Source organism: Serinicoccus shuyuelongi, from assembly GCF_045032955.1.
Lineage (GTDB): Bacteria > Actinomycetota > Actinomycetes > Actinomycetales > Dermatophilaceae > Ornithinicoccus.
In genome coordinates this window covers 227,047-283,471 of sequence record NZ_JBJFZU010000002.1, presented here as the reverse complement: position 1 = coordinate 283,471, position 56,425 = coordinate 227,047, and the positions used below count along the sequence as shown (strand labels likewise).

51 protein-coding genes (2 of these 51 running past the window's edge) are annotated in these 56,425 nt (G+C 73.1%); 21 read left to right on the top strand and 30 right to left on the bottom strand.

Annotated elements, in window-relative coordinates; all coding sequences use genetic code 11:
- The 6 genes from ACI3EY_RS01510 to ACI3EY_RS01485 all read right to left on the bottom strand — a co-directional run.
- On the bottom strand, positions 1-635 hold the 5' portion of the coding sequence (locus tag ACI3EY_RS01510) for a DUF2254 domain-containing protein (RefSeq protein ID WP_405039172.1). The gene continues 634 nt to the left of window position 1, outside the view; 635 of the gene's 1,269 nt are visible here — the first part of the coding sequence; the start codon lies at positions 633-635; its stop codon lies beyond the left edge, outside the window.
- 10 nt (positions 636-645) lie between these two features.
- Positions 646-822 carry a hypothetical protein gene (locus ACI3EY_RS01505; RefSeq protein ID WP_405038520.1) on the bottom strand — a complete coding sequence of 59 codons (177 nt, stop codon included), beginning with the start codon at positions 820-822 and terminating at the stop codon, positions 646-648.
- Between the two features lie 53 nt (positions 823-875).
- Complete coding sequence (locus ACI3EY_RS01500; protein WP_405039171.1) at positions 876-2,420, bottom strand: ATP-dependent DNA ligase; 1,545 nt, start codon at positions 2,418-2,420, stop codon at positions 876-878.
- 279 nt (positions 2,421-2,699) lie between these two features.
- A complete protein-coding gene (locus ACI3EY_RS01495; RefSeq protein WP_405039170.1) occupies positions 2,700-3,569 on the bottom strand; it encodes a 5-oxoprolinase subunit C family protein in 870 nt (289 codons plus the stop codon).
- On the bottom strand, positions 3,566-4,198 hold the full coding sequence (gene pxpB / locus ACI3EY_RS01490) for a 5-oxoprolinase subunit PxpB (RefSeq protein ID WP_405038517.1): 633 nt from the start codon (positions 4,196-4,198) through the stop codon (positions 3,566-3,568). The genes ACI3EY_RS01495 and pxpB overlap by 4 nt, the downstream gene beginning before the upstream one ends.
- Positions 4,199-4,206: 8 nt before the next feature.
- The gene (locus tag ACI3EY_RS01485) at positions 4,207-4,986 is read right to left on the bottom strand and encodes a LamB/YcsF family protein (protein ID WP_405039169.1); all 780 of its coding nucleotides are present in this window, start codon (positions 4,984-4,986) and stop codon (positions 4,207-4,209) included.
- Positions 4,987-5,101: 115 nt separating this feature from the next.
- Between ACI3EY_RS01485 and ACI3EY_RS01480 the strand changes: the two genes are divergently transcribed.
- From ACI3EY_RS01480 to ACI3EY_RS01455, 6 genes are all read left to right on the top strand, one after another.
- Positions 5,102-6,553: a sensor histidine kinase gene (locus tag ACI3EY_RS01480; RefSeq protein ID WP_405039168.1), complete on the top strand. Its 1,452-nt coding sequence runs from the start codon at positions 5,102-5,104 to the stop codon at positions 6,551-6,553.
- Positions 6,550-7,212: a response regulator transcription factor gene (locus ACI3EY_RS01475; protein ID WP_405038514.1), complete on the top strand. Its 663-nt coding sequence runs from the start codon at positions 6,550-6,552 to the stop codon at positions 7,210-7,212. The genes ACI3EY_RS01480 and ACI3EY_RS01475 overlap by 4 nt, the downstream gene beginning before the upstream one ends.
- Positions 7,209-7,979: a DUF4097 family beta strand repeat-containing protein gene (locus tag ACI3EY_RS01470; protein ID WP_405039167.1), complete on the top strand. Its 771-nt coding sequence runs from the start codon at positions 7,209-7,211 to the stop codon at positions 7,977-7,979. Before ACI3EY_RS01475 ends, ACI3EY_RS01470 begins: the two co-directional genes overlap by 4 nt.
- Before the next feature lie 64 nt (positions 7,980-8,043).
- Positions 8,044-9,753 carry a carbon starvation CstA family protein gene (locus ACI3EY_RS01465; protein ID WP_405038512.1) on the top strand — a complete coding sequence of 570 codons (1,710 nt, stop codon included), beginning with the start codon at positions 8,044-8,046 and terminating at the stop codon, positions 9,751-9,753.
- Positions 9,754-9,770: 17 nt separating this feature from the next.
- Entirely contained in the window at positions 9,771-10,046 is a 276-nt protein-coding gene (locus tag ACI3EY_RS01460) for a cory-CC-star protein (protein ID WP_405038511.1), read from the top strand.
- Positions 10,040-11,047, top strand: coding sequence for an ArsA family ATPase (locus ACI3EY_RS01455; RefSeq protein ID WP_405039541.1), 1,008 nt, complete (start codon positions 10,040-10,042; stop codon positions 11,045-11,047). Before ACI3EY_RS01460 ends, ACI3EY_RS01455 begins: the two co-directional genes overlap by 7 nt.
- Positions 11,048-11,094: 47 nt before the next feature.
- On the opposite strand, the gene ACI3EY_RS01450 is transcribed toward ACI3EY_RS01455, so the two are convergent.
- Entirely contained in the window at positions 11,095-11,316 is a 222-nt protein-coding gene (locus tag ACI3EY_RS01450) for a hypothetical protein (protein WP_405038510.1), read from the bottom strand.
- Between the two features lie 276 nt (positions 11,317-11,592).
- A complete protein-coding gene (locus ACI3EY_RS01445) occupies positions 11,593-15,270 on the bottom strand; it encodes a S8 family serine peptidase (protein ID WP_405039166.1) in 3,678 nt (1,225 codons plus the stop codon).
- A gap of 205 nt (positions 15,271-15,475) precedes the next feature.
- On the opposite strand from ACI3EY_RS01445, the gene ACI3EY_RS01440 reads away from it, so the two are divergent.
- Positions 15,476-17,233, top strand: a complete 1,758-nt coding sequence (locus tag ACI3EY_RS01440) for an ABC transporter ATP-binding protein (RefSeq protein ID WP_405039165.1) — start codon at positions 15,476-15,478, stop codon at positions 17,231-17,233.
- A complete protein-coding gene (locus tag ACI3EY_RS01435; RefSeq protein ID WP_405039164.1) occupies positions 17,230-19,224 on the top strand; it encodes an ABC transporter ATP-binding protein in 1,995 nt (664 codons plus the stop codon). Before ACI3EY_RS01440 ends, ACI3EY_RS01435 begins: the two co-directional genes overlap by 4 nt.
- Here the strand turns inward: ACI3EY_RS01435 and ACI3EY_RS01430 are convergent.
- Positions 19,211-20,068 carry a hypothetical protein gene (locus ACI3EY_RS01430; protein WP_405039163.1) on the bottom strand — a complete coding sequence of 286 codons (858 nt, stop codon included), beginning with the start codon at positions 20,066-20,068 and terminating at the stop codon, positions 19,211-19,213. The two genes, ACI3EY_RS01435 and ACI3EY_RS01430, sit on opposite strands and share 14 nt — an antisense overlap.
- 166 nt (positions 20,069-20,234) lie before the next feature.
- Here ACI3EY_RS01430 and ACI3EY_RS01425 point away from each other — a divergent pair, with 166 nt between their 5' ends.
- Entirely contained in the window at positions 20,235-21,452 is a 1,218-nt protein-coding gene (locus tag ACI3EY_RS01425; RefSeq protein WP_405038505.1) for a lycopene cyclase family protein, read from the top strand.
- Positions 21,453-21,480: 28 nt separating this feature from the next.
- Here the strand turns inward: ACI3EY_RS01425 and ACI3EY_RS01420 are convergent, their stop codons facing one another.
- Genes ACI3EY_RS01420 through ACI3EY_RS01410 form a run of 3 tightly spaced genes read right to left on the bottom strand, consistent with a single transcriptional unit; the run spans position 21,481 to position 24,775 of the window.
- A complete protein-coding gene (locus ACI3EY_RS01420) occupies positions 21,481-22,635 on the bottom strand; it encodes an ABC transporter permease (RefSeq protein WP_405038504.1) in 1,155 nt (384 codons plus the stop codon).
- Complete coding sequence (locus ACI3EY_RS01415; RefSeq protein ID WP_405039162.1) at positions 22,632-23,831, bottom strand: ABC transporter permease; 1,200 nt, start codon at positions 23,829-23,831, stop codon at positions 22,632-22,634. The genes ACI3EY_RS01420 and ACI3EY_RS01415 overlap by 4 nt, the downstream gene beginning before the upstream one ends.
- Positions 23,831-24,775, bottom strand: a complete 945-nt coding sequence (locus ACI3EY_RS01410) for an ABC transporter ATP-binding protein (RefSeq protein ID WP_405039161.1) — start codon at positions 24,773-24,775, stop codon at positions 23,831-23,833. The genes ACI3EY_RS01415 and ACI3EY_RS01410 overlap by 1 nt, the downstream gene beginning before the upstream one ends.
- A 104-nt stretch (positions 24,776-24,879) precedes the next feature.
- On the opposite strand from ACI3EY_RS01410, the gene ACI3EY_RS01405 reads away from it, so the two are divergent.
- From ACI3EY_RS01405 to ACI3EY_RS01395, 3 genes are all read left to right on the top strand, one after another.
- Positions 24,880-25,602 (top strand): methyltransferase domain-containing protein, encoded by a 723-nt coding sequence (locus tag ACI3EY_RS01405; RefSeq protein ID WP_405038501.1) that lies wholly within the window; start codon positions 24,880-24,882, stop codon positions 25,600-25,602.
- 9 nt (positions 25,603-25,611) lie between these two features.
- Positions 25,612-27,237 (top strand): FAD-dependent oxidoreductase, encoded by a 1,626-nt coding sequence (locus tag ACI3EY_RS01400; RefSeq protein ID WP_405039160.1) that lies wholly within the window; start codon positions 25,612-25,614, stop codon positions 27,235-27,237.
- 83 nt (positions 27,238-27,320) lie between these two features.
- Entirely contained in the window at positions 27,321-28,472 is a 1,152-nt protein-coding gene (locus tag ACI3EY_RS01395; RefSeq protein ID WP_405039159.1) for a cytochrome P450, read from the top strand.
- On the opposite strand, the gene ACI3EY_RS01390 is transcribed toward ACI3EY_RS01395, so the two are convergent.
- Genes ACI3EY_RS01390 through ACI3EY_RS01365 form a run of 6 tightly spaced genes read right to left on the bottom strand, consistent with a single transcriptional unit; the run spans position 28,462 to position 35,605 of the window.
- Positions 28,462-28,857: a hypothetical protein gene (locus tag ACI3EY_RS01390; protein WP_405038498.1), complete on the bottom strand. Its 396-nt coding sequence runs from the start codon at positions 28,855-28,857 to the stop codon at positions 28,462-28,464. The genes ACI3EY_RS01395 and ACI3EY_RS01390 overlap by 11 nt on opposite strands.
- Complete coding sequence (locus ACI3EY_RS01385; protein WP_405038497.1) at positions 28,854-29,780, bottom strand: phytoene/squalene synthase family protein; 927 nt, start codon at positions 29,778-29,780, stop codon at positions 28,854-28,856. The genes ACI3EY_RS01390 and ACI3EY_RS01385 overlap by 4 nt, the downstream gene beginning before the upstream one ends.
- Positions 29,777-31,261, bottom strand: coding sequence for a phytoene desaturase family protein (gene crtI, locus ACI3EY_RS01380; protein ID WP_405039158.1), 1,485 nt, complete (start codon positions 31,259-31,261; stop codon positions 29,777-29,779). The genes ACI3EY_RS01385 and crtI overlap by 4 nt, the downstream gene beginning before the upstream one ends.
- The gene (gene idi / locus ACI3EY_RS01375; protein ID WP_405039157.1) at positions 31,258-32,982 is read right to left on the bottom strand and encodes an isopentenyl-diphosphate Delta-isomerase; all 1,725 of its coding nucleotides are present in this window, start codon (positions 32,980-32,982) and stop codon (positions 31,258-31,260) included. The genes crtI and idi overlap by 4 nt, the downstream gene beginning before the upstream one ends.
- A 35-nt stretch (positions 32,983-33,017) precedes the next feature.
- Positions 33,018-34,337: a glycosyltransferase gene (locus ACI3EY_RS01370; RefSeq protein ID WP_405039156.1), complete on the bottom strand. Its 1,320-nt coding sequence runs from the start codon at positions 34,335-34,337 to the stop codon at positions 33,018-33,020.
- Positions 34,334-35,605: a nucleotide disphospho-sugar-binding domain-containing protein gene (locus tag ACI3EY_RS01365; RefSeq protein WP_405039155.1), complete on the bottom strand. Its 1,272-nt coding sequence runs from the start codon at positions 35,603-35,605 to the stop codon at positions 34,334-34,336. The genes ACI3EY_RS01370 and ACI3EY_RS01365 overlap by 4 nt, the downstream gene beginning before the upstream one ends.
- Positions 35,606-35,704: 99 nt before the next feature.
- Here ACI3EY_RS01365 and ACI3EY_RS01360 point away from each other — a divergent pair, with 99 nt between their 5' ends.
- Positions 35,705-37,567, top strand: coding sequence for a Na+/H+ antiporter (locus ACI3EY_RS01360; RefSeq protein ID WP_405039154.1), 1,863 nt, complete (start codon positions 35,705-35,707; stop codon positions 37,565-37,567).
- Between the two features lie 129 nt (positions 37,568-37,696).
- Here ACI3EY_RS01360 and ACI3EY_RS01355 read toward each other — a convergent pair whose 3' ends face one another.
- A complete protein-coding gene (locus tag ACI3EY_RS01355; RefSeq protein WP_405039153.1) occupies positions 37,697-38,617 on the bottom strand; it encodes an exodeoxyribonuclease III in 921 nt (306 codons plus the stop codon).
- Positions 38,618-38,689: 72 nt separating this feature from the next.
- Here ACI3EY_RS01355 and ACI3EY_RS01350 point away from each other — a divergent pair, with 72 nt between their 5' ends.
- Positions 38,690-39,121, top strand: a complete 432-nt coding sequence (locus ACI3EY_RS01350; RefSeq protein ID WP_405039152.1) for a hypothetical protein — start codon at positions 38,690-38,692, stop codon at positions 39,119-39,121.
- A 24-nt stretch (positions 39,122-39,145) separates the two neighbouring features.
- Here the strand turns inward: ACI3EY_RS01350 and ACI3EY_RS01345 are convergent, their stop codons facing one another.
- Entirely contained in the window at positions 39,146-40,471 is a 1,326-nt protein-coding gene (locus tag ACI3EY_RS01345; protein WP_405039151.1) for a serine hydrolase domain-containing protein, read from the bottom strand.
- A 109-nt stretch (positions 40,472-40,580) separates the two neighbouring features.
- Positions 40,581-42,956: an excinuclease ABC subunit UvrA gene (locus ACI3EY_RS01340; protein WP_405039150.1), complete on the bottom strand. Its 2,376-nt coding sequence runs from the start codon at positions 42,954-42,956 to the stop codon at positions 40,581-40,583.
- Between the two features lie 195 nt (positions 42,957-43,151).
- Here ACI3EY_RS01340 and ACI3EY_RS01335 point away from each other — a divergent pair, with 195 nt between their 5' ends.
- On the top strand, positions 43,152-43,970 hold the full coding sequence (locus tag ACI3EY_RS01335) for a hypothetical protein (protein ID WP_405039149.1): 819 nt from the start codon (positions 43,152-43,154) through the stop codon (positions 43,968-43,970).
- Here the strand turns inward: ACI3EY_RS01335 and ACI3EY_RS01330 are convergent.
- Positions 43,955-44,236, bottom strand: coding sequence for a DUF1540 domain-containing protein (locus ACI3EY_RS01330; RefSeq protein WP_405038485.1), 282 nt, complete (start codon positions 44,234-44,236; stop codon positions 43,955-43,957). The genes ACI3EY_RS01335 and ACI3EY_RS01330 overlap by 16 nt on opposite strands.
- A 250-nt stretch (positions 44,237-44,486) precedes the next feature.
- On the opposite strand from ACI3EY_RS01330, the gene ACI3EY_RS01325 reads away from it, so the two are divergent.
- Complete coding sequence (locus ACI3EY_RS01325; RefSeq protein WP_405039148.1) at positions 44,487-45,260, top strand: hypothetical protein; 774 nt, start codon at positions 44,487-44,489, stop codon at positions 45,258-45,260.
- A 59-nt stretch (positions 45,261-45,319) separates the two neighbouring features.
- A complete protein-coding gene (locus ACI3EY_RS01320) occupies positions 45,320-45,694 on the top strand; it encodes a VOC family protein (RefSeq protein WP_405039147.1) in 375 nt (124 codons plus the stop codon).
- 159 nt (positions 45,695-45,853) lie between these two features.
- Here ACI3EY_RS01320 and ACI3EY_RS01315 read toward each other — a convergent pair whose 3' ends face one another.
- From ACI3EY_RS01315 to ACI3EY_RS01305, 3 genes are all read right to left on the bottom strand, one after another.
- Positions 45,854-46,243, bottom strand: a complete 390-nt coding sequence (locus tag ACI3EY_RS01315; RefSeq protein WP_405038482.1) for a DUF2237 family protein — start codon at positions 46,241-46,243, stop codon at positions 45,854-45,856.
- A gap of 8 nt (positions 46,244-46,251) precedes the next feature.
- Positions 46,252-47,319 carry an SGNH/GDSL hydrolase family protein gene (locus ACI3EY_RS01310; RefSeq protein ID WP_405038481.1) on the bottom strand — a complete coding sequence of 356 codons (1,068 nt, stop codon included), beginning with the start codon at positions 47,317-47,319 and terminating at the stop codon, positions 46,252-46,254.
- Positions 47,320-47,394: 75 nt separating this feature from the next.
- Positions 47,395-47,964 carry an NADPH-dependent FMN reductase gene (locus ACI3EY_RS01305; protein WP_405038480.1) on the bottom strand — a complete coding sequence of 190 codons (570 nt, stop codon included), beginning with the start codon at positions 47,962-47,964 and terminating at the stop codon, positions 47,395-47,397.
- 137 nt (positions 47,965-48,101) lie between these two features.
- Between ACI3EY_RS01305 and ACI3EY_RS01300 the strand changes: the two genes are divergently transcribed.
- Together ACI3EY_RS01300 and ACI3EY_RS01295 are read left to right on the top strand one after the other, a co-directional pair.
- Entirely contained in the window at positions 48,102-48,434 is a 333-nt protein-coding gene (locus ACI3EY_RS01300) for an ArsR/SmtB family transcription factor (protein ID WP_405038479.1), read from the top strand.
- Between the two features lies 1 nt (position 48,435).
- Positions 48,436-48,924, top strand: coding sequence for an SRPBCC family protein (locus ACI3EY_RS01295; protein WP_405039146.1), 489 nt, complete (start codon positions 48,436-48,438; stop codon positions 48,922-48,924).
- A gap of 101 nt (positions 48,925-49,025) precedes the next feature.
- Here ACI3EY_RS01295 and ACI3EY_RS01290 read toward each other — a convergent pair whose 3' ends face one another.
- From ACI3EY_RS01290 to ACI3EY_RS01270, 5 genes are all read right to left on the bottom strand, one after another.
- Positions 49,026-50,291 (bottom strand): RNA polymerase sigma factor, encoded by a 1,266-nt coding sequence (locus ACI3EY_RS01290; RefSeq protein WP_405039145.1) that lies wholly within the window; start codon positions 50,289-50,291, stop codon positions 49,026-49,028.
- Positions 50,278-50,670: a YciI family protein gene (locus ACI3EY_RS01285; RefSeq protein ID WP_405039144.1), complete on the bottom strand. Its 393-nt coding sequence runs from the start codon at positions 50,668-50,670 to the stop codon at positions 50,278-50,280. The genes ACI3EY_RS01290 and ACI3EY_RS01285 overlap by 14 nt, the downstream gene beginning before the upstream one ends.
- A gap of 242 nt (positions 50,671-50,912) precedes the next feature.
- On the bottom strand, positions 50,913-51,635 hold the full coding sequence (locus ACI3EY_RS01280; RefSeq protein ID WP_405039143.1) for an HAD-IA family hydrolase: 723 nt from the start codon (positions 51,633-51,635) through the stop codon (positions 50,913-50,915).
- A gap of 1 nt (position 51,636) precedes the next feature.
- On the bottom strand, positions 51,637-53,127 hold the full coding sequence (locus ACI3EY_RS01275) for a sodium:solute symporter family protein (RefSeq protein ID WP_405038474.1): 1,491 nt from the start codon (positions 53,125-53,127) through the stop codon (positions 51,637-51,639).
- Between the two features lie 101 nt (positions 53,128-53,228).
- Positions 53,229-54,089 (bottom strand): MurR/RpiR family transcriptional regulator, encoded by an 861-nt coding sequence (locus ACI3EY_RS01270; protein ID WP_405038473.1) that lies wholly within the window; start codon positions 54,087-54,089, stop codon positions 53,229-53,231.
- A gap of 86 nt (positions 54,090-54,175) precedes the next feature.
- On the opposite strand from ACI3EY_RS01270, the gene ACI3EY_RS01265 reads away from it, so the two are divergent.
- A complete protein-coding gene (locus ACI3EY_RS01265; RefSeq protein ID WP_405039142.1) occupies positions 54,176-55,426 on the top strand; it encodes a metal-dependent hydrolase family protein in 1,251 nt (416 codons plus the stop codon).
- 59 nt (positions 55,427-55,485) lie between these two features.
- On the top strand, positions 55,486-56,425 hold the 5' portion of the coding sequence (locus ACI3EY_RS01260; RefSeq protein ID WP_405039141.1) for a metal-dependent hydrolase family protein. 227 nt of this gene lie beyond the right edge of the window; the window shows 940 of its 1,167 coding nt (coding positions 1-940); it begins with the start codon at positions 55,486-55,488; its stop codon lies beyond the right edge, outside the window.

Here is a 56,425-nt window from a genome sequence, read left to right as displayed (position 1 = left end):
GCGACCAGCCGCTCGTGACCGATGGTGAAGACCACCCCGGCGTGCTCGGCGGTGATGAGGTCCGGCGCGAGGTCCGGCGGCTGCCCGCCGTCCGGGTAGACCTTCTTCAGGGTGGCGATGGTGTCCTGGGCGACCCAGGCCACCAGCGCGGCGGTGCGCAGCGACTGGGCGATGTGGTTGAGGTACCAGACCAGGGTGCCGATGCAGGCGATCACCAGCACGATCGCGACCACCACCGCCAGCCCCGGCACCGAGCCACCGTCCGGCTCGCTGCGCACGTGCCGCATCGCCAGCAGGGAGTGGGTGAAGGTGCCCGCGAAGAGGCCGATCGCGAGCTGGCTCGGCCGGTCGTGCAGCACCTGCCGCACGATCCGCGGCGAGAACGTGCCCATCGCCAGCTGGACCGCCACCACCACCAGGGAGAGCAGGATCGCGGTGAGGGTGAGCATCGCGAACGAGATCAGGTAGAGGATCTGCAGGGCCGCCGTCGGGTCCCCGCTCACGCTCTGCGGGACCATGCTGCCGTCGTCGATGGTGGTGGTCAGCAGGGACACACCGATCCCGACCAGCACGCACAGCAGCGGCACCAGCCACAGGCTGGTCATCAGGTAGTGGGCGATCCGGAAGCGGATCATCGGGCGACGCTCAGCCCGGGGTCTGCTGCGAGTCGTGCCGGGTGCCCTCGGGGTCCTCGGTCCGCTCCAGCGACTCCTCGAGGATGGCCTCGGCCTGCTCGTGCGAGGCGTCGCTGCCCACCGCGGCCTCTTCGGGGAGGAGCCTCGCGCGGGTGTCGACGTCGTGCTCGTCCGGTGTCTGCGTCATACCTCGAGACGGTACTCCCGAACGCCGGACCGGGCGGCCGCCGACGACGCCGCTCAGCGCAGCGAACCCAGGCCGTCGGCCTCCTCGGCGCTCTTGTCGTCCCGGTAGCGCAGCACCCGGGCGAACCTCAGCGCCACCCCGCCCGGGTACCGACGGGAGGTCTGCACCGCGTCGTAGGCCACCTCCACCACCTGCTCGGGACGCACGTGCACGACGTGTCCCTCCCGGTGCGTCTCCAGCGCCAGGAACCGCTCGGTCTGCCAGGTCAGGGTCGCGTCCGTCATCCCCTTGAACGTCTTGCCCACCATCACCAGCTCCCCGTCCTCGCCCCGGGCCGCCAGGTGGATGGTGGACAGCCAGCCCTGCCGTCGGCCGCTGCCCCACTCGACCCCGGTGACCACCAGGTCGGCGGTGCGACGCGGCTTCACCTTCACCCAGCCGGCGCCACGACGACCGGCCGCGTACGGGGCCTGCGGGTCCTTGACGACGACGCCCTCGTGGCCGCGGGCCACGACCTCGTCGAAGAAGGCCTGCGCCCGGGCCGGGTCGGCGGTCTGCACGCGGTCCACGACCAGGTCGGGGGCAAGCCCGGCGAGCGCCTCCCAGCGCACCGAGGCAGGTTCGTCGACCAGGTCGCGTCCGTCCAGGTGCAGCAGGTCGAAGAGGTATGTCGTCACCGGGGTCGTGCGCGCCAGCTCGGCCGGGTCGGTGCGGCTGGCGGTGCGGGCGCCGGTCACCTGGAAGGGTGCGGGACGCCCGTCGGGGTCGAGCACGATGACCTCGCCGTCCAGCACCGCCCGCCGTGCCGGCAACCCGGTGACCGCCTCCACCACCTCCGGCAGCCGGTCGGTGATCTCCTCCAGGCTCCGGGTGAACAACCGCACCGGGACCTCGGCGTCGCGGTCCAGGTGGACCTGCACGCGGATCCCGTCCAGCTTGAGGTCGAGGGCCAGCTCGGCACCGCCGTCGACCGCGGAGGCGACGTCCGGCTCGGAGCCGGCGAGCATCGGGCGCAGCGGGCGACCCACCTCCAGGCATACCTGCTGCAACGGGGCCTCCCCACCCTCCAGGGCCGCCCGGGCCACCGGGCCGGGGAACCCGGCGAGCATCACCGCGCGCCGGACCAGCGCCTCCGGGACGTCGGCGGCCCGGGCGATCGCCGGCAGCAGCACACCGTCGCCGGCGCCCTGGCGCAGCTCGCCGGTGACCAGCCCGACGAGCCACTGCTGCTCGGACGCGGTGGCCCGGGCAAGCAGGTCACGCACCTGAGCGGCGCGGGTGGCCGCGGAGCCGGACCCGGCCAGCTCGTGCAGGGCGGTCAGCGCCCGGTCCACCTCGGACACGGTCAGCGCCGGTTCCACGGCCGGCTCCGGGAGCTCGCGCAGCCCGCGCCAGCCGACGCCGACGGTGCGTTGCGGCAGGGTCCCGGCCAGGTAGTCCGCCACCACCTCGATCCGCCGGGCCGTGTCCGCCGGGTCGTCGCCGGGCTCGGGGGTCCCGGAGTCGCGCAGCGTCCGCGCCAGCAGGTCCACCTTCTCCAGGCGCGACCGCGTGGCCCGCACCCGCTCCGACGTCGTGGTCACCCGGTGCAGCAGCATGGCCACCATTCTGGGTCAGGGCACCGACGGACGCGCCCCGGATGTCTTGACCAAGTTCATACCCGAGGCATACCCCACCTTTGCCGGGTGCTCTATAGCGTTGCCGGTGACGGCCTTCGGGTCGTCCGAGCACTCTCCGCGGTGAGGGTCGGAACGGGCAGTCAACCCCTGCAGGCCCGCGTCCACATGACCTCCGCCGCACGGGAGGGCGGAGTGTTCGTCGAGAAGGGCGCGCTGGCTGTCACGGGACCGGCGCGTCCTTCCTCGCGTCCCGGCGTCTCACACCCAGCGCAGGGTGACCGACCGACCGGGCGGGGTCTGGGCGAGCCGGTCGGCACCCACCTCGGTGAGCACCCCCACCACCGGGTAGCCGCCGGTCACCGGGTGGTCGGCACCGAAGACCACCGGACGGCCGTCCCCGGGCACCTGGACGGCGCCGCGCACCATCGGCTCGCTGGGCAGCTCGGCGTCCTGGTATGCCTCCGCCCGCACCAACGGGGGCCCGTCCAGCCGGGTGCCGACCCGGTCGCTGCGGTCGGTGACGGTCCACGCGGCGGCGGCGAGCGCCGCGGGGTCGGCCAGCCAGTCCCGTCGCGGACCGGGCAGCACGTCCAGGACGAGCGGGTCCGGGGCGGGCCCGGGCACCGCCTGGTCGACGAACGGCAGGCTGCTCGGCGGAGCCCCGACCGGCAGCCGCTGCCCGGCCCGGACCGGAGGCGGGCCGAGACCGGAGAGAGTGTCGTGGGACCGGGAGCCCAACGTCGCGTCCACGCTGATCCCACCCCGGACGGCGAGGTAGCTGCGCAGCCCTTGAGTGGGGTTCCCCACGGCCAGCTCGGCACCGTCCGGGAGCAGGACGGGGGCACCGTGCGGCACCCGGGACCCGTCGACGGTCATCGGGGCGAGGGCTCCGGTGAGGCACACGGTGAGCTGACCGACCGCGCGGACCCGGAGCCCGCCGAGCAGGATCTCCAGCCCGGCCCGGGACTCCTCCTGGGCGAGCAGCCGGGCACCGAGCCGGTGCGCGGACCGGTCCGCGGCACCGGAGCGGCCGACCCCGACGTCCGCGACGCCGGGACGGCCGAGGTCCTGCACCAATACCTGGGGGCCGACAGCCAGCACCTTCAACGCACGCTGCCCGGGGTTCATCCGGCCACCTCGAACCGGACCGCGGTGCCCGGGCGCAACAGCGCGGGCGGGTCTCGGTCCTCGTCGAAGAGCAGCACGTCGGTGCGGCCCAGCAACTGCCAGCCGCCGGGGGAGGAACGCGGGTAGATGCCGCTGAACTCACCCGCCAGCCCGACCGACCCGGCCGGCACGGAGGTGCGGGGGGTGGACCGCCGCGGCACGTGCAGACGCGGGTCCCCGCCCACCAGGTAGGCGAAGCCGGGGACGAAGCCGATGAAGCCCACCCGCCACGAGGTCCCGGTGTGCGCCCGCACCACCTCGTCCTGGTCCAGGCCGGTGAGCCGGGCCACCTCGGCCAGGTCGGGGCCGTCGTAGACCACCGGCAGCACCACCGGCTCCCCGCCGGGCTCCTGCGTGGTGGTCCCGACCTCGGTGGCCGCGAGCAGCTCGGCCAGCCCGCTGCGCACCCCGGGGAGCTGCCGGGGGTCGTGCACCCGGACCAGCACGGTCCGCGCGGCGGGCACGGTCTCGGCGACCGTCCCCCGCCAGGGCGCCGCCTGCAGGGCGGCGCCGAGCGTCAGCACCTCCTGGGTGCCCGCCACCTCGACCAGCACCGCGTCCGCGCCCATCGGCAGCAGCCGTCCGCGCATACCCGACCTCACCGGCCGCCGGGACTGGTGGACGTGGCGAACGGGGCGACCTCGAGGCCGGCACCCTCCAGGCCGGCCCGCACCGCGCGGGCCATCTCGACCGCGCCGGGGCTGTCCCCGTGGGTGCAGATCGAGGCGGCCGGCACCTGCACGTCCGTCCCCTCCACGGACGTGACCCGCCCCTCGCGCACCAGCCGGACCATCCGCCCCGCCACCTCGACCGGGTCGTGCAGCACCGCCCCCGGCTGCCCGCGGGGGACGAGCCGGCCGTCCGACAGGTAGGCGCGGTCGGCGAACGCCTCGGTCACCACCGGGGTCCCGGCCGCTCGCGCCAGCCGGGAGACGAGCGAGCCGTCCTGGTGCAGCAGGGGCAGCTGCGCGTCGTAGCGGCGCAGGGCGCGCAGCACCGCCTGCGCCTGCGGCTCGTGCGTGCCGACCGCGTGGTAGAGGGCGCCGTGCGGTTTGAGGTAGGCGACCCGGGTGCCCGCCACCCGGCACATGGCCTCCAGGGCGCCCAGCTGGTAGAGCACGTCGGCCTCGAGGTCGGCCGGGTCCGCGTCCACGAAGCGCCGCCCGAACCCGGCCAGGTCCCGGTAGGAGACCTGGGCCCCCACGACGACCCCTTGTTCGGCCGCCGCCGCCACCGTGCGCTGGAGGGTCCGTGGGTCCCCCGCGTGGAAGCCGCAGGCCACGTTGGCGCTGGTCACCACCCCGAGCATGGCCTCGTCGTCGCCGAGGGTCCAGGCCCCGAACGACTCCCCCAGGTCCGCGTTCAGGTCGATGCGCATGCCTCCGACCCTAGGGGCAGCCTCCGACGGGCGCCCGCGGTGAGGGGGTTAACCCCCGCAGACCTCGGGGGTGCACTGCCTCACCCGCGCACGCAGGGATGGCTACGTTGGTCGTATGACGAGCCACGCCGGGGACCGGACCGGACCCACCGAGCTGGACCCGGCCCACATGCCCCGCCTCGGGGACGGGCCCTGGGGAGGTCCCGCCGCCGGGCACCTGCTCCGGGCGGACGGCCCGGTGCCGCAGGACGGACCGGCGCCGCACACCATCCCCCCGGCCCCGGGGCCCGGGCTGCGGGAGCGGGTGCTGCACCAGTACTGGGCCGTCTGCTACGCCGTCACCAGCATGCTCACCGCCGTGGTCGCGCTGGTGGTCGCGGGGGTCGCCATCGGCGGGTTCTTCTCGCTGCCCGGTCTGGGGGTCGGGCTGCTGCTGCTCTCCCCGGCCCTGTGGGGGGCCTGGCTGCTGGCCGGCCTGGAACGGCACCGGGTGGCCGCCTTCCTCGGTGTCGACATCGGGCGTCGCCCGGACTCCACGGCACCCACCTGGCGGCGGGTCCTGGGCCTCGACGAGCAGCGGCTGCGGGCCCTCGGCTGGGTCGGGATCCACGGGCTGTGGGGACTGTTCTGCGGAGCCGTGACCCTCTTCCTGCTGGCCCGCGGGCTGCTGCTGGCGACGCTGCCGTTGTGGGGATGGGCCACCGACGGGGTCAGCCTCGTCGGGCCGGTCCGGGTCACCGGCATGGTCGGGATGACGATGGCCTGGCTGCTCGGGGTGGTCGTGCTGGTCTGCCTGCCCTGGGTGGCCCGGGGGCTGTCCAGCGTGGACGTCGCCCTGGCGCGGTGGCTGATCGGCACCGACGCCCAGGCCCAGCTGCGGGCGATGAGCGACCGGGTGGACACCCTGACCACCACCCGGGAAGGCACCCTGGACTCGGTGGAGGCCGAGCGGCGCCGGATCGAGCGGGACCTGCACGACGGACCGCAGCAGCGTCTGGTCTCGATCGCGATGAGCCTGGGTCTGGCCCGGGACGCGCTGGACCGGGACCCGGACGACCCGGCCGCCGCCCGCACGGTCCGCGGGCTGCTGGACGAGGCGCACGCCTCCAGCAAGGAGGCGATCATCGAGATGCGTCAGGTCGCCCGCGGCATCGTGCCGCCCATCCTCACCGACCGCGGCCTGGACGCCGCCGTCTCGGCGCTGGCCGTCCGCAGCCCGGTGCCGGTCTCGGTCAGCTCCCGGCTGCCGGGGACCCGGCTGGACCCGACCGTCGAGGCCATCGCCTACTTCAGCGTCTCCGAGGCCCTCACCAACGTGGCCAAGCACGCCGGTGCCACCCGCGCCACGGTGGAGCTGGCCCGGGCGAACAGCCTCACCGGTGAGCTGCTGGCGATCACGGTCACCGACGACGGGCAGGGTGGCGCCGTGGTCGGCGGCGGCAGCGGCCTGACCGGGCTGCAGCAGCGGGTCGCTGCCGTCGACGGGCACCTGCACGTGCACTCCCCGGTGGGGTCCGGGACCACGGTGGCCATCACGCTGCCGCTGCGCGAGAGGATCGGGTCATGAGCCTGCGCGTCATCCTGGCCGAGGACTCGGTGCTCCTGCGGGACGGCATCGTGCGCCTGCTGACGGCCACCGGCTTCGACGTGGTCGCCGCCTGCCCGGACGCCGAGACCTTCCTGGTCGCCGTCCGGGAGCACCGACCCGACCTGGTCGTCGTGGACGTCCGGATGCCCCCGACCTTCACCGCCGAGGGCCTGCAGGCGGCGCTGGTGGTGCGCGAGGAGCTGCCGGAGGTCGCCGTCGTGGTCCTCAGCCAGTACGTCGAGGAGCGGTATGCCACCGAGCTGCTCGCGGGTCGGCCGCGGGGCGTGGGATACCTGCTCAAGGACCGGGTCGCCGACACCAGCGACTTCGTCGACGCCCTGCACCAGGTGGCCGCGGGCGGCACGGCCCTGGACCCCGAGGTGATCTCCCAGCTGATGTCCCGAGCCCGCAACGCCGACCCGCTGGAGCGGCTCACCGCCCGCGAGCGTGACGTGATGCGGCTGATGGCCCAGGGACGGACCAACAGCGCGATCAGCCGTGAGCTCTACATCGGTGAGGGCGCCGTCGAGAAGAACGTCTCCTCCATCTTCACCAAGCTCGACCTGCCGCCGACCGGGGACGACCACCGTCGGGTGCTGGCCGTGCTGCAGTGGCTGGACCACGGGGAGGCCTCGTGAGCACCGGCCGGGGCAACGGCGGTGTCGGTGGCGGCACCGGGGTGACCGAGGTCCGGGCCCGTCCGCCCTACCCCACGCTGCGGGTCGTCGGCAGCGTGGTGACGCTGCTGATGGTCGGCGGGACGACGATGGGGACCGTGCCCTCCCTGCTGGAGCAGCGACAAGGACAGTCCGAGGAGCTGCCTGCCGCGATGACCCGCCTGGTGGTGACCTCCTCCGCCGGGGACGTGCAGGTGCGCGAGCTCGTCGAGGGGGCCCGGACGCCCCGGGTGGAGTCGGACGCCCACTACACCCTGTCCCGGCCGCTGCTCGAGGTGCAGGAGAACGAGGGCACGGTGAGCATCGAGGCACCCTGCTCGGGCACCAACCTCGGGGTGTGCTCGGCCGACCTCACCGTCTGGGTGCCGGCCGGCATCGACCTGGAGGTGGACAGCACCTTCGGCGACGTGCGGCTGAGCAGCACCGGGACGGTGGACGCGCGGACCACGACCGGCGACGTCCGGCTGGAGGGCGAGCCCGTCACCGCCACGCTCACCAGCACCCTCGGCAGCGTGGACCTCGACGTCCGCGAACCGCCGGACGAGGTCCGGGTCCGCACCACCGTCGGGGACGTCTCGCTGCGGCTGCCCGGCGACGAGCGGTATGCCGTCACGGCCGGCAGCGAGCTCGGCGACGTCGACGTGCAGGTGAGCCGCGACCCGGACTCCGCGCATACCGTGGACGTCGGGACGACCCTGGGTTCCGTCGATGTCCGTGCGTCGGGCTGACCGCGACACGCCCGGGCGGTAGGATCTGGCCCGTCCGCCCGGGCCCGTCGTCAATGGAGACACCATGAACTCGCTCACCCTCGCCCTCATCGGGGTCGCCATGATCCTGGCGGGTTATTTTCTCTACTCGAAGTTCCTCGCGGCCAGGATCTACGCGCTGGACGACTCGCGGCCCACCCCGGCCCACGAGTTCCAGGACGGCGTCGACTACATCCCGACCAACAAGTTCGTGCTGTGGGGACACCACTTCACCTCGGTCGCCGGCGCGGCCCCCATCGTCGGCCCCGCGGTCGCCGTGATCTGGGGCTGGCTGCCCGCCTTCCTCTGGGTCACCATCGGCACCGTCTTCTTCGCCGGGATGCACGACCTGGGGGCGCTGTGGGCCTCGCTGCGCAACAAGGGCCAGTCGATCGGGGCGCTGTCCGGTCGCTACATCGGCGCCCGCGGCCGCAACCTCTTCCTGGTCGTCATCTTCCTGCTCCTGCTCATGGTGAACGCCGCCTTCGCGGTGGTCATCGGGCGGCTGCTGATCTCGACGCCGACCGCGGTGATCCCGACCTGGGGCGCGCTGCTGGTGGCGCTGCTCGTCGGGCAGGCCATCTACCGCCTCAAGTGGGGGCTGCCGCTGGTCTCCGTGGTCGGCGTGGTCGCGCTCTACGCACTGATCTGGGTCGGCGACCAGATCCCGCTGGCCCTGCCGGAGACGGTGCTGGGCCTGCCGGCGCTGTCCGCCTGGATCGTGCTGCTCTTCCTCTACGCCGGGATCGCCTCGATGCTGCCGGTGTGGGTGCTGCTGCAGCCGCGTGACTACATCAACGGCCTGCAGCTCTTCATCGCGCTCGGCATCCTCTACGGCTCGGTGCTGCTGGCCCGCCCCGAGATCGTGGCCCCGGCCTACAACGAGAACGTCCCGGCCGGGACGCCCTCGCTCGTCCCGCTGCTCTTCGTCACCATCGCCTGCGGTGCCATCTCCGGCTTCCACGGCATGGTGAGCTCGGGCACCACCTCCAAGCAGCTGGCCAAGGAGAGCGACGCCCGCTTCGTCGGCTACTTCGGTGCCGTCGGCGAGGGACTGCTCGCCCTCGGCGCGATCATCGCCACCACCGCCGGCTTCGCGACGCTCGCCGACTGGGAGGCCGTCTACCAGGCCTTCAACGACGGCGGGGTCGCCGCCTTCGTCGAGGGTGGCGGCGCGATCGTCAACGCCGGGCTGGGCCTGCCCACGTCGCTCGCCGCCACGGTGATGGCGACCACCGCCATCCTCTTCGCCGCCACCACCATGGACACCGGTGTCCGGCTGCAGCGCTTCGTGGTGCAGGAGATCGGCGAGATCATGGGCGTGGGCCTGGGCAAGGTGGTCGCCACCGTCATCGCCGTCGGGGTCGCCCTGCTGCTGACCTTCGGTGCGGGCGCGGACGGCTCGGGCGGGATGCTCATCTGGCCGCTGTTCGGCACCACCAACCAGCTGATGGCGGCACTGACGCTGTCGATCATCTCGATCATGCTGATCCGTCGTGGGCGCACCCCGCTGCCGGCGCTGATCCCGCTGGTGTTCGTGGGCGCGATGACGATCTACGCCCTGTTCATCCAGCTCGGCACCTTCTGGGACACCCAGAACTGGCTGCTGCTGGTGCTGGACGTGATCATCCTGGTGGCCGCGCTGTGGGTCATCGTCGAGGCCTTCGCCGCGATGCGCAGGGCCAAGGACTTCCAGGGCGAGGACGACGCCGAGGTGGCCATGGTGGACGCCGGCCGACGTCGCGACGGCGACTGAGGGCATACCCTGCGAGCATGACGCCCGGACCGCAGCCCCGCAGCCGCCTCGCGCAGGTGGCGGCGGGGCTGCGGGACGCCTACGCCGGTCCCTACCGCCGCACCTTCGCCCGGGCCCGGCGCGACGAGGACGACCTCTTCCTGGTGATCGTCATGGCCGAGGCGCTCGGCGTCCCGAACCCGGCCAGCTACTACACGGTGGAGCTGCTGCCGGTGGTCTACGACCAGTTCCACGACTGGCACCGCCGGATGGGGATGGATCGCAGCCCGCTGGAGCACGTCGCGTGCTGCTGACCGAGCTCGCCACCGACCGTCAGGTGCTCTTCGTCGGCGGCAAGGGCGGGGTCGGCAAGACGGCCGTGGCCTCTGCGCTGGGGCTGTCCCTGGCCCGCGCCGGCCGTCGGGTGCTGGTGGTCTCCACCGACCCGGCGCACAACCTGGGGCACCTGTGGGGCCGCTCCGTCGGGGACGAGGAGGTCGAGCTGGCGCCGCTGCTGCGGGGGCTGGAGATCGACCCGGCCCGCACCACCGACGCGCACCTCTCGGCGGTCCGCTCCACGATGGAGCGGCTGATGCCCGAGCACCTGCGCGGGGAGGTGCACAAGCACCTGGACCTGGCGCGGGAGGCACCGGGCACGCACGAGGCCGCGGTGCTGGAGCGGATCGCCGAGGTGGTGCAGAGCCGCCACCCGGACGAGCTGGTCATCTTCGACACCGCCCCCTCGGGGCACACCTCGCGGTTGGTGGCGCTGCCCGAGCTGATGCAGGCGTGGACCCAGGGCCTGCTCCGGCGGCAGGACCGCTCCGCGCGCTTCGGGGCGGCGCTGCGCGGTTTGGACCGGGGCCGGGGAGACCGGGCCGCCGCCGACGCGGTGGGCGTCCGGCGGTCCGGTGGTGATCCGCCCCCGGACCGCCGGGCCCGCAGGGACGCCGAGATCCGGGACATCCTGGACCGGCGGCAGGCCCGCTTCACCGACCTCCGGGAGGTGCTGCAGGACGCGCGACGCAGCGCCTTCGTCATCGTGCTGGCCGCCGAACGGTTGCCCGTCCTGGAGTCGGTGGAGCTGCACGCCCAGCTCACCCGGGCGGGGATGGGCGTCGGAGCCCTGGTCGTCAACAAGCGCTCACCCGCCGACGCGGGAGAGCTGCTGGCCGCCCGGCACGTGCTGGAGGAGCGGTATGTCGAACAGCTCACCGAGGAGCTGCCCGGGCTACCGCTGCTGCAGGTGCCGCTGCTCCCGGGCGAGGTGCTCGGGGTGGAGGGCCTGGACCGGCTCGCGGCATACCTGTCCTGACCAGGTCGGCCCAGCCACGCAGGCCCTCCGCGCGATCTCGGTACTGCTCAGCAGCGAGCGATGCCGTCGAAGCTCGCGAACGCGCCGCTGCCGTGCTGGACGGCACGCCCACGCACCAGCTGGATGCACTCGGAGTCACTCCCGTAGGCCCAGATGACCTTCACCCGCTGGCTGCTGCGGCAGTCGTTGCGGATGGCGACGTGCGGGCTCGTACCGTCTCGCCAACGGTCGATGACCTTGACGCAGTTCGGGGCGGGCGTGTTGTCCACCGTCGGAGGCGAGGAGACAGCCGTGGTTGTCCCGCCCGGCTGGGCGTGAGCCGTCCCCCCGGCGGCGGGTATGGCCACCAAGCACGCGGCAGCGACAGCGACAATCTTCTTCGATTTCCTCAGCGTTACCATTTTGTGATCATTGCACGTGATTGTTCGGGCCGCATTCCGGCGGCACGCGAGTTCGACCGTACCGCCAGGACGCACGGAACCCCCCGGAGCACGAGGCTCCGGGGGGTTCCGTGCGGGTGGGTCTCACACCGTGGGGTCAGGACCTCACGGGTAGACCATCGCCTCCAGCGCGTCCTGGACGCTCTGGTTGATCGCCTCGTAGCCACCCACGATCTGCACGCTCTGCGCACGCAGCGCCATCAGCGCGTTGGTCGTGGCGGCCGGCATCTCGGCCGGACGGGTCAGCAGCACGGGCATGTTGTTCATCGCCGCCACCGGGGCCGCCGCGAGGGCGTCCGGGAAGTCCAGCCCGGTCGCCAGGAAGGCGCCCGGGGCCGGGGTCGGGAAGAACTCGTCCGCGACCATCGCGGCCGTGCTGTAACGCTGCGAACCACCGAGGCGGATGACCTCGCCCGCGTACTCGTCGGCCTCGTCGGCCGCGTCGGTCGAGACCGCGTTGGAGCCACCGATGACGTACACGGTCTCCGGAGCCAGACGCTCCAGCTCGTTGACCGTCGACCCCGGCAGGGCGTCCGGGCGGGTCAGCAGGACGGGGGCGTCCTCCATCCCCGCAGCAGCCGCTGCCGCGAGCGCGTCCGGGTAGTCCATGCCGCTGGCCAGGAAGACCGTGTCGGCGGACTCGTGCGAGGCGCTCACGCGGGCGGCCGTGACGTAACGGTCCAGACCCTCGATCCGCTCGACCTCGGCGTACTCGCTGAGCGCGGTCTCGACGTCGTCGCTGACGACGCCGCTGCCACCGAGCACCACGATCTGCTCCGGCTGGAGCTGCTGCAGCGCCATCCGGGTCGCGCCCGGGAGGTCGCCCTCACGGGTCAGCAGCACCGGGACCTCCTGGGAGCCCGCGAGGGCACCACCGGCGAGGGCGTCCGGGAACATGTAGCCGTTGGCCACGTAGACCGTGTCGACACCGTTCGGGAACTGCTCGACCGCCAGCTCGGAGGCCGTCGCGAAACGGGTGTGACCCAGCGTGCGGTCGACGGCGGGACGGTCGATGGTGCCGAAGCCCTCGAACGCCACCCCGAAGGCCTGGCTGGTGTAGGTCTCGGTCAGCGGCTCACGGTCGTCGTTCCAGGCGCTGGCCTTGGTGACGACGATCTCCATGATGTAGCTGCCGTCCTCGACCCGGACCTTGGCCCCGTTCTCGTCGATGACCATGCCGTCCCACGGGTAGGCCGAGAAGCCGTTGCGGGTGGCGCTGCGCGCGAGGTAGTCGACCTCGGCGACGGTGCCCAGGGACTCGCCCTTGGCGCCCTCGGCCGTGGCCTCGAAGACCTCCCACTCCATCTTGCGGGCCTGGTGCTCGAAGTGCACCAGGAACTGCGGGGCGTCGTCCTGCTCCATGGAGTAGGTGTAGCCGTCACCGACGATGTCGTAGGTGCCTTCGGCGTCGTAGCACTCGTAGCCGAGGTAGAGGTCGCAGTCGCCCACGACGCCCAGCGCCGGGAGCTCCTGGGTGACGTTGCCGTCGGCGTCGACCATGTCGGCCAGCACCTCGACGGACTGCAGGTCGTGCGCGTAGCCGCCGTAGGCCACCGAGTAGGTGTCCTCGGTGTCGCCCTCACCGGAGGTGAAGGAGACGTAGCCACCGTAGATCGGACCCATCTCGTCCTCGATCGTCGGCGAGGTGATCGTCATCGGCACCTCGACACTGGAACCAGCGGGGACGACGACGGACGGGGCGACGACCACGTCGGCGCCGGCCACGTAGTAGCCCCACTCGTTCGCGGTGCCCGAGGTGGCCACGGCCGCCTCGTGCTCGACGGTGTAGATCTTCTCCTCGTCGGTGGTGTTGGTGAGCGTCACCGACTGGGTGGTGGTCTCACCGGAGAGCTGCTGGCCCAGCTGGACCAGACCCGGCTCGATCATCGCCTCGGCGAGGATCGCGTCGTCGACCTGGATCATGCCGGCGCCCTGACGGTGCACGACCTCCAGGCCGGCGGTCGGGGCGATGCTCAGGTCGAGCTGCTCGGAGCTGTTCTGCAGCTTGAGCTTGACCTCGGCGACACCCAGCGACGGGTCCGCCTCGAGCATCAGCGCCGCCGCACCCGCAACGTGCGGGGCCGACATCGAGGTGCCCGAGAGGGTCGCGTAGGGCTGGATCTCCAGCGGGTAGGTGGCGTAGATCTGGCCACCGGGGGCCGAGAGGTCCGGCTTGAAGGTGGTGTCCGCCATCGTGCCGAACGAGCTGAAGGAGCTCATCAGGCCACCGGTCGGGCTCGGGACCTGGGTCTCGCCCTCGGTCCAGGTGATGGTGCTGGGGGTCCCGAGGGACTGCTCCACCAGCGACTCACCGTCGGCCTGGGTCACCATCACCGTGGGGACGGTGATGGCCGGGTCGCCGGTCAGGCTGGGGCTGGTGACGCCGGGCGCGTTGTTGTAGAGCAGGACACCGGCGGCGCCGGCCTCCTGGCCGTTGCGAGCCTTCTCGTGGAAGGTGCAGACGCCACGCTGGATGAGGACGTAGTTGCCCTCGATGAGCTCCTTCTCCTCCGCCGTGAACGGGTCGGTCCCGCAGGCCTGGGCGGCCTCGGTGCCGGCCTCGTGCACCGCGACCGCCGGGGTGTCGCCCGAGGTGGGCGGCGCCGGGGCCGGGGTACCGACCGCGTAGGGGACCTCGTTGCCCTCGGCGTCGAGGAAGAAGCTGGCCGCGTACATCGCGTTGTCGACCGAGCCGACACCGATGGTGTCCGCGCCGGTGCCGGGCGCGCCGGCCGAGTGCAGACCGTTGGCGCCGGAGTTGCCGATGGAGGCCACCACGACGACGCCCTCACGGGCCAGAGCGTCCGTCGCCTGGGCGGTCGGGTACTCCTTCCACGCGGAGAATGCAGAACCGATGGACAGGTTCACCACGTCCATCTCGTCCTCGAGGGACTTCTCCATCGCGTGCAGCATGATGTCGGCGTCCGTGGAGCCGTCGCAGCCGAAGACGCGGTAGGCGCCCAGCGTGGCGCCGGGGGCGACACCGGTCACCTCACCGTCGGCGGCGGCGATGCCGGCGACGTGGGTGCCGTGACCCTGGCAGTCGTCGGGGTCCTCGTCCGGGACGGGGAACGGGTTGTAGCCCTCGCCCGCACCCGGGTCGGCGTTGTACGCGTCACCGACGAAGTCGTAGCCGAAGGCCACCTTCTCCGTGGGGTAGGTGGTGCTGTCCGGGCTGCCGTTGCCCCCGAAGTCGGGGTGGTCGTAGTCGATGCCGGTGTCGATGATGCCGATCCGCACACCCTCACCGGTGAAGCCGAGCTCGCTCTGCACGATGTCGGCCCCGGTCATCGTGACCGCGGAGAACATGTCCGGCGCGATCTCGGTGGTCTCGGGGCGCTCCGGGGCGTCTATGACGCCGACCGGGAAGATCGCCACCACGGAGTCGGACGCGGCCAGGTCCACCAGCGAGGACCCCTCGGCGACGGTGATGCTCACACCGTTCCAGAGGGAGTCGAACTCGGAGTCGACCTGGACCTGCGCGCCCGCGGCGGCGGCGTTGCTGAGGAACTGCTCGCGCGAGCTCTCGATGGCGGCCAGGGAGCCACCCTCGGTGGTGCTGGGCCCGGCCAGCTGGACGAAGTACCGGTTGGGCACGACCTCCGCGCCCGAGGCCTCGTTGTCGTGGATCTTGCTCTCCGGCGCCGGTGATCCCGGGGCGACGAGGGAGTCGTCGGTCGCTGACGCGCTGAGCGGTGCAAAGGTGGCACCGGCGAGCGCGAGGACCGCGACACCCGAGAGAGCACGGCGGGACGAGGGCGTCCCGGGCTTTCTGCTGGTCACGAATGATCTCCTTCTAGAACCCATGGCCCACGCAGGAAGGACGGGACCACGAGCGAGGCTACGTGACAGCGACGTGACCTACATCACGAAAACATCACGATCCCGTCACGATGCCTCTTTACCTGACGCAACGGAACCCTGATGGAGCCGGAGGGGAGTACGGTGCTGCGCCGTTCCCCGCAGCAGGCGGGTGCACAATCGAGTCGTGCTCACCCGACTCCTGCGCCGCCACCTGCGGCCCTACGCAGGCCTGGTCGCCGTGGTCCTGGTGCTGCAGCTGGTCGCCGCGCTCGCCAGCCTGCTGCTGCCCAGCCTGAACGCCGACATCATCGACCGGGGCATCGTGCAGACCGACCTGCCCTTCATCTGGCGCGTGGGCGCGCTGATGCTCGCGGTCAGCGCGGTGCAGGCCATCGCCCAGATCGCCGCCACCTGGGCGGCCGCCCGGACCGCCATGGGGGTGGGCCGGGACGTGCGGGCCGCGGTCTTCGACCGGGTGCTCACCTTCTCCTCGCGGGAGATGGGCCAGTTCGGGGCACCCTCGCTCATCACCCGCAGCACCAACGACGTGCAGCAGGTGCAGCAGGTCACCTTCATGGCGCTGGTGATGCTCGTCGCGGCCCCGATCACCGCGGTCGGGGGCGTCGTGATGGCGATCCGGCAGGACGTCGGCCTGTCCCCGCTGATCGCCGTGGCCGTCACCGCCCTGCTGCTCGCGATGACCCTGGTCATCCGCCGGATGGTGCCCCTCTTCCGGGCCCAGCAGACGCAGCTGGACGCCGTCAACCGGGTGCTGCGCGAGCAGATCACCGGCATCCGGGTGATCAGGGCGTTCACCCGCGAGCCCGAGGAGCAGCAGCGCTTCAGCCGCACCAACACCGAGCTCACCCGGATCGGCATCCGGGTGGGCGACCTGCTCGCGCTGATGTTCCCGGTGGTGATGCTGGTGATGAACCTCTCCAGCGTCGCCGTCATCTGGTTCGGCGCCCAGCGGGTGGAGGCCGGAGCCATGGAGGTCGGCGCGCTGACCGCCTACATCAGCTACCTGATCCAGATCCTGATGTCGATCATGATGGCGACCATGGTGGCAACCATGCTGCCGCGCGCCGCCGTCTCGGCCGAGCGGATCAGCGAGGTGCTGGACACCCGGTCCACCGTGGTGCCGCCGCCCGAGCCGCACGGCTCGTCACCGGGCGGCTCGCCCGGTGGCGCCGGCCCGTCGGGCACCGTCACGTTGGCCGAGGTCGACTTCACCTACCCGGGGGCGGACGCCCCGGTGCTGCACGACGTCTCCCTGGTGGCGCGGCCTGGGACCACGACCGCGATCGTGGGTGGCACCGGCTCGGGCAAGACGACGCTGATGCGGCTCATCCCCCGGCTGGCGGACGTCGACGACGGGCAGGTGAGCATCGACGGGGTGCCGGTCACCGAGCTGGCGCCGGAGGCGCTGTGGTCGATGACCGGCCTGGTGCCGCAGCGGCCCTACCTGTTCTCCGGGACGGTGGCCTCCAACCTGCGGTTCGGCAACCCGGAGGCCGATGACGACGAGCTGTGGGAGGCGTTGCGGGTCGCCCAGGCCGAGGACTTCGTGCGCACCTTCCCCGAGCTGCTGGAGCACCGGATCGCCCAGGGCGGCACCAACGTCTCCGGTGGCCAGCGGCAACGGCTCTGCATCGCCCGTGCCCTGGTCGCCCGCCCACGGGTCTACCTGTTCGACGACTCGTTCTCGGCCCTGGACCTCGCCACCGACGCCCGGTTGCGGCGGGCGCTGGGACCGGTGACCCGGGAGGCCACCGTGATCGTCGTCGCGCAGCGGATCTCCACGGTGCTGGACGCCGACCAGATCGTGGTGCTGGACCAGGGGCGGGTGGTGGGCACCGGGACGCATACCGAGCTGCTCGGGAGCTGTCCCACCTACGCCGAGATCGTCCGCTCCCAGCAGGTCGGGGAGGTCGCGGTATGAGCGAACGCACCAGCCGCGCCCCGGAGGGCGGGACACCGCGCCGGGGGCCCGGTGCCCAGCACGGGATGGCTGCACCGGTCGACAAGCCGAGCGACTTCCGCGCCTCCGCCGCCCGCCTCGGTGGTCGGCTCCGCCCGTACCGTCTGCTGATCCTGCTCGCCTCCGGGGTCGCGTTGACCGCCGTGGTGCTCGCCACGCTGGGGCCACGGATCCTCGGGCGCGCCACCGACTACGTCTTCGCCGGTTTCCTGGGCGCCCGGCTCCCGGCCGGGTCCACCACCGAGGAGGCCGTCGCTGCCCTGCGCGAGCAGGGGCAGGACACCCAGGCCGACCTGGTCGCCGGGACCCCGTTCCTGGTGCCCGGCCAGGGCATCGACTTCGAGGCGGTGGCGCGCACCATCCTGCTGGTGATCGCGCTCTACGTGGCCTCCGGCGTGCTCATGTGGGTCTCCACCCGGCTGCTGAACCGGATCTCCATCCGCACCGTGCGCGACCTGCGCTCCGACGCCGAGGACCAGCTGCACGAGCTGCCGCTGGCCTACTTCGACGGGCGGCCTCGGGGGGAGACGCTGTCCCGGGTGACGAACGACCTGGACAACCTGCAGCAGACCCTGCAGCAGACGTTCGGTCAGCTGCTCAACGCGCTGGTCACCATCGTCGCCATCCTGGCGATGATGCTCTGGATCTCCCCGGTGCTGACCGTGATCGCGGTGGTGACGATCCCGCTGTCGGTGCTGGTCACCGTGCTGATCGCGCGCCGCAGCCAGAAGTTGTTCAAGGCCCAGTGGGCGCATACCGGGACCCTGAACGGGCAGATCGAGGAGGCCTTCACCGGTCACGAGCTGGTGACCGTCTTCGGCCGCCGCGAGCAGGTCAGCAAGCGGATGCGGGAGATCAACGACCAGCTCTACGACGTGACCTGGCGGGCCCAGTTCACCAGCGGCATCATCATGCCCTCGATGTTCCTCATCGGGAACCTCGGGTATGTGCTGGTCGCCGTGGTCGGCGCGCTGCGGGTGACCTCCGGGCAGCTCTCGCTGGGCAGCGTGCAGGCCTTCATCCAGTACTCCCGGCAGTTCACCCAGCCGGTCACCCAGGTCGCCTCGATGGCGAACCTGCTCCAGTCCGGCATCGCCTCGGCCGAGCGGGTCTTCGAGCTGCTGGACGCCGAGCAGCAGCGTCCGGACGCGGTCGACGCCGAGCCCGCCGGGCATCGCGGCCGGGGCGGCCGGATCGCCTTCGAGGACGTGTCCTTCTCCTACGGCCCGGAGCCGCTGATCGAGCACCTGTCGCTGGTGGCCGAGCCGGGGCAGACGGTGGCCATCGTCGGGCCGACCGGGGCCGGGAAGACGACCCTGGTCAACCTGGTCCTGCGCTTCTACGAGCTGGACGGGGGCCGGATCACCCTGGACGGGCGGGACATCACCTCGATGACGCGGCGCGACCTGCGCTCCCGGGTCGGCATGGTGCTGCAGGACACCTGGCTGTTCGAGGCCAGCATCGCCGACAACATCGCCTACGGGAGGCCCGAGGCCACCCGCGAGGAGGTCCGCGAGGCCGCCGAGGCCGCGCACGTGGACCGGTTCGTCCAGCACCTGCCGCAGGGCTACGACACGGTGCTGGACGACGAGGGGTCGACCGTCTCGGTCGGCGAGAAGCAGCTGATCACGATCGCCCGGGCCTATCTCGCCCAGCCGTCACTGCTCATCCTCGACGAGGCCACCAGCTCGGTGGACACCCGGACCGAGCTGCTGGTGCAGGAGGCGATGGCCCGGCTGCGGGCGGACCGCACCAGCTTCGTCATCGCGCACCGGCTGTCCACCATCCGGGACGCCGACCTGATCCTGGTGATGGAGTCCGGCCAGATCGTCGAGCAGGGCACCCACGACGAGCTGCTCGCCGCGCACGGTGCCTACGCGCGCCTGCACGACGCCCAGTTCACCGGAGCGGCCGTGCAGGTCGACGCGGAGGAGGACCTCAGCCGCCCATGAGCTCCTCGGCGGGCACGGCGTCCTCCGGCGGCTCCACCGGCTCGGTCTCGTTCCAGTCGGAGACGGTCAGCTCGATGTCCTGCTCCTGGCCCTCGCCGATGAGCACCCGCAGCAGGTTCTGCTCGCCGTCCGCGGACACCCAGACCTCGGCGTCCTGGCCGTCGATGACGTAGTGGTAGGCCTCGACGCCGTCCAGGTCGCTCAGCTCGGCGGTGGAGGTCTGCAGGTCCGAGCCGTCCTGCGGGACCTCGGCGAAGAAGTCGCTCCACAGGGAGGACAGCGAGAAGGTGTCGCCGATGCCCATCTCGGCCGGCGCCTCGATCCACTGACCGGCGAAGGACCCGGCGTCCGGCGCCCCGGCCATCCCCCAGAAGCCCTCGTCACCGTTGATGTAGTAGGTCTCGCCGTCGGCGATGATCGAGACCTCGCCGTCGTCGATGGTGGCGTCCACCTGGAAGTTGGAGTCGTCGAGCTGCCCGGTCAGGGTGGCGTCGATGGCCATCGTGCCGTCCGAGCCGGAGATGGTGGCGGTCATCGACTCGGCCGAGTTGGCGTTCTCGATGACGTCGGACCAGATGTCCTCCAGCGGCGGCACGTCACCGTCGGCGACCGGGGCCTCCTCGGTCTCCTCGGCGGTCTCCTCCGCCATGTCGTCGCCCTCGGTCTCCTGGGTCATGTCACCGGAACCGGCGTCGGCGCTCTCCTCGGCGCCGTCCCCGGCCGCGTCGGACCCGGTCTGTGCCGGGGCCGTCGCCTCCGGCTCGTCGTCGCCGCCGCAGGCGCTCAGGCCGAATGCGAGGGCGCCGGCGAAGGCGAGGGTGGTGATGCGGTTGCGCTGGATCATCGGAAGAACTGCCCTTCGGTATGCCGTGGATGCGCCAGACCCCCCGTTGCACGGTGCGTCCCCGGGACACTGGCTCCCCGCGTCGCGGCGCACTCCCAGCGTACATGCGCCGCCCGCTACCCCCTGGTACGAGGACGCGGTCACCGGGCGCTGCGAGAATGCGCCCATGTCCTCCGCACCGCGGCCCTCGCGCACCGTCCGCCACGACGTGGCCGTCGTCGGTCTCGGGCCGGCCGGGCGGGCCCTGGCCTCACGCTGCGACGCCCTCGGCCTGTCCGTGCTGGTGGTCGACCCCCGTCCGGAGGCGCCGTGGACACCCACCTACGGGGTCTGGGCCGAGCAGCTCGGGTCGCTGCCGCCGGACGTCGTCCGTTCCGCGGTCCTGCGGCCGGAGCTGCGGGCCCGTGGCAGGCACGTGCTGCCGCGCGAGTACGCGGTGCTCGACAACGCGGCGGTCCAGCGTGCCCTCCCGCTGGCGGGGGTCGAGGTCCGCGCCGGACGGCTGGACGACGAGCAGGTCAGCGCCCTGCGCCGGGAGGCCGGGGTGGTCGTCGACGCCCGCGGGGCACGGCCGCTGGGTGGCCGGCGGCCGGAAGGACCTCAGGACGACCCGTCCCCCGCCCAGACGGCCTACGGCATCGTCGTCCCGGCCGCCGAGGCCGCCGCCGCCCTGGACGGTGCGGAGGGGCTGCTGATGGACTGGCGCACCGACCACACGGGGCGCCGCACGGGTACCGGGACCGACGGGAGCGGCGAGACCGGCCACCACCCGGACGAGCCGCCGACCGCACGGGCCCGGGCGACGTTCCTCTACGGCATACCCCTGGGCGGGGACGAGGTGCTGCTCGAGGAGACCTGCCTGGCCGCGGCCCCCGGGCTGCCGATCCCGGTGCTGCGCGCGCGGCTGCGGCGGCGCCTGCTGCACCGCGGCCTGCCCGCCGGCGTCGTCGACGACCCGATCCGACGGGAAGTGGTCCGGATCCCGATGCGGGGGCGGTCGCGCCCGGCCCCGGACGGGGTGCTGGCGGTGGGCACCGGAGGTCGGGGAGCGAACGTGGTCACCGGCTACTCGGTGGCACACGCGCTGCTGACCGCCGACCGGTTGGCCGGGCTCCTGGCCACCGGTGCCGTCCCGACGCGGGTCGATCCGCCGGAGGCCTCCGACCTGCTGCGCGAGGCTGGCCTGCGCGCGTTGCTGCGGTTGCGGGTGGAGGGCACCCTCGACCTCTTCGACGCCTTCGGCCAGCTACCCGTGGAGCGGCAACGGGCATTCTGGTCCCGGGAGGCCGGGGCAGGGGAGCTGGCGGGCGCCATGTGGGGGATGTTCGCCCGGATGCCGAACCGGTCCCGGGCCGACCTGGCCCGCGCCACCCTCGGACCCTGAACCCACCGCACCGGGGCCACGGTCCCGGTCACATGGAGCGTTCGAGGCTCCGGCGCAGCAACCAGGCCCCGGCCCCGAGCACCGCGAGCGCCATCGCGGCCAGCACCCCCACCTGGGGCAGCACGTCCAGCACGCCAGCCCCCTCGCGCTGGATCGCCGCGAGCGCCTCGTAGCCCCAGGCGTGCGGGGTCAGCATCGCGACCCGTCGCAGACCGTCCGGGAAGAACTCCAGCGGCACCATGCAGCCGCCGAGCGCCCCGAGCACCAGGCCGGCGCCGACGGACAGCCCGCTGGCCGGTCCCTCGGCGTCGACCAGCACCCCGACCACCAGGGCCAACCCGGCGGCGACGAGCCCGAAGACCGCCACCACGACGAGCACGGCGGGCAGCGACCCCCAGCCGACCCCGAACAGCAGGCTGGACATCCCGATGATCCAGCCGGCCTGGAAGAGGGCGATGACCAGCCGTCCCAGGGCCAGGCCGGCGACCGTCTGACCCGGGGTCACCGGCGCCGCGAGCGCCCGCCGGACGGCGCCGCTGCGGCGCGCCTGGATCATCGCGGCCGAGGCGCCCAGCGTGTTCAGGAAGACGAAGAGCAGCAGCTGTCCGGTGGCGCCCAGCTCGAACCGGGTGGCTCCGGCGATGCCCGCCTCCCCCGGGACCTCACCGACGACCTCCACCCCCACCGGCTCCCAGCCGGGTGGCCCGGCGGCGGCGTCCTCGGCGACGCCGGGGTCTACCCCGGCATCGGTCAGGTCGGCCACCCGCTGGCGCTGCACCGAGAGCTCGTCGGCGGCGCCCTGGACGAGCTGCGCGGTGAGCGGGTCAGGGTCACCCACCGAGACCAGCTCGAGCCGCAGCGGATCGGTGCCGAGCAGCACGGCCCCGACGTCCACGCCGCCGGAGCCCGCGCCGACGGCCGCCTCCAGCTCCGCCCGGTCCGGGTATGCCGTGACCTCCAGCCCTGCCTCCTCGGCCCGGTCCTGGAGCTGGTCGAGCACCTCCTCACCGGCCGCCCCGTCGGCGCCAGGGGCGAGCGCCAGCTGTGGCGACGGCGCTCCACCGGCCTGCAGACCCAGCACGCCGACCAGCATCAGCGGCAGGACGAAGACGAAGAACAGGTTGAACCTGTCGGCCAGGAAACGGCGCAGCTCCAGCGCCCCGAGCGCGAGGGCGGCCCTCACAGCGCGTCCCTGCGGGCCGGGAGCAGCCGCGCCACCAGGAGCGCCCCGGCGGTGAAGGCCAGCAGCGTGAGCAGCACCGGGGCCAGCGCCGCCGCGCCGCCACCGCCCGAGGTGATGCCCAGTCCGCGGATCAGCGCGGCCACCGGGTTCACCGTCAGCAGCCGACCGACCCAGCCCTCGGTGGGGACGGTGAAGAAGCTGCCGCCGCTGACGCCGAGGGTGAGCGCGATGACCGACATCGCCAGGCTGGCCTGCTCCGAGGTCGCCGCGACCCGCAGGATGATGAACATCACCGAGGTCGCGGCCGCCACCACCGCCACGACCAGCAGCAGCACCACCGGCCAGCTGCCGAAGCTCACCCCGTCCAGCAGGAACGCTCCGGCCAGCAGGATGACCGTGGTCGAGGTGACCCCCAGCAGCAGCGCGACCAGCGCCTTGGACACCGGCACCATCCAGCGGGGCAGCGGCATCGTCCGCACCCTGCCCAGGGTGCCCCACTCCCGCTCGGTCAGCAGGGTGAGCACGGCGAAGCCGACGGTGAAGAAGAGGAACATCCCGGCCTGGCCGGCCACGATGCCCGAGCTCAGCGACAGGCTCTCCCCGCTGACCCGGGCGCCGGTTCGTTCCACCTCGGGCCGGGACCCGGCCAGCTCGGCGGCGAGCGCGTCCACCTGGGCGCCGGTGAGCCCGGCCCCCTCCCCGGACCCGGCTGCGAGGGCGAGCGCGGCGGCGTCCGCGTCCATCCGGGCCACGGTCGAGGCGACCAGCGAGGCGACGACGTCGCCGGACAGCCCGGCGTCGGGGCCGAGCCGGACGGTGACCCCGGCGGTCCCGTCCCCGGCGGACAGGGCCACCCCGAAGCCCTCGGGGAGCACCACCCCCACCCCGGCGGTGCCGTCCTCGACCTGTGCCGCGACCTCGTCCTGCTGGGCGAGCGGGACCCGCCGGACATCGGCCTCGACCCCCTGCTCGGGCAGGCCCTCCAGGGTCGCGACCACGGCCTGGGCCGCCTCGTCCTCCTCGGCCGCGGAGACCGCGACGGTCACCGGGTCGAGCGCGACGTCCTCGATGCCGGAGAAGGCCAGGCTGAAGACGAAGGCCAGCGACAGCGGGATGACCACCGCGAAGAGCAGCATCGAGCGGTCCCGCAGGTGCTGGCGCAGGTCGTGGCCGACCAGGGTGAGGAGGGCGCGCATCAGTCCCTCAGCGCCTTCCCGGTCATCTGCAGGAAGACCGACTCCAGGTCGGGCCGGGCGACCTGCACGTCGGTCAGCCGCATCCCGGCCCCGGAGACGACGCTCACGATCTCGGCGATGGACCCGGCGGCCCGGGGCACCGTCAGCCGCAGCGTCTCCCCGTCACGCACGACCTGCTGCACGGCGGGCAGGGCGCGCACCGCCGTGGCCGCCACGTCCAGGTCACCGCCGCCGCGCAGCGCGATGGTGTCGACCCGCCCGCTGCTCTCGACCAGCTCGTCCTGGGTGCCCGCGGCCCGCACCCGGCCCTCGTCCATGATCGCGATCCGGTCGCAGAGCCGCTGCGCCTCCTCCATGTAGTGCGTGGTGTAGAGCACCGCCATGCCCTGGTCGGTGAGCGCCTCCACCGACTCCAGGATCGCGTTGCGGGACTGCGGGTCCACCCCCACCGTGGGCTCGTCCAGGATGAGCAGGGTGGGGCGGTGCAGCAGGCCGATGGCGATGTTGAGGCGCCGCTTCATGCCGCCGGAGAAGTTCTTCGACGCCCCGGTGGCCCGCTCACCCAGCCCCACCGTCTCCAGCACCTCGCCGACCCGGTGGGTGAGCTCACCGCGCCCCAGCCCCTGCAGCCGCCCGAAGAAGCGCAGGTTGTCCCGGGCCGAGAGCTCGGGGTAGATCGCCAGCTCCTGCGGGACCAGACCCAGGTGCCGCTTGGCCCGCAGCGGCGCGTCCAGCATCGACTCCCCGGCCACCTGCACGGTGCCCGCGTCGGGGCGCAGCAGGCCGGCCATCATCGAGATCGCGGTCGTCTTGCCGGCCCCGTTGGGGCCGAGCAGGCCCACCGTCTCGCCGGCCCCGATGCTCAGGCTGACGTCGTCGACGGCGGTGACGGTCCCGAACCGGCGGACCAGGCCGCGGGCCTCGAGGGCGGGGGTGCTCGGCATACCCCCAACCTAGGCGGACCTGCTGGTCGACCCGTATGACATCTGTCGTGCGTCCGGCGTGCACACGGTGCCGGGGGCCTCGCGGCCCGGACTACGCTGAGGGTATGCAGCTCTCCGAGCAGTTCGACCGCGCCGCGGAACGCTACGACCTGCTGACCAGGCTCAACCCCGGCTACCACGGCGCCCTGCGCGACGCCGCGCGGTCGCTGGTGGAGCGGGTGCGTCCACGCTCCGGCGATCCGCTGCGGCTGTGGGACCTGGGCTGCGGCTCCGGCCTGTCCACCCGTGCCGTGCTGGACGCCGCCGGACCGGGCGCCACCGTCATCGGCCTGGACGCCTCGGCCGGGATGCTCACCCAGGCCCGGGAGAAGGACTGGCCGGAAGGGGTCCGCTTCGTGCAGGCCTACGCCCAGGACCTGCCCGCGGTCGCCGACCGCGAGGTGGAGGCACCCGCGGACGGGGCGTTCGCGGCATACCTGCTGCGCAACGTGCCGCCGGAGCAGCGCGACGAGGTCCTCGCCGCGATCCGGGACCAGGTCCGCCCCGGCGGGTGGGTGGCGCTGCAGGACTACCACGTCAAGGGCGACCAGGTCGCGACCGCGGTGTGGACCCTGGTCTGCTGGGCCGTGGTCACCCCGCTCGCGGTGGTGCTGCGCGGCAACCCGGCGATCTACCGCTACCTGTGGCGCAGCGTCCTCGACAACGACAGCACCGACGAGCTGGCCGGTCGGCTGGAGCGGGTCGGTCTGGGCGAGGCGTCCTGGAGCACAGCCCGCGGCTGGCAGCGCGGGATCCTGCACACCGTCCTGGCCCGCCGGCCCGAGTAGAGGAGCCCCATGGTCCGCCCCGTCCCCCCCGGTCGTGACCGGCACGCCGTCCGGCACCCGGCCGACCCGGGCACCGCCCGGGTCACCGGCGACCAGCACGTCGTGGTCGTCGGCGGTGGCATCGCCGGGCTCGGCGCCGCCACCGTGCTGCTGGAGCGGGGGGTGCGGGTCACCCTGGTCGAGGCCTGCGAGCAGCTCGGCGGTCGGGTCCGCGCGTGGCCCACGTCCCGTCCGCTGGGCGCCCCCGCCGCCGACGGGCGGACGATGAGCCGCGGCTTCCACGCCTTCTTCCGTCAGTACTACACGCTGCGTTCGCTGCTGCGCCGTGCCGACCCGACGCTGAGGCACCTGGTCCCGGTGCCCGACTACCCGCTGCGCCGTGGAGACGGCCTGACCGACTCCTTCGCCGCGCTGCCGGTCACACCGCCGGCCAACCTCGCGGCCTTCGTCGTGCGCAGCCCCACCTTCCCGGTGTCGGCGCTGGCGTCGGTGCACGTGCCCAGCGCGCTCGAGCTGATCAACGTCTCCTACCCCGAGAGCCACGAGCGCTACGACGGCGAGTCCGCCGAGGCGTTCCTGGACCGGCTGCGGTTCCCCGACGGCGCCCGGCACCTGGCCCTCGAGGTCTTCGCCCGGTCCTTCTTCGCGCACCCCTCCGACTTCGGCGCCGGGGAGCTCGTCGGGATGTTCCACGCCTACTTCACCGGCAGCTCGGAGGGCCTTCTCTTCGACGTCCCGGACGACGACTACGACACCGCGCTGTGGGCCCCGCTCGGGCGCTACCTGCAGGGCCTGGGCGGGCAGCTGCGTCTGGGTGAGCGGGTCACCTCGCTGCGTCAGGACGAGGCCGGGGGATGGAGGGTGCGCGTCGGCCAGGACGAGGAGCTCACCGCCGACGCGGTGGTGCTGGCGACCGACCCGCGGGCCACCCGGTCCCTGGTGGAGCCGCTCGCCGGGCCCGTGCCGGGCCAGTCGGCGGTCCTGGACGACGCCTCCGGTGACGGCACGGGCGAGCTGCAGGACTGGCACCGCCGGGTCGCGGCCGGACGCAACGCGCCACCGTTCGTGGTGCTGCGGCTCTGGCTGGACGGGACGGTGCAGCCCGGGCGGGAGGCCTTCCTCGGCACCAGCGACTACGACCTGCTGGACAACGTCACGGTGCTGGAGCGTTTCGAGGCCGGGGCGGCCCGGTGGTCGGCCGAGCACGGCGGGTCGGTCGTGGAGCTGCACGCCTACGCCGTCGACCCGGAGCGCGAGCCGGCGCTCGCCGGGGACGGCCCGCGCGGGGTGGACGTGGAGCTCGTGCGGTCCCGGCTGCTGGCCTCGCTGCACGAGGTCTATCCGGAGACCGCAGCACTGGGCGTGCTGCACGAGGAGCTGCTCGTCGAGGACGACTGCGGCCTGGTCGGCACCGGACCCTGGCGGGACCGGCTGACGGTGCGGACCCCCTACCCGGGGTTGGTCCTGGCCGGGGACGGGCTGCGGGTCGACTGGCCGATCGCACTGATGGAACGTGCCGCGGTGACCGGGGTGCTCGCCGCCAACCAGCTGCTGGTCGGCTGGGGCGCGCGGGGCGAGGACATCTGGACCGTCCCCCTCGAGGGGGTCCTGCGGCGCCGACCGGGGCGCCGGTGACGGCGTCCTCCCGGCGTGCCGTCCGGCCGGGGGAGCGCGACGCACCACGGCTCGAGCGGCAGGACCCGGGCGACCGCCCGGGGGTGAGCACGATCTGGCGGGTGCGGGGGCTGGCCCAGGCCCGGCGGCTGCTGCGGGCCCGGCACGCCACCACCCAGGCCGGGTTCACCGCCGAGAAGATCCCGCGCCGGCTGAAGCTGCACCCGATCCTGGTCTCGGACGGCCCGGTGCACGACGAGCAGCGCCGCAAGGTGGCCCGCTTCCTCGCCCCGACGGTCGTGCAGCGCCGCTACCTGGCCTCGATGCAGGAGTGCGCCGACCGGCTGCTCGCGCAGGCCCGGACCGAGGGGGGCACCACCCTGGACGACCTGGCGCTGCTCTACACCGTCGAGGTGACCGCGGAGGTGGTCGGGCTGACCGAGTCGTCGGTGCCCCGGATGGCGCGCCGGCTGGTCAGCTTCTTCAACCAGCCGCCGCTGGACATCACCCGGGAGGACCTCGGGCGCACCCCCCGGCAGTGGGCCCGGGCGGCCGTCAACGGGCTGGTGCCGGTGCTGCGCTTCTGGTGGTCCGACGTGCGGCCGGCCGTCCGGTCCCGGCGCCGCGAGCCCCGCCAGGACATCATCAGCCACCTGCTGCAGGAGGGCTACCGCGGCACCGACATCCTCGTCGAGTGCGTCACCTACGGCACCGCCGGGATGGTGACCACCCGCGAGTTCATCGTGATGGCCGCATGGCACCTGCTCGGTGACCCGGAGCTGGCGGACCGCTACCGGTCGGGCTCGCAGGACGAGCGGCTGGCGGTCCTGCACGAGATCATCCGCCTCGAGCCGGTGGTGGGCCACCTCTACCGGCGGGCGCAGGTCGAGGTGGACCTGGACGACGGTCCCGACCCTTCCGGTACGCCCGTCCGCGGCGGTTGCCCGGTGGCGCCCGGCGAGCTCGTCGACGTCTGTGTCCGGTCAGCCAACGCCGACCCGGAGGCGGTGGGCGAGGACCCGCTGGCGCTGCGCCCGGGCCGGCCGTTGCCCGCGGGCGTCAACCCGGCCGGCCTGTCCTTCGGGGACGGGGAGCACAAGTGCCCGGGTCAGCCGCTGGCGATGCTGGAGTCCGACGTGCTGCTGCACCGGCTGCTCGCGCTGCGTCCGGAGCTGGTCCGGGAGCCGGACCTCGGCTGGGACGACCTGATCGAGGGCTACACGCTGCGCGGGATGCGGCTGCGGCTCAGCGGCTGACCGGGGCGTCCGGCAGCTCGTGCCGGTACGTCCACGAGGTCAGCGCGGTCGCCAGCATCGCCACCAGCACCCCCACGAAGATGTGCAGCGCCCGCTGCCCGGTGGAGCCGAGGACGACCTGGGCGGTGACCACCGCGGCCAGACCGACCGCCAGCCACAGGTTCACCGCACCGGCGGAGCGGTGCAGCACGGCATACAGGCCGGCGGTACCGAGCGCGACGACGAGGGTGGTCCAGGCACCGACCTCGTGGAAGGCGGCGTACCGCCCCTCCCCGCCGAGCCAGGCCGCGGCCCACCCTGCCTGGCCGATGACGCAGCTGAGCAGCAGCGTCGCCGCGAGCCGCAGCGCGATCAGGTGCGGGTGCGGCAGCGTCATCCGGCTCATCGCCGGCCACCCGCAGGCACCGGCGTCAGCCGCCGGCTGGGGCCGCGGGCCAGCACGTCGGCCAGGATCGCGACCTTGGTCGGCCCCGGCACCCGCACCCGCCCGGCGAAGACGTCGTAGTCCGCCTCCTCGATCAGGCGCAGGATCAGCGAGTACATCCGCAGAGCTGTCGCCACGCACCGCGCGCCGGGCCGGGGCAGCATCGCCACCCCGCGGGCCGCGTCCCGGTAGAGGCCCCGGTTGCGCTCGATCTGCTCGGCCATCATCGCCCGCCACTGCGGCGTGACCGTGCGCAGGGCCGGGTCCGCGCCGTGCCGGGCCAGGTCCTCCTGCGGCAGGTAGACCCGGCCCCGGTCCAGGTCCTCACCGACGTCGCGCAGGAAGTTGGTCAGCTGGAAGGCCAGCCCGAGCGAGCGGGCAGGCCCCTGGGCCAGCGGGGTGTGCGGCTCCAGCACCGGCAGCATCATCTCCCCGATCACCGCCGCCGAGCCCTCCATGTAGCCGTCCCGCAGCTCCTCCCAGCTCTGCCACGTCTCCCGGGTCAGGTCCAGCTCCATCGCCCGGAAGAACCGGTCGAAGCACTCCAGGTCGGTGCCCCGGCGGGCCAGGCTGTCCACGACCGCGGCCATCACCGGCTCCGCCGACCCGCCCGCGGCCAGCGCCTCGGTGAAGGAGTCCTCGAAGAGGCGCAGCCGGACGGCGGGGTCAGGGTGCGAGGGCACCGCCAGGTCCACCGTGTCCGGCTCGTCGACGATGTCGTCGGCGAGCCGGCACAGGGCGTACACGGCGTAGACGTCGACCCGCTGCGAGACCGGCAGCAGCCGGGCCCCCCAGTAGTAGGTGGTGCCGTGCCGACGGGTCAGCTCGGCGCACCGGCGGTACCCCTCCACCAGCAGCGGGTCGGCGGTGGGCGGGCCGCTCACCCCAGCAGCTCCCGCACCCGCAGCGCCGCCAGCCTCCCCGACGGCAGGACCATCGGCACGCCGACGCCCGGGACCGTGCCCGAGCCGGCGAAGACCAGGCCCGGCACCCGCCGGTCCACGTTGCCGGGCCGGAACGGACCGGTCTGCGCGAAGGTGTGCGCCAGCGCGAAGGGGGTGCCCGCGGCCATCCCCTGCCGCTCCCAGTCCAGCGGGGTGACGAGCTCGTCGACGACCACGTCGGTCGGATAGCCCGCCTCCTCCAGGAATGCCAGCAGCCGTTCCCGCATCGGTTCCCGCTGCTGCTCCCAGTCGATGGTGCCGACGTCCAGGTTGGGCACCGGCTCCAGGACGTAGAGGGTGCTGGAGCCCTCCGGCGCCGCCTCCTCGTCATCGAGGGAGTGCACGGTGACCAGCCGGGACGGGTCGCCCATCAGGGTGCCCTTCTTCATCAGGTCGGTGAACGCGCCGGACCACTCCTGGCCGAAGTGGATGTTGTGGTGCGCCTTGCCCTCCGGGACCCCACGGACCCCGACGTGCCACACCACGGCCGAGGGGGAGTAGTCGCCGCCGAGGCGTCCACCGATCCCGCGCACGGCCCGCGGGGCGCGCACGTCCGGCAGCAGCCAGCGGTATGCCGTCGGCAGGTCGATGGTGCAGACCACGGCGTCGGCGGCGATCTGCTCGTCCTCGGTGGCCACCCCCCGCACCCGCCCGGCGGAGTCGCGCAGCAGCTCGGTGACGGTGCTGCCGTAGCGGATCTCGGCGCCCGCGTCGGTGGCGGCACCGGCCAGCGCCTCCGGCACCGCGCGCATCCCGCCCTTCGGGAAGTAGACGCCCTCGATGGAGTCCATGTAGGTGATGACCGCGTAGATGGACAGCGCGTCGTCCGGCGCGAGCCCGGCATACATCGCCTGGAACGAGAAGAGACGGTGCAGCCGGTCGTCCTGGAAGCGGCGCCGGATCATCGGGCCGAGCCTGGTGAAGCCGCCCATCGCGAGCAGCTGGGCGGCGGCCCGCGGGCGGGCCAGCAGGTCGGTGGGACGGTCGAAGTTGCGGTCGATGAAGTTCGGCATCTCGGCCAGGTAGAGCTTGCGCAGCCAGACCACGAACTCGTCGAAGGCGGCCGCGTCCAGGCTGCCGCACTCGCGGTGGATCTCGGCCCGCATCGCCTCGTGGCCGTGCCGGACCTCCAGGGTCGAGCCGTCGGCGTAGAAGGCGCGGTAGGCGGGGTCCAGCAGCTGCAGGTCCAGGCGCTCGGCGAGGCTGGAGCCCGCCGCCCGCAGCGGGCGGTCGATGAGGTCGGGCATGGTCAGCACGGTCGGGCCGGTGTCGAAGGTGAACCCGCCCCGCTCCAGTCGGCCGGCCCGCCCACCAGGGACGTCCTCCCGCTCCAGCACGGTGACCCGGTGGCCGTCACCCACCAGGTGGCAGGCAGCGGCCAGGCCGGCGAGGCCGGCCCCGATCACGACGACATGGCTCATGAGGTCCTCCAGGCGACGGCACGGGCGACGGCGAGCAGCCCGGCGACGCCCTCGGTGGTGAGCGGAGCCCCGACCAGGGCGGTCTCGGCCTCCTCGATCTCGGCGGCGATCCGGTCCTCGATCTCCTGACGCACCCCGGCCTCGTCCAGCGCGTGCTGGAGCAGCCCCACGTCCTCGAGCCGCGCCTGCGCGGTGCCGACCCGGTGCATGGCCTCGGCGGCCTCGCCGGTGAGCCGCTGCGCGCCGAGCACCCAGATCAGGGTGGTCTTGCCCTCACGCAGGTCGTCGCCGGAGGGCTTGCCGGTGGTGGTGTGGTCGCCCCAGACACCGAGCACGTCGTCCCGCCAGGCGAAGGCCCGGCCCAGGTGCCAGCCGTAGCGGGCGAGTGCGGCGCGCTGGTCGGGGTCGGCGTGCGCGGCCAGCGCGCCCAGCTGCAGCGGCCGCTCGATGGTGTAGGACCCGGACTTCAGCGCCGCCACCGACTCGGCGTGCGCCAGGTCGGTGCGCCGGGCGGCCGCCCCGGTGAGGTCGGCCCGTTGGCCGACGATCAGCTCGAGGTTGAGCTCGAACCAGTAGTCCCGCATCACCGCCGGCAGGGTGTGCACCAGCCGGTCCGCCTCGCTGTGGGCCAGGTCGCCGAGCAGGATGGCGATGTTCTCGCCGAACCGCAGCGGGTCGCCGTGGCCCTGCCCGGACCGGTGCGCATCGCCCGCCACCACGTGCACGGCAGGGTGGCCGCGTCGTTCACCGGACTGGTCCATCACGTCGTCGTGCACCAGGGCGAAGAGGTGCAGCGTCTCCAGGGCCGCGGCGGCGCGGACCACGTCGTCGTGGCGGCGGGTCCCCGGCCGGCCGCCGGCGGCGACGAAGCCCCAGTGGCACATCTGCGGGCGCAGCCGCTTGCCACCGCCCTCCAGCAGGGTGCGCAGCCATCCCGGCAGGTCTCCGGGCTCGTCCCGGAGCAGGTCCACCTCCCCCTCGGGTGCCAGCTCCGACCAGGTCCGGGCGAGGCGCCCCAGCTCGGCGCGCAGCAGGTCCTGGACGGCGGTCAGGGTCCGCTGGACACCGGTGGTCCCGGTGGGTCCCGCGTCCCCGGTGGCCGTCGCCGTGTCGCCGATGGGTCCGGCCGACCCGCCCACGGACGCCACCGGCAGCCGGCATCGTTCGGCGTCCAGCCGGGGGACCTGCAGCGCGGCCCACGGGCTGTAGACCTCCGGGGTCGCCCGCACCGCGGTGACCAGGTCCGACCAGGTGACCCAGGCGTGCTGGCTGACCTCGTCGGGGTCCGTGCGGAGCTCACCGGTGGTACGCCCGACGTAGACGGGGCACAACTCGTGCTCGACCACGCCACTGGCGTCGACGGCACGGTAGCGGAAGTCGGGGAGCACCATCTCCAGGTCGGTGACGTCGAGTCCCAGCTCCTCGTCGAGCCGACGGCGCAGGGCGTCCTCCCAGGCCTCACCGGGACGGGGGTGCCCGCAGCAGGCGTTCGTCCACACCCCGGGCCAGGTGAGCTTGCTCAGCGCGCGCCGGGTGATGAGCACCCGTCCCCGCTCGTCGAAGAGGTACAGCGAGAAGGCCTGGTGCAGAGGGGTGGTGGCGGTGTGCACGGTGGCCTTCGGTGCGGCGCCGACAGGGGTGCCGTCCTCGGCCACCAGGACGACCTCGTCCACCGGGCTCGCACGCACGGTGGTGCGCTGCCTGTCGGTCTCCGTGTTCAACGTTCGTTCATCCCTGCCGAGGTCACCCCTGGACACTATCCGATGCCCCTCGACGCGCACGCCTCGATGAGGGCCGCACCATCCCGGCCGGGGTCCCGTCCGGCGAGGCTGGCGGCGATCCCGGAGGCCGCCCGCCGGTAGGCCGGGTCGGTGGAGACGGTGTCCAGGGCACGGACCAGAGGGCGCGGGTCGGTGCCCCGTCCGGGAGAGGGAAGATGCACCCCGGCACCGGCCCACTCCACCCGGCGCCCGATGTCCGCCTTCTCCTCGGTGCGGCCCACCTGCACCACCGGCACCCCGTGGGCCAGGGCCAGCAGCACCCCGGTCCAGCCGCCGTTGGTGACGAAGACGGAGGTGTGCGGCAGCACCGCCTCGTAGGGGACGAACGCCTCGACCGCGACCCGCCCGGGTCCTTGCGGTCCAGGGCCTTCGGGACGCTCGAGCAGCCCCGGGCCTCCGAGCAGCGCCGGGTCCCCCGCGCCGGTGGTGAGGATGCCGGGAAGCTTCAGCCGGGACAGCGCGACCGCGGTGGGGGCGAGCACCTCGGCGGGGTCCGCCCGCAGGGTGCCCTGGGTGCCGAGCACGAGCCCGGTGCCGTTGGTGCCATCCGTCTCCCCGTCACCGCCGGTGCCGACCACCGCGTCCCACCAGTCCGGACGTTGCCAGCTCCCGGGTGCCGGCGGACGCAGCGCCCCGACGAAGTGCACGTGCCGGGGCACGCTCTGCCGCGGGTACTCCAGCTCCGGGGCCCCGCAGTGCAGGTGCAGGTGAGGGGACAGCGCCGCCTCGAGCACCGGGGTGGCGGATGGCGGCAGGCCGATCCCCGCCCGCACCTCGGCGTAGGTGCGCTGCGCGGTCCGCATGATCAGCCCGCGGCTGGCGGCCTGGATCACCTGGTTGCGCCACACCCAGGGCCGCTCCCGGCGGTAGGGCAGACCCGCCCCGAACGGGGGTGTCCACTCGTCCGGGTAGTGCAGCGGGCCGTCACCGAAGGTGGCCCACGGCAGGTCGAGGCGCTCGGCCGCGAGCGCGGCGGCATACCCCAGCGAGTCGGTGAGCACCACGTCCGGGCGCAGGCTCTCGATCAGCTCGAGGATCGCGGGCAGCCGCCGGCCGGCGTCCTCGAGCAGCCAGGCGTAGCGGCGCGACACCTCGCGCAGCGCCCCCTGTGAGGAGGCGAAGTCCGCGACCGGTCCGGTGTCCCAGCGTCCGCCCGGCACCGACCCGCCGGTCCCGACGAAGGGCGTGGCCATCGCCCGGTCCACCTGGATCCCACGCTGCTGGAGCCCCACCACGAACGGGACCGCGTTGACGGTATGCGCGTAGATGGGGCTGCTGACCGCCAGCACCCTCACCGGTCCATCGCCTCCACCTCGGCCACCGCGACGCGCAGACCGTCCTGACCGCGCGACCTCTCGGCGACCGCCGCCGCCGAGGCGGCGGCCCGTGGTCCCGCAGCGAGCGTCTCGTCCAGCCGCCGGGCCACCCGGGCCGTCCCCGCCCGGGCGGCGACGGAGCGGCCCAGCCCCAGCGCCTCCACCCTGCGTCCCCAGTGCCACTGGTCGCCCAGCTCGGGCGCCACCAGCTGGGGCACCCCGGCTGCGGTCGCCACGTGGGTGGTCCCCGCACCTCCGTGGTGCAGGATCGCGTCGACCCGCTCCAGCAGCGACCGGTGGTCGACCTCGCCGATCACCAGACCACCCCGGCGCGGGCCCGCGGTCGCACCGTTCACCTGCAACAACGCCGGCCGGCCCACGGCCCGGGCCGCCGCCAGCAGCCGGGCGACCTGCTGCTCCGGAGCGGTGCGCGGCATGCTCCCCTGGGTCAGCAGCAGCGCACCGGGGTGCCGGTCGAGCCATCGGTGCAGCACCGCCGGCAGCTGCCGCACCGGGTGCAGGTCACCCCAGAAGCCTGTCTGCACGGGGCCGGGCGCCGGCTCCGGGTCCAGCACCGGGCTGGTGCTCATCAGGGGTGGGTAGGCGGTCCGCTCAGGGCGTCGCCGGTCCCGCGCCGTCACCGGAGCCAGCCCCAGCTCGTGGGACAGCGCCCGCGCCGCGGCCGCCGACAGCTGGGTGGTCAGCCACCACATGAGCTGCTGGCGGGCGTCCTCGAGCTGGTGGGGCAGGTGGGCAGTGACCGGGTGCGCCCAGGTCGAAGTGCCTGCCGGGTGCGGCAGCAGCGGCGCGTGCAGCACCAGGCGCGCAGGGATGCCGGCCCGGTCCAGCACCGGCACCAGCCTGGCCAGCGCCAGCCCGACCAGGACCACGTCGCTGGTGCGCAGCCAGGGCGCGAGGGTGCCGACCACCCGCGCCGCCCCGGCCGAGAGCCGTTCCCGCAGCTGGAGGTAGGACAGCGCGGGCACCGCCCGGGCCGCGCTCTGGGCCGTCGGCGAGGCCCACCACATCGCCGCGCCGGAAGCCGGACCCACCACGACCGGGACGGCGCCGGCGGCACGCACCCGCTCGGCCCCGTCGGCGAGCACCGCCACGGCGACCGCCATCCCCTGCGCCAGCAGCGCCTGCGCGAGGCGGGCGGCGGGTTCGACGTCGCCGCGGGTCCCCACCGCGACGAGCAGGACCCGACGCGCACCCGGCCGCATGCCGCTGGTCCGACCGTCTCGCATACCCCTACGCTGCCCGGCCGGGGCGGCCCAGGCAAACCGGACGTGCAGGTGAGGCCCGTCGCCCGAGCGTCCGTGCCTCGGGTGGAGGACACTGTCCGGGTGGAGATCGCCGTGCTGCTGGTCGGCCTCGCCCTGGTCGTCATCGCCGGCGAGACGCTGGCGCGACGCGTGAGCGTGCCGGCGCCCCTGCTGCTGACCGTGGTGGGCATCGGGCTGTCCTTCCTGCCCGGGGTCCCCGAGCTGCAGCTGCAGCCGGAGGTGGTGCTCCTCGGGCTGCTGCCGCCGCTACTGTGGACCGCGTCGCTGTCGACCTCGTTGGTCGACGTGAAGGCCAACCTGCGGCCGATCCTGGTGATGTCCGTCGCGGCGGTGGTCGTCACCACGCTCGCGGTGGCCTGCCTGATGGTGGCGCTGCTGCCCGACATCGGGTGGCCGGTGGCGCTCGCGATCGGCGCGGTGGTGGCGCCCCCGGACGCCGTCGCGGCCACCGCCGTCGGTCGGCGGATCGGGCTCCCCAGGCGGGTGGTCTCGGTGCTCGAGGGTGAGTCCCTGCTCAACGACGCGACCGCGCTGGTGGCGCTGCGGACCGCGATCGCCGCCATCGCCGGCGGGGTGAGCGCTCCGGGGATCGCCGCCGACTTCCTGCTCGCCGCCGGAGGTGGGGTGCTGGCCGGGTTGGTGGTCTACCGGGCCGTGGCCTGGGTGCGGCGCCGTCTCACCGATCCGATCCTGGACACCGCGGTGTCCTTCGTCACGCCCTTCGTGGGCTACCTGCTGGCCGAGGTGGTGGGCGGCTCCGGGGTGATCGCGGTGGTGGTCGCCGGGCTCCTGCTGGGCCACCGGTCAGCGACCCTGCAGAGCGCGCGGGCACGGGTGATCGAGACCACGACCTGGCGCACCATCAGCTTCCTGCTGGAGAACGTGGTCTTCCTGCTGATCGGGCTGCAGACCCGGTGGATCGTCGACGACCTCGCCGGCTCAGGCCTCTCGCTCGGCCTCGTGGTCGGGACCTGCCTGGCCACGCTGGCCACCGTCATCATCGTCCGGCTGGCCTGGGTGCACCTCACCAGGCCGCTGCTCGGCAGCCGGCTGGGGGACCGACGCGAGCCCGCAGGGGCCGCCGAGACCACCCTGATCGGCTGGTCCGGTATGCGCGGTGTGGTCACCATCGCGGCGGCCTTCGTGATCCCGCCCGAGGCGCCCTACCGGAACCTGCTGCTGCTGGTCGCCCTCACCGTGGTCGCCGGGACGCTGCTGCTGCAGGGGCTGACCCTGCCCTGGTTGACCCGGCGTCTCGGGGTCCGCTCGCCCGACCTGGCCGACGACGCGCTGGCCCGCGCCACCCTGCTGCAGCAGGCGGCCGCGGCAGGCCTGGCGCGGCTGGAGGAGCTGGAGGCCGACACCGGCACCGACACCGATGTCGACGCCGGGAGTGCCATCCGGGCCAGGCTGGACCAGCGCACCTTCGCGGCCTGGGAGCAGCTGTCGACCACCCCGGGGCGGACCACCCCGACGGAGTCCTACGCGCGCCTCCGGTTGGCGATGCTCGCCGCCGAACGGGAGCGGGTGCTGCAGATCCGCTCGCACGGCAAGGTGCCCTCCCCGGTGGTCCGCCAGGTGCTGGCCATCCTCGACCTGGAGGAGTCGATGATCGAGGTGGGCGCCACCGCACGGGAGAACGTCCGGGCCGTCGGGCACCAGACGGGGTGGCAGTGCCCGGAGCTGACGGCATACCCGATCGTGGAGACCACCCCGGACCCGGTCTGCCGGCGGTGCGCCGAGGACGGCGTCACGCCGGTGGCGCTGCGCCAGTGCCTGGAGTGCGGCCACGTCGGGTGCTGCGACTCCTCGCCCGATCGGCACGCGACCGCCCACTTCCAGGACACCGGGCACCCGGTGATGCAGTCGGCCGAGCCGGGGGAGACCTGGCGCTGGTGCTTCGTGCACCACGTCGCGAGCTGACCCCGACCCGACCGGGCGAGCACTCTGTTCCGACCGGGCGCGCGTTCTGCACTCACCGGGCGAGCGTTGTGCACTCACCGGGCGAGCGTTGTGTCGCCACTGAACGCAGCACAACGCTCGCCCGGTCGGTCAGAGGGCGTAGTCGACGACCACCGGGGCGTGGTCGCTGAGCCGCACCCCGTCGTGCTCCCGGTCGACCTCGGCAGAGACCGCCGCCCTCGCCAGGGCGGGCGTGGCCAGCTGGTAGTCGATCCGCCATCCGGCGTCCCGCGCGTAGGCCTGCCCGAGCCAGCTCCACCAGGAGTAGGGGCCGTCCGCCTCCGGGTGCAGCCGGCGCACCACGTCGACCAGGGTCCGTGGGGAGAGCTGGTCGTCCAGCCACTGCCGCTCCTCCGGCAGGAACCCCTCGGACCGCTGGTTGCGGCGCCACGCGGCCACGTCCTGCCGGGAGTGCGCGATGTTGAGGTCCCCGGTCAGCAGGAACTCCCGGCCACGGCGGCGGGCAGCCGTGCGGGCCCGGGCCAGGTGACGCGCGAAGGCGTCCAGGAAGTGCATCTTGCGCTGGTACCGGGCACCGCCGTCGGGTGCCTCCCGCATCCGTGCCGCGACCTGCAGCTCGGCGGGCAGGCCACCCTTGGGCAGGTAGAGGCTGGCGACGGTCACCGGACCCTGAGCCGCATCCAGGTCCACCTCCAGGTAGCGGCCCTCCGGGGCATACCGGGAGATCCCCCGCGCCAACGGGCCGGGGTCATCGGCCGGCACCAGCGAGGTATGCCCCTCCCCCGGCGCCCGGCGCAGCACCTCGGCGCCCCAGGTGCGCACCGCGACCGGCGGCCGGCGGGTGAGCACCGCGACCCCGTTGCGGCCCGGGATGCTGCCCGGCTCGTAGACCGCGTGGTAGCCGCCGAAGGCGTCCTCCGGCAGGTCGGCGACGGTGCAGCGCACCTCCTGCGCGGTGATGACGTCGCAGTCGCGATGCTCCATCCAGCCTTCCAGGCCGCGACGGCGGGCGGCGCGGATGCCGTTGAGGTTGACCGAGGCGATACGCACCGGACGAGGGTAGACGGCCGCGACGGGAACGCTCGGGTTGCCCCGAGCCGTCGGCTACCGCACCGTGGAGCCATGAGTGAGAACCCGTACGAGGACGAGTCCGGCACCGCCTACCTGTCGCCCGAGCAGGAGGCGGAGGCCGAGGTGAACCTGGAGGACCCGGACTCCACCGCGGACGTCGCCTGGAGCCCGCCGGAGCGTCGCCCGGTGAGCGCCGAGTTCAACGACGACCCCCGCGAGGAGGAGACGATCGACCAGCGGATCGCCCAGGAACTGCCCGAGGAGGGCACCTCCTACGGCGCCCCGGAGCACGGTGGCGAGGACACCGCCCGGGAGCCGGAGCTGCTCGGGGGTGACGACCCGGACGCGATCCCGGCGGACCAGGACGTGCTGGGCGGGCCGGCCGAGGAGCCGGCCGGTCACCCGCGCGACGGTCTCGACGAGAGCGCCGAGGAGGCCGCCGTCCAGGTGCGCGAGGGCTCCTGGGACGACGACCGCCCCTGAGGTCGGGCAGGTGCCGCTGCCCGGTCAGCAGGTGGCGAGCAGCAGCGGCACCAGTGCGTCGTTGATGTCGTAGAGACCGTCCTGGGTGGCGGTCAGGTCGCGACCGGCGACCCCGAGGGAGAACTGCCGGGAGCCGTCCCGGGAGCTGAACGCCAGCGACAGCGTGTCGAAGGTCGCGCCGTCGTGGCCGTAGAGGTACTCGACCGGCTCACCGGGCTCCGTGCACGGGTCCGGGATCGCGTACATGCCCAGGCCGTAGTTCAACTCGTTCGGCACCGACGGCGTCACCATCGTGTCCACCGTGGACTGGTCCACCAGCTCGCCCGACATCAGCGCCTCGGTGAAGTCGTTCAGGTCGGCCGCGGTGGTCACCACGGACCCGGAGTGCGAGAAGACGTCCGGGTCGAAGTCGGGCAGCGGGAACCAGCCCTGTTCGGTGAACATCGCCCCCTGCAGGCCACTGCCGCGTCGGTCGGACACGGTGGGCAGGGAGGTGTTCCGGAGCCCGGTCGGGCGCAGCACCCGCTCCCGCAGCAGGTTGGCGACGGTGCGGCCGTTGACCTCCTCGAGCAGCATCCCGAGCGCCACGTAACCCGCGTTGGAGTAGGTCATCGACGTCCCCGGCTCGGTCGCCCACGGCACCGCGTTGACCGCGTCCACGTGCTCCTGGTCGTCGTAGTCCCGGCTCAGGGCCCCGACGAAGTCCTCCCAGTCCGTGGGGTCCTCGATGTAGGGGGTGATCAGCTCGTAGGTGCCGAGCGGGGCACCCGAGGTGTGGCCCAGCAGGTGACGGATCGTCACCTCCGGGTGGGCGGGGAAGAGCCCGGGGATGATGTCGTCGACGCGGGTGTCCAGGGTCCAGGTGCCTGCCTCGACCTCCTGCATGACCAGGGTGGCGACCATCATCTTGGTGTTGCTGGCGGCCCGGAAGTCGGCGATGGTCAGCGCCGGGTCGCTCCCGTCGAGGGTGGTGGTCCCGGCGGACCCCGCCCAGGTCTGGTCGGCCGTCTCCACCTGGGCGGTGACGCCGACGGCGCCGTCGGCCACGAGCTGGTCCAGCCCAGCTTTTAGCTGGGCGGAGCCGGGGACCGCCGTGGTGCGCCCGTCGCGGGTCGCCCGCGGGGTGGCGTGCTGGGCGCGGGCCTGCTCGGCGGCCTGCTGCACCTGCTCGCGCAGGGCCGTCTCGTCGGCACCGACCGCGGCTGCCGCTGCGGTCGGTCCGGCGAGGAGGGAGTCGGCGCGGTCCGGAGACGAGGTGGGCGTCGAGCCGAGGGCGGACGCGGCGAGCGGTGCGGCGGTGAGCGCCAGGGTGCTCACGGCGACGGTCAGCGTGCGGGTGCGGCGGTGCATACGTTCCTCCAGGTGTCTGGGTGTGCCTCCAGCCTGCTGCTGTCCGCGGCGTCGCACATCCGACCAGGGAGGGAGATGCCTCACCCTCCGGGGGGATATCCGGGGCTCCTCAGCCGGCCGAGACCCACTCCCGGAGATGCTCGGCGGTGAGGGTCGTGCCGGTGGCGACCATCTCCGCCGGGGTCCCCTCGAAGACCAGCCGGCCCCCGTCGTGACCGGCCCCGGGACCGATGTCGATGACCCGGTCCGCCTGCGCGACGACGGCCAGGTTGTGCTCGATGACGACGAGGTTGTGGCCCTGGTCGACGAGGGTGTGCAGCATCTGCACCAGCCGCTCGGTGTCCGCCAGGTGCAGCCCGGCGGTCGGCTCGTCGAGCACGATGGTGGTGCCCTGCCCGCCGAGCTGGGACGCAAGCTTGAGGCGCTGCCGCTCACCGCCGGAGAGCGTGGTCAACGGCTGGCCGAGGCGCAGGTACCCCAGGCCGAGGTCGACCAGCCGGGACAGGATCGCCGCCGGCTTCCCCGTGCTGAACACCTCGGCGGCACCGGCGATGGACAGGTCGAAGACGTCGGCGATGGTGAGTCCGTGCAGGGTATGCACCAGCACCTCCTCGCGGAAGCGCCTCCCCTCGCACTCCTCGCAGGGGGAGGGGTTGCCGACCAGCATCCCCTGCTCGGGGTGGATCACCCCCTGGCCGTTGCAGACCGGGCAGGCCCCCTCGGAGTTGGGTGAGAAGAGGGCTGCCTTGACGCCGTTCTCCTTGGCGAAGGCCGTGCGGATGGGCTCCAGCAGGCCGGAGTAGGTCGCCGGGTTGGAGCGGCGCGACCCCCGGATGGCGCTCTGGTCCACGATCAGCACGTCGTCCCGGCCGCGCAGCGAGCCGTGCACCAGCGAGCTCTTGCCCGAGCCGGCGACACCGGTGACCGCCACGAGCACCCCGGTGGGGATGTCCACGTCGACGTCCTGCAGGTTGTTGGTGCGGGCCCCACGGATCTCCAGCACGCCGGTCGGCGTCCTGACCTCCTGCGCCAGCGGCATACGGTGATCGAGGTACCGGCCGGTGACCGTGTCGGAGGCGCGCAGCCCGGCGACGTCACCCTCGAAGGTGACGGTGCCCCCGTCCTCGCCGGCGCCGGGGCCGATGTCGATCACATGGTCCGCCGACTCGATGACCTCAGGCTTGTGCTCCACCACCAGGATGGTGTTGCCCTTGTCCCGCAGCGAGCCGAGCAGCGCGATCATCCGACGGATGTCGTGCGGGTGCAACCCGACCGTGGGCTCGTCGAAGACGTAGGTGACGTCGGTGAGGGCGCTGCCGAGCTGGCGGATCATCTTCACCCGCTGGGCCTCGCCGCCGGAGAGGCTGCCGGCCTCACGGTCCAGGGACAGGTACCCCAGCCCGATCTCGGAGAACGCATCGAGCATCGCGGCCAGGTTGGTCACCAGCGGCCCGACGGAGGGGTCGGTGATCCCGCGCACCCAGGTCGCGAGGTCGCTGACCTGCATGGCGGTGCACTCGGGGATCGTGGTGCCGGCGACCTGGGCGGTGCGGGCGGCCTCGTTGAGCCGGGTGCCGCCGCACTCCTCGCAGGGGCCGGTGGTGGCGACCCGGTCGCGGAACTCGATCATGTGCTTCTGCTTCGGCTCCTTGTCGCCGAAGAGGGTCCGCCGGATCCGCACCACGAGGCCTTCGTAGGTGATGTTGATGCCGGAGAACTTCACCTTGGTGGGCTCCTGGTACATCAGCCAGTGCCACTCGCGCTCGGAGTAGTCGGCGAGCTTCTTGTCCACCACGAGCCGGCCGTCGTTCTCGTCGCCGTACATCTTCCAGCCCCAGGTGCCTACCCCGTGCCCCGGGACGAGGATGGCCCCCTCCGCCAGGGACCGGCTGCGGTCGACGACGGCGTCCTCGTCGATGGCCGCCCGGGTGCCCAGACCCTCGCAGACCGGGCACATGCCGCCGATGAACTCGAAGGTCGCCGTCTCCCCCTTGGGCGGCTTGCCGCCCTTGTCCACCTTGACCATGCCGCTCCCGGTCGCGGAGGCGCGGTTGAAGGAGAACGCGGAGCTGGAGCCCACGTGCGGGACGGACAGCCGGCTGAAGAGGATCCTGAGCAGGGTGTAGGCGTCGGTAGTGGTGCCCACGGTGGACCGGGCGTTCGCCCCCAGCCGCTCCTGGTCCACGATGATCGCCGCCGAGACCCCGTCGATCTCGTCGACCTCGGGCCTGCTGGTCACCGGCATGAGGGACTGCAGGAACGCGGAGTAGGTCTCGTTGATCAGGCGCTGGCTCTCGGCGGCGATGGTGCCGAAGACCAGGCTGGACTTGCCGGAGCCGGAGACGCCGCTGAAGACGGTCATCCGACGCTTGGGGATGTCGACGTCGACCCCACGCAGGTTGTTCACCCGGGCGCCGCGCACCCGGATCGCGTCGTGACGGTCTGCGGGATGACGATCTGCGGTCTGCCGGTCTGCGCGGTGCATGCGCAGCATCGTGCCACGCAGCACCCCCACCCCGCTCCGACCGGGCGAGCGTCCTGTTCCGACCGGGCGAGCGCTCTGTCCCGACCGGGCGAGCGCTCTGTTGGCACCGGGCGCAGCACAACGCGCGCCCGGTCGGGAAGAAAAAGGTATGCGCGCACTTGCGTTTCACTATTGAGGTGAGGTTATCCTTACCTCATGACCAGCGCCCCTCCCGGCCGGACCGGAACCAGCGTCACCGTCCCCGACCTGCGGTGCGCGGCCTCGCGGTCGACGGCCCGTCGACTGCTCGACGGTGCCGGCCGAGCCACCCTGGTGGCCTACCGCGACGACCCCGACCGTCCGCACGCGGTGCTGGCGCACGGGATGACCCCGGCCGACCTGGTCGCCGTCGCCCTGCACGACGGTGAGGGCCTCCCCGAGCCGAACCAGTGCGGCGAGGTGCGGCTGCGCATCGACCAGCACGGCGCCGACCCCAGCCTGCGGGTGGCCACCGCCAGCCTGCACGCGCTCGCCCACCTCCGCGTGGTGGACGACTCCGAGCTGGACACGTTGCGCTCCCTCGACCTGCTGCCCACCGACGTGGGCTGGGCCGCCGAGGCCGGTGCGCCGGTGGCGCTGCTGGCCCTGGACCGGGTGGTGCTGCACGGTCAGGGCGGGGTGAGCGCGCACCGGCTCGCGGACGTGGTCGGTGAGCAGACCTTCCCGCGCGCTGTCGAGGAGTGGGAGTGCCGGGAGATCGTCGCCGGCCTCGGCAAGGAGCGCACCGAGAACCTCCTCGCGGACGTCCTGGCGGGCCGTCGACCCGGCTCGGTGGGTCACGAGCACCGCACCCCGACCTCTGCCCTGACCCACGCGGGCCGGACGCTGCTGGCCGACGTGGACAGCACCGGGTGCACCTGGCTACGGGTGGAGCACGACCGCACCCGCACCGTCTTCGCGGCGTTCCCCCAGCCGGTGACGAGCGTCTCCGAGCTGGGGGCCGCCGTGGCCGGACTGGCTCAGCCGGCGGTGTAGCTCAGGCAGTTCGCCGTGTCGCCGCCCACGGTGATGGCCGCGGCGGTGCACAGCAGGTCCTTGTTGTGCACGCACTCGAGGCGCTGGCAGGCGCCGACGTGCCCCTGGGCGACCGGCAGGCCACCCCGGACGTCGAGCTCGACGAAGGTGCCGCAGGACGCGCCGCCGGCCTCCCCGGCGATGGTGACGGCCTCGGCCGTGCAGCCGTCGTTGTTGTAGGCGCACGCGGTCGCGGCGCACGAGGTGATGGCGGTGGACGTAGCCATGATGGATCCTTTCGATGGTGCCGGACGATTCGCTGGCATACCTGAAACTAGGCCTCTCCCACCGAGCCGGCAAGAACATCGCACCTGATCAGGGATAGGGGAGAAGGGCGATCCCAAAACACCCCGCACGGGCGTAGGCGCCCTTTCCGAGAATTCGGATCACGTCCTGGGACCAATTGCCAGCGAGGGTGCGAACGCCACGCGGCGCCCCCCGAACGGCCGGGCCGGTCCGGACCGGCAAGATGGAGGGATGACCTACGACATCACCCTCTACCCGCGCCGTCCCGGTCAGGACTGGGCCGAGGCGATCGACGCGGCCGAGGCGGACGACGAGACCCTGGCCGCTGACGAGGGTGCGCTGGCCACCGGCGTTGACACCTTCCGCCGGATCGAGGGGCGCCTGCGGGACGTCCTGGACGGTCCGCTGGACTCATGGACGGCCGAGGAGACGGGCGGTGACGTCTACGGCGAGCTGACCGCGACCGAGACCGGGATCGCGGTCGAGCTCTTCGACCGCTCGGCCGAGGTGAGCTTCACGGACACCAACGAGGACGGCGACGAACGTGCGGAGCTGCACCGCCAGGTGCTGCGTACCGTCGAGGTGGTGGCCAAGGAGACCGGCTACGTCGCCTACGACCCGCAGACCGGGGACGCCTTCGACGGGGTCATCCGGGACGCGTCCACCCTGCCCGCGGAGGGCATACCGGCGGACGGCACGGGTATGCCCGAGGACGGGACCGCGCAGCCCGACGGCTCCGAGAGCGGCACCGACACGGCGGCCGAACGCCCCGACCCCCGCCGCAACCCTGCGAGCCTGCGTCGCCGCGGCTGGATCTACCTGCTGCTCGGGGCCGTGCTCGTCGCCCTCGCGGGACGGCAGTTCGGCGACGGGGGCGGCGGGATCTTCACCATCGTGCTGATGGTGATCGGGGTGCTCGACGTGCTCGGCGGGCTGTTCCTGCTCTCCGTCGCGAAGCGGATGGCCGACAGTTCTCCGGTCGAGGGGCAGACACCCGACCCCTGACGGTGCCATCCTGGGAACGGCTGGACACCCGGCCCGGCCCAGGCACCCGCGGAGGACCCATGGCGCACGGCGACATCACCCACATCGACATCCCCGTCTCCGACATGGGGAGGGCCCGCACCTTCTACTCCACCCTCTTCGGCTGGCAGATCGAGGAGTACCCGGGGTACGAGGGCTATCCCATGTGGCAGGCCCCGAACAAGATCAGCGGTGGCGGCCTCGCACCGCGCAGCCCGGACTTCTCGCAACCGCGTTCCACCGTCGAGGTCGACTCGATCGACGACACCCTCGCCCGCGCCATGGAGAACGGCGGCGAGGTCGTCATGGCGAAGGAGCCGATCAGTGAGACCAGCTGGTGGGCGGTGCTGCGCGACCCCGACGGCAACCTGATCGGGCTCTACGAGGGCGTGACCGACACCGGCTCCAGCGCCTGACGCTCGCCCGGTCGGTGCACAACGCTCGCCCGGTCGGTGCACAACGCTCGCCCGGTCGGTGCGCAACGCACGCCCGGTCGGTGCACAACGCTCGCCCGGTCGGTGCGCAACGCACGCCCGGTCGGCGCACAACGCTCGCCCGGTCGAGGTGGGGGTTCGTCAGCCCTGGGCCAGACCGGACAGGTCGTCCGGCACGTCCACGGCATACCGCTGCAGGAGCGAGAGCGGGACCAGCTGCAGCACCGAGACGTGGGTGCTCGCGAGCACCACCGGCGCCGCCCGCAGGTCCCGTTCCGCCTGCACCCACCGGTCGGCCACCACGCACCACCGGTCCCCGGGCCGAAGCCCGGGGAAGCCCCACGCCGCACGGGGCGTGAGCAGGTCGTTGCCGATCCAGTACTGGTGGTCCAGGAAGTCCTCGGTCATCACCGCGCAGATGCCGTGCACGCCGACGTCGTCGACGGTCACCTCGCAGGAGCCTGACCGGGTGAACCCGGTCACCGGGTCGAGCCCGCACTCCTGCAGCGGCCCGCCGAGGACGTTCTCCATCGGCCCGCTCACCCTCCTGCGGAGAACTGCGCGTCGAGGGTATGCAGCTCGCGCAGCCCGGAGAGCACGACCCGCTCGTCGGCGCTCCGGAGCTTGGCCACCGCACCCTCGACCCGGTCGCGGTCGACGCCCTGGCGCTGCGCCCGGCGCAGGTTCTGCTCGCTCGCCAGGTCCATCGTCAGGACGGTCCTGGCCTGCTCGCGCACCCCTGCCCCCTTGGAGCCGGTGGACCCATCGGTCGCCGACGGCGAGCCGGTGCCGTTCGCGGCGGTCAGCTCGGCGGCCGTCAGCGGCACACCGGTCAGCTGCGGGGCGAGGGCGGCGGCATAGCCCTGGTTCCCGGCGCGGTTCGGGTGGAAGGACTCGTCGATCGGCAGCGACAGGTTGTTGACCCAGGCCGGGCGGTCGCAGACGGCGTGCCCGGCGAAGTCGTCGCGCACCTCGACATAGCTGAAACCCGCCCCGGTGGCCCGCTCCTCGATCAGCTCGTCGAGCTCGGCGGTGCCGGCGTTGAGCCGGGTCATCTCGCGCCCGGAGAAGAAGGTGAGCAGGCTGCAGTCCCGGCCGTTGAACAGCAGCGGGTAGCCGGCGACGGCCACCTGCGCGTTCGGCGCCCGCTCCCCGATCTCCCCGTAGACCGTGTCCAGACGGTCCGGCAGCTCGGTGCGCAGCACCTCCAGCGAGTCGTCGACGGCACCGTCGCAGTCACTGATCCATCCAGGGAGCGCGCACTGGGTGATCACCCCGGCGAAGCCGACGTCGTTGCCGCCGATCGTCATCGAGACGTAGGCCGTCCCGCCGTCGAGCGTGTCCAGCTGGTCGGCGAGCACGTCGGCCGTCTCCGCGCCCGAGCAGGCCTGGTAGTCCAGTGCCAGCCCCTGGGTCTCGGCGATGAGCGCGGGGTAACCCAACGGCGAGCGGTAGCAGGCGTCCGCGCGGGCGAAGGTGCCGGTGCCGGCCGAAAAGCTGTCGCCGAGAGCGACGTACTCGGCGGGGGAGGCCTGCACCGGGGTGGCGGCCAGGGCCGCCCCCAGCGCGCTGACGCAGGCGGCGGACAGGAGGGCTCGGGTCGTCATCGACATGGGGTCATGCAAGCAGTCACCGCACCGCTCGGCAAGGCCTGGTCCCGAGCCACTCCTCGTCGGCGCGGATCAGCCCTGCCGCAGCGGGCGCAGGGCACCGGCCCAGCGGGCCGTCTGGCGCAGCATCTCGGCCAGGTTCTTCTCCTGGAAGTCGCGCAGGTCGAGCTTGGTGAAGTCGCGCATGTCGTCGAAGATCGAGACCGACACCTGGGCCCGGACGGTGGCGATCTGCAGCTCGGAGAGCGTGGTCTTAAGCTGTTCGGCCGCACGCAGACCGCCGGAGGAGCCGTAGCAGACGATCCCCGCGGCCTTGTCGTTCCACTCCGCGTAGAGGTAGTCGAGGGCGTTCTTGAGGGACCCGGGGATGCTGCGGTTGTACTCCGGGGTGACGAAGACGAAGCCGTCGTAGCCCGCGACAAGCTCGGCCCAGGCCTTGGTCCCCGGGCGGGTGTAGTTGCCGCTGGAGGCCGGCTCCGGCTCGGCCAGGTTGGGCAGGTCGTGGTCGGCGAGGTCGATCAGGTCCACGGTCGCGTCGTCGCGGCCCTGCGCCCCGGCGTGCACCCACCGGGCGATCGTAGGGCCGATGCGCTCGGGTCGGGTGGAGGCGATGACGACGGCCAGTCTGGGGAGCTCGCTCATGGCTCGACGCTATCCGCACCGGTCCGGCACGTCGCGCCCGGCCCGCACCCGGTTGCCACGTGGAGCCTCGGTCGTCACGGTCCGACGTCCACGGTGACCTCTTGCCTCATACAACTAAATGGTTGTATGTTGTGCAGATGGACAGGACGACCGAGGACGAGGACAGGGCTGACGCCCTGTTCCGCGCGCTGGCCGACCGCACCCGACGCGACATCCTGCGCCGGGTGCTGGCCGGGGAGCACTCGATCTCGGTGCTGGCGGCGAGCTACGAGATGAGCTTCGCGGCGGTCCAGAAGCACGTCGCCGTCCTGGAGCAGGCAGGACTGCTGACCAAGCGGCGACGTGGCCGCGAGCAGCTGGCCAGCGGCGACCTCACCGCCGTGCGCTCCGTCTCCACCCTGCTCGAGGAGCTCGAGCAGCACTGGCGCGGTCACATCGACCGCATCGACGCACTGATCAAGGAGAGCTGACATGCCCGTCACCGACATCACCAAGGACCCCGAGAACCTCAGCCTCACCATCACCGCGGAGTTCGCGGCACCGGTGGAGCGCATCTGGGAGATGTATGCCGACCCGCGCCAGCTGGAGAAGGTGTTCGGACCGCCCACCTACCCGGCGACCTTCGTGCGGCACGAGCTGCGCCCCGGTGCCACCACGCACTACTTCATGACCAGCCCCGAGGGCGAGAAGTTCTGCGGCCTCATGCGGATCACCGAGGTGCAGGAGCCGGAGCGCTTCGCCTTCGAGGACGCCTTCGCCGACGAGAGCTTCACCCCGGTCGACTCGATGCCGGTCTCGGTCAACGTCTACGCGTTCACTCCGGTCGAGGGCGGGACCCGGGCCGTCTACACCTCCACCTATGCGAGCCAGGAGGCCCTGCAGCAGGTGCTCGACATGGGGATGGAGGAGGGCTCCCGGGAGGCGATGGCCCAGATCGACGCCTTCCTCGCGGCGTCCTGAGCCATCCGTGTGCCGAAACGGTGTGACACATCCGTCGCTAGGGCGACGGATGTGTCACACCGTTCTTGCACAGGCATCGGCGCTCACGGCGGCCACGGGGATCACGTGCCTCCGTCGTCGGCGCCGTCCAGCTCGGCGGCGAGCCGGCCCAGGTAGCGCTGCTCCGGGATGCTCCGGGTCAGCCGGGCCGCGGTCGCGAACGCCTCCCGGGCCTCCGCGGGCCGGCCGTCCCGGGCGAGCAGGTGTCCACGCACCGCGTGCGGCCGGTGCCAACGGCGGTCCTGCACACCCTCCAGGGCCGCCAGGCCGGCACGTGCGCCGTGCACCTCCGCGACCGCCGTCGCCAGGCCGAGGGTGACGGCGGCGGAGGGCGCCCGGTGGTCGAGCATCCGGTAGAGCAGGTGGATCTGCGCCCAGTCCGTCGCGGCGGCGGACGGCGCCTCGGCGTGCACGGCCGCGATGGCGGCCTGCAGCTGGAACGGTCCCACCTCCCCGCGGGGCAGCGCCCGCTCCAGCAGCTCCACGCCCTCACCCACGAGCCGCCGGTCCCAGAGCGACCGGTCCTGCTCGGCGAGCGGCACCAGGTCGCCGTGGGCGTCGACGCGGGCCGGGGTCCGGGCGTGCGTGAGCAGCAGCAGCGCCAGCAGACCGGCGCTCTCGGGGTCCTCGGGGACCGCCCGGTGCAGGACCCGCGCGCAGCGCACCGCCTCCTCCACGAAGGCCTGCCCCACCACCGCGTCACCCACGCTCCCCTGGTGTCCCTCGGTGAAGACCAGGGACACCACGTGCCGGACCGCCGCCAGGCGCTCCGGCACCTCCTCCTCGGTCGGCATCCCGAAGGTGGCCCCCGACGAGCGCAGCGTCGCCCGTGCCCTGCTGATCCGCTGCGCCATGGTCGCCTCCGGCACCAGGAAGCCCGCGGCGACCTGGGCGGTGCTCAGCCCACCCACCGCCCGCAACGTCAGCGCCACCCGGGAGCCGGGGGTCAGCGCCGGGTGGGCACAGCGCAGCATCAGCCCCACCGTGTCGTCGGCGACCACCGCCGGGGTGCCCGGCGCCTCGTCCGGGGCCGACGTCATACCCCCGTGCAGGGCGTGCTCCTGCCGGGCCACCAGCTCCTCCCGGGAGCGCCGCGCCTCGTCGGCCCGCAGCTGGTCCACCAGGCGCCGGGAGGCCACCGTGATCAGCCAGCCGCGGGGCCGGTGCGGTATGCCTTCCGCCGGCCACTGCTCGGCGGCGGCGGCGAGCGCCTGCTGGGCGGCGTCCTCCACCTCCGGACGGTCGCCGTAGCGGCGCCGCAGGGCGGCGAGGACCTGCGGGAGCTCGGCCCGCCACAGGCCCTCGTCCGGCAACTCAGCCGGCGTCACCACCGCCACCCATCACCGGCCGGAGCTCGACCGTCTCCCCGGGGCCGCTGAAGGCCCTGGCGATCTCCTCGGCCCGCTGGTGAGACTCGACATCGATGAGGAAGAACCCCGCGAGGTGCTCCTTGCCCTCGGCGTACGGGCCGTCGGTGACCACCGGCTCGCCCTCGCTCCAGCGGAACAGCCGGGAGGCGGCGGGGTCGCCGAGCGCCTCGCCGCCGACCAGCTCACCGGCCTCGCCGAGGGTGGTCAGCATGGCCTCGAAGTCGCCGTTGAGCCGGTCACGGACCTCCTGAGGCTGGTCCTGGTATGCCGGGAGGAAGTCCGCGGTCGGGTGCCCCCAGGGCTGGGGGTTGGACTGGATGAGGATGACGTACTTCACCGAGACTCTCCTTCGGTCCGTCGGCCGTCCGGTGCGGCCGCTCACGGGGACGTCGGAGCCGCCCCCGGGATCTCGACACGCCTGCCCCGACCACCCTAAGCCCGGGGGTGGCGGGGCGCTCCGAGCCCGGTGAGCCAACACCCCTGTGCCGGAACGGTGTGTCACATCCGTGACAGGGGCGACGGACGTGACACACCGTTCCCGCACAGGGGAGGGATCAGGACATGCGGCTCACGGGGGACTCAGTCGCCCCACGCCTCCCGCACGGCCTCTGCGAAGGCCGCCATCGAGGGGTACTCGGCCAGGTAGCCGAACTCCTCGGCCGGCTCCGGGGTGGCGCCCCATCCGGGCCGGTCGTGGCGCCTGTTGACCCAGACCGAGTCCAGCCCGTGCCGGCGGGCGGGCACGTGGTCGTGGAAGAGGCTCTGCGCCACGTGCAGCAGCTGCCCCCGCTCGACGCCCAGGTCCGCCAGGGTGCCGTCCAGCGCGAGGAAGTGCGCGTCGGCGGGCTTGTAGGCCCCGACGTCCTCGGCGGTGACGACGGCCGCCAGGTCTGCCTGCAGCCGCAGGTTGCTGGCTGCGAAGCCGGCCCGGTCCACGTTGGACAGGATGATGAGCCGGTAGTGCCGGGCCAGCTGGGCGAGCGCGTCGGCCGAGTCGTCGAACGCGGGCCAGTCCGGGACCGAGGCCCCCAGCTGCTGCGCCCACTCCTCGCCGACCGGTCGACCCAGGACCGTCCCGGTACGCCGGAACGCCTCGGCGAGCACCTCCGGGTAGAGCCGGTCGGGAAGCTCGCGCTCCACCGCCGCCTCGTTGTCGGCATACGCCAGCAGCAGCTCCTCCTCGCTCAGCCCCAGCCCGACCTCGCGGGCCCACGGAGCCAGCACGGCGGCGATCCCGCCCTCCCAGTCGATCAGCGTCCCGTAGACGTCGAAGCTCAGTGCCCGGTATGCCCTCAGGTCCATCTCAGGCCTCCTGCGTCCCGGTCCGGCCGGTGGCCGGGCCGGTGTCGTTCGCGCCGCTCGCAGCGGCACCGTCCGCTCCGCCGGGCCCGTCAGGCCCGTCGAGCGAGCGCCGGGTCCGGTCCGGCAGCGCGAGGCTCACCAGCACCAGGCTGACCAGCGCCACCGGCAGCGAGATGAGGACGGAGTTCAGGCCGAAGGGCTGACCCAGCTGCTCCCAGGTGATGGTGACCACGACACCGAGCAGCATGCTGGTGAGTGCACCCGCCTTGCTGGCCCGGCTCCAGAAGAAGATCGCCAGCACCGGCGGGGCGATCGCCACCCCGTAGACGGTGTAGGAGTACATCTGCAGCTCCAGCACGGTCGGGAAGAACCGCCCCAGGACGTAGGCGACGACCCCGATGACGAGCACCGCGCCGCGGTGAACCCAGAGGCGGCGCCGGTCGTCCATCTCGACGCCGAGCATCCGCTGGCTGACGTCGTAGACGACGTTGCCGGCACCGGAGAGCAGGAACGAGGACCCGGTGGTGATGATGAAGGCGAGCGCACCGGCCAGCAGCAGGCCACCCATGATCGCCGGCAGGTAGGCCTCCCCGGCCAACGACAGGATCGCGGTGTCGGGCTGGATCTCCGGCAGCAGCACCACGGCGGCGGAGCCCAGCAGGGCGACCGGCACGGTCACCAGGAAACTGGTGAGGAAGAAGCCCGCGGTGGCGTTGCGGGCCGCGTTCTCGGTCGGCGCGGCGCCGAGCCGCTGGTACATGTTCTGGTCGGCGAGGATCAGCAGGAAGAGCGGCAGGAAGTAGCCGAGCAGCTGCAGCGGCAGCAGCCCGCCGCTGAGGGTGCGGTGGGTCTCCGGCATCCCGTCCCAGTACTGCCCGACGCCGCCGATGTCCCCGCCGATGATCAGCGGCAGCGCGGTCATCAGCACCAGCACGATCACCAGCGCCGACAGGAAGTCGCTCCAGGCCACCGACTTGAGCCCGCCACCGAAGGCCAGGAAGGTCACCAGCAGCGCCACCACGATGGCCCCTGCCTGCGGGTCCAGCGGGGTGATCACGCTGATGATGTAGCCACCGCCGGTGAACTGGTATGCCGTGATCCCGGTGTAGGCGAGCACGGTGATGATCGCGGCGATCACCCGCACCCCCAGGCCGTAGCGGCGTTCCAGCAGCTCGGGCACGGTGAAGGTGGAGTAGCGCCGGACCCGCTTGGCGATGAAGTAGAGGACGACGATGCCGACCGGGGTGCCGGCCATGAAGAAGATCGAGGCCAGCGGCCCGTAGCTGTAGGCGAAGCTGGCACCGCCGATGATGGTGCCCGAGCCGACCCAGGTGGCCAGCAGGGTGCCGATCATCACCGGGCGGGGCAGGTTGCGGCCGGCGAAGACGTAGTCGTCCGCCGTGGAGACGGCCTTGGCCCGGCTGAACCACAGGCCGATACCGACCATCAGCGCCAGGTAGACCACCAGGATCGTCACGTGCACGGTCTGCATGGGACCTCCGAGACAGGGGATGAGGAACCGGTGGCAGGGACCCACCGACTCCCATCACAGCGGATCGGCCGGAGTATTGCAATAGTTGTTGCAATATTCGTTCAGGGGTCGGGGAAGAGTCCCATCTCGGCCCAGCGCCGCTCCGTGCGGTCCGAGGCGGCCGCGGCCGCCGCCGGGTCCAGGGCGACCAACGAGGCCACCACGGCCTGCACCACGCAGGTCGCCGCGACCAGCGAGGGGAACATGCTGGCGCCCTCGCTGGGCACCGGCAGCAGCTCGTGGGCGACCTCCTGCAGGTCGGCCCTGGCCTGGTCGCTGACCACCACCACGTGCACCCCCGCGCCGGCGGCGATCCGCATCGCGGTGAGGATCTCCCAGGGCGAGCGCCACAGGTGCAGCACCACCAGGCAGTCGCCCGGGCTCAGCAGCGAGACCGCGTTCACCAGGGCCGTCCCGCCCACCCGCTGGAGCCGCACGTCGTGCCCGATGGTCTGCGCCAAGTGGGCCAGCTGCAGCCCCGGGCCGGCGAAGCTGCCCGACCCCAGCACCAGCGTCGCCCGGGCCGCGGCGATCAGCCCGGCGACCCGGCGCACCTGCTCCTCGTCCAGCAGCAGGGACAGGTCCTGCAGGTTCTGGGCGTCCCGGCGGAGGGTGGACACCGCCGGCCCGGCACCGTCGGTCGGGTGCTCGGAGAGCACCTGGGAGGCGGACAGCCGGGACAGGTAGCGCGAGCGCATCTCCGAGCGCAGCGCCGGCCAGCCGCTGAAGCCCAGCAGCTGGGCCGCGCGCACCACGGTGGCCGCGTTCACCCCGGACAGCGACGCCGCCTCCGCGGCGCTGGCGAAGGACATCTGCCGCGGCTGGGTGGCCAGCGCCCCCAGCACCCGCTCGATGCCGCGGCCGACCCGTCTGTCCCCCACCCGCTGCCGCACCCACGCCGGCAGCGACTCCACACTCGTCATGACGACATACTGCAACATCTATTGCTGAAGTGCCCGATGGCTGGCAGCATGTCGGGCGTTCCCCTCCTCGAAAGGATCCTTCCCCCATGACCCGGACCCTGCTGGTGCGCAACGGCCACGTGTGTGACGTCGAGACCGGGGAGGCGAGCGTCCAGGACGTCCTCGTCTCCGACGGACGGATCCAGGAGGTCGGGACCGGACTGTCCGCGCCCTCGTCGGCGACCGAGATCGACGCAGCTGGCCAGTACCTGCTGCCCGGGCTGATCGACGCGCACGTGCACGTCAGCGCCGGGACCGCCGACCTGGGGGCCCAGGCCGAGGACTCCCCGTTCTACGTGGCGGCCCAGACCGGCCGGATCCTGAAGGGCATGCTCGACCGCGGTTTCACCACGGTCCGCGACGTGGGCGGAGCCGACTTCGGGATCGCGGCGGCGGTCGCCGAGGGCCTGTGGCCCGGCCCGAAGGTGCACTTCGGCGGCAAGGCCCTCTCCCCGACCGGTGGGCACGCCGACCTGCGCGGCAGCGGCCGCCAGGTCCTCGACAACCACGCCTGCTGCCCCAACATCGGCACCGTCGTGGACGGCGTGGCCGACGTCCGCCGGGCCGCCCGTGCCCAGCTGCGCACGGGAGCCGACCACGTCAAGCTGATGCTCTCCGGCGGCGTCGCCTCGCCCACCGATCGGGTCGACTCGCTGCAGTTCTCCGCCGAGGAGGTGCGCGCCTGCGTCGAGGAGGCCGAGAACGCCAACCGCTACGTCACCGGGCACGCCTACACCGCCCGCGCGGTGAACCGCGGGCTGAAGCTCGGCGTGCGGTGCATCGAGCACGGCAACCTCATCGACGCCTCCAGCGTCGAGCTCTTCCTGGAGCACGACGCCTTCCTGGTGCCGACCCTGGTCACCTACGAGTACCTGCACTCCGAGGGCGCGGCGGCGGGTCTGCCCCCGGCCAGCCAGGCCAAGGTCGCGGACGTGCTCGAGGCGGGCCTGCACGCGCTGGACCTGGCGAGCAAGGGCGGGGTCAAGATCGCCCTGGGCACCGACCTGCTCGGTGACATGCACCGGCACCAGAGCGACGAGTTCCGCATCCGCGGGCAGGTGCAGACCCCTGCGCAGGTGCTCCGCTCGGCCACCCTGGTGGGCGCCCAGCTGCTCGGTCGCGAGGGGGAGCTCGGGGTCGTCGCCCCCGGCGCCACGGCCGACCTGCTGCTGGTGGACGCGGACCCGTTCGCCGACACCGCCGTGCTGGCCCACCCGGAGCGTCACCTGCGGATGGTGCTGCAGGACGGCCGCGTCGCGGTGGACCGCCTCTCCGGCTCGACCGCCGCCTCCGCGTGAGCGGGCCGGCCCCCTCCGGTATGCCCGGACCCGCGTCCTCGGGTCCGTCCCCTCGGCTCGTGGTCCGGCACGCCCAGGTCTGGGACGGGGAGTCCACCGACCTGCGCGCCCACGACGTGCTCTGCGAGGACGGCCTGGTGCGCTCCCTCGAGCCGGCCGGCTCGATCCGTCCCGGTCCGCAGGACACGGTCCTCGAGGCAGACGGTGCCGCCCTGCTGCCCGGGCTGGTCGACGCGCACGTGCACCTGGTGTGGAGCGGCGGCAGCGACCCCGCGGCGGTCGTCGACGAGGACGGTGAGCAGCTGACGGCCATCCGGGCCGCCGCCAACGCCGGCGCGCACGTGCGGGCCGGCGTCACCACGGTCGCCGATCTGGGCAGCAACTGGGACGTCGCGATCTCCGTCGCCCGCGCGGCGGAGCGGGGTCACCTGGTCGGGCCCCGGATCCTGGCCGCCGGCCGCACCGTGGCCATGACCGGGGGCCACGACCCGTTCTGGGTGAACCCCTGCGACGGGGTGGACGCGGTGGTCCGCGGGGTCCGTCAGCAGGCGTTCCTGGGGGCCGGGATCATCAAGACCGCGGCCACCGGCGGCGTCTACGGACGCGCCGAGGGTGAGGAGGTCGGTGCCGGAGAGCTGACCTACGAGGAGCTGGCGGCGCTGACCCACGAGGCGCACCGTCGGGGGCTGAAGGTGACCGCTCACGCGCTCGGCACCGAGGGCATCCGGGACGCCGTCCGGGCCGGGGTCGACATCATCCAGCACGGGGTCTTCCTCACCGAGGAGATCGTCGCGGACATGGCCGAGCGGGGCACCGTGCTCAGCCCCACCCTGGCGGTCTACCGCAGCATCGCCGAGGGCGGTGGGCCCGCCTACGCGGCCGCCAAGGCCACCGAGGTGGTCCGGGCGCACGCGGACTCGGTCCGGATGGCCCTCGCCGCCGGGGTCCCGGTCATCGCCGGCACCGACGCCGGCTCCCCGGGGATGCCGCACCCCAGCC

Coding starts and splice junctions, on each gene's coding strand:
- ACI3EY_RS01505 (WP_405038520.1), bottom strand. CDS start 822: ATGACGCAGACACCGGACGAGCACGACGTCGACACCCGCGCGAGGCTC.
- ACI3EY_RS01500 (WP_405039171.1), bottom strand. CDS start 2,420: ATGCTGCTGCACCGGGTGACCACGACGTCGGAGCGGGTGCGGGCCACG.
- ACI3EY_RS01495 (WP_405039170.1), bottom strand. CDS start 3,569: ATGAACCCCGGGCAGCGTGCGTTGAAGGTGCTGGCTGTCGGCCCCCAG.
- pxpB (WP_405038517.1), bottom strand. CDS start 4,198: ATGCGCGGACGGCTGCTGCCGATGGGCGCGGACGCGGTGCTGGTCGAG.
- ACI3EY_RS01485 (WP_405039169.1), bottom strand. CDS start 4,986: ATGCGCATCGACCTGAACGCGGACCTGGGGGAGTCGTTCGGGGCCTGG.
- ACI3EY_RS01480 (WP_405039168.1), top strand. CDS start 5,102: ATGACGAGCCACGCCGGGGACCGGACCGGACCCACCGAGCTGGACCCG.
- ACI3EY_RS01475 (WP_405038514.1), top strand. CDS start 6,550: ATGAGCCTGCGCGTCATCCTGGCCGAGGACTCGGTGCTCCTGCGGGAC.
- ACI3EY_RS01465 (WP_405038512.1), top strand. CDS start 8,044: ATGAACTCGCTCACCCTCGCCCTCATCGGGGTCGCCATGATCCTGGCG.
- ACI3EY_RS01460 (WP_405038511.1), top strand. CDS start 9,771: ATGACGCCCGGACCGCAGCCCCGCAGCCGCCTCGCGCAGGTGGCGGCG.
- ACI3EY_RS01435 (WP_405039164.1), top strand. CDS start 17,230: ATGAGCGAACGCACCAGCCGCGCCCCGGAGGGCGGGACACCGCGCCGG.
- ACI3EY_RS01430 (WP_405039163.1), bottom strand. CDS start 20,068: ATGATCCAGCGCAACCGCATCACCACCCTCGCCTTCGCCGGCGCCCTC.
- ACI3EY_RS01425 (WP_405038505.1), top strand. CDS start 20,235: ATGTCCTCCGCACCGCGGCCCTCGCGCACCGTCCGCCACGACGTGGCC.
- ACI3EY_RS01415 (WP_405039162.1), bottom strand. CDS start 23,831: ATGCGCGCCCTCCTCACCCTGGTCGGCCACGACCTGCGCCAGCACCTG.
- ACI3EY_RS01410 (WP_405039161.1), bottom strand. CDS start 24,775: ATGCCGAGCACCCCCGCCCTCGAGGCCCGCGGCCTGGTCCGCCGGTTC.
- ACI3EY_RS01405 (WP_405038501.1), top strand. CDS start 24,880: ATGCAGCTCTCCGAGCAGTTCGACCGCGCCGCGGAACGCTACGACCTG.
- ACI3EY_RS01400 (WP_405039160.1), top strand. CDS start 25,612: ATGGTCCGCCCCGTCCCCCCCGGTCGTGACCGGCACGCCGTCCGGCAC.
- ACI3EY_RS01390 (WP_405038498.1), bottom strand. CDS start 28,857: ATGAGCCGGATGACGCTGCCGCACCCGCACCTGATCGCGCTGCGGCTC.
- crtI (WP_405039158.1), bottom strand. CDS start 31,261: ATGAGCCATGTCGTCGTGATCGGGGCCGGCCTCGCCGGCCTGGCCGCT.
- ACI3EY_RS01365 (WP_405039155.1), bottom strand. CDS start 35,605: ATGCGAGACGGTCGGACCAGCGGCATGCGGCCGGGTGCGCGTCGGGTC.
- ACI3EY_RS01350 (WP_405039152.1), top strand. CDS start 38,690: ATGAGTGAGAACCCGTACGAGGACGAGTCCGGCACCGCCTACCTGTCG.
- ACI3EY_RS01345 (WP_405039151.1), bottom strand. CDS start 40,471: ATGCACCGCCGCACCCGCACGCTGACCGTCGCCGTGAGCACCCTGGCG.
- ACI3EY_RS01340 (WP_405039150.1), bottom strand. CDS start 42,956: ATGCACCGCGCAGACCGGCAGACCGCAGATCGTCATCCCGCAGACCGT.
- ACI3EY_RS01335 (WP_405039149.1), top strand. CDS start 43,152: ATGACCAGCGCCCCTCCCGGCCGGACCGGAACCAGCGTCACCGTCCCC.
- ACI3EY_RS01330 (WP_405038485.1), bottom strand. CDS start 44,236: ATGGCTACGTCCACCGCCATCACCTCGTGCGCCGCGACCGCGTGCGCC.
- ACI3EY_RS01325 (WP_405039148.1), top strand. CDS start 44,487: ATGACCTACGACATCACCCTCTACCCGCGCCGTCCCGGTCAGGACTGG.
- ACI3EY_RS01320 (WP_405039147.1), top strand. CDS start 45,320: ATGGCGCACGGCGACATCACCCACATCGACATCCCCGTCTCCGACATG.
- ACI3EY_RS01315 (WP_405038482.1), bottom strand. CDS start 46,243: ATGGAGAACGTCCTCGGCGGGCCGCTGCAGGAGTGCGGGCTCGACCCG.
- ACI3EY_RS01310 (WP_405038481.1), bottom strand. CDS start 47,319: ATGACGACCCGAGCCCTCCTGTCCGCCGCCTGCGTCAGCGCGCTGGGG.
- ACI3EY_RS01305 (WP_405038480.1), bottom strand. CDS start 47,964: ATGAGCGAGCTCCCCAGACTGGCCGTCGTCATCGCCTCCACCCGACCC.
- ACI3EY_RS01300 (WP_405038479.1), top strand. CDS start 48,102: ATGGACAGGACGACCGAGGACGAGGACAGGGCTGACGCCCTGTTCCGC.
- ACI3EY_RS01295 (WP_405039146.1), top strand. CDS start 48,436: ATGCCCGTCACCGACATCACCAAGGACCCCGAGAACCTCAGCCTCACC.
- ACI3EY_RS01280 (WP_405039143.1), bottom strand. CDS start 51,635: ATGGACCTGAGGGCATACCGGGCACTGAGCTTCGACGTCTACGGGACG.
- ACI3EY_RS01275 (WP_405038474.1), bottom strand. CDS start 53,127: ATGCAGACCGTGCACGTGACGATCCTGGTGGTCTACCTGGCGCTGATG.
- ACI3EY_RS01270 (WP_405038473.1), bottom strand. CDS start 54,089: ATGACGAGTGTGGAGTCGCTGCCGGCGTGGGTGCGGCAGCGGGTGGGG.
- ACI3EY_RS01265 (WP_405039142.1), top strand. CDS start 54,176: ATGACCCGGACCCTGCTGGTGCGCAACGGCCACGTGTGTGACGTCGAG.